At 71.4% G+C, this 52,678-nt stretch carries 40 protein-coding genes and 1 pseudogene (1 of these 41 running past the window's edge); 14 read left to right on the top strand and 27 right to left on the bottom strand.

Translation table 11 applies throughout. The features are described 5' to 3' along the window. Window positions 1-286 precede the first annotated feature (286 nt). Window positions 287-3,313, top strand: a complete 3,027-nt coding sequence (locus tag BGM09_RS21535; protein WP_188283297.1) for a bifunctional [glutamine synthetase] adenylyltransferase/[glutamine synthetase]-adenylyl-L-tyrosine phosphorylase — start codon at window positions 287-289, stop codon at window positions 3,311-3,313. Window positions 3,314-3,993: 680 nt separating this feature from the next. Here BGM09_RS21535 and BGM09_RS21530 read toward each other — a convergent pair. Then, window positions 3,994-4,269, bottom strand: a complete 276-nt coding sequence (locus BGM09_RS21530; protein ID WP_223187388.1) for a winged helix-turn-helix transcriptional regulator — start codon at window positions 4,267-4,269, stop codon at window positions 3,994-3,996. Window positions 4,270-4,442: 173 nt separating this feature from the next. Between BGM09_RS21530 and BGM09_RS21525 the strand changes: the two genes are divergently transcribed. Then, window positions 4,443-5,306, top strand: a complete 864-nt coding sequence (locus tag BGM09_RS21525) for a thioesterase family protein (protein ID WP_188283295.1) — start codon at window positions 4,443-4,445, stop codon at window positions 5,304-5,306. Here the strand turns inward: BGM09_RS21525 and BGM09_RS21520 are convergent. From BGM09_RS21520 to BGM09_RS21495, 6 genes and pseudogenes are all read right to left on the bottom strand, one after another. After that, entirely contained in the window at window positions 5,294-6,190 is an 897-nt protein-coding gene (locus tag BGM09_RS21520) for a phosphatase PAP2 family protein (protein ID WP_188283294.1), read from the bottom strand. The genes BGM09_RS21525 and BGM09_RS21520 overlap by 13 nt on opposite strands. 37 nt (window positions 6,191-6,227) lie before the next feature. Then, window positions 6,228-7,319: a LacI family DNA-binding transcriptional regulator gene (locus BGM09_RS21515; RefSeq protein ID WP_188283293.1), complete on the bottom strand. Its 1,092-nt coding sequence runs from the start codon at window positions 7,317-7,319 to the stop codon at window positions 6,228-6,230. A 214-nt stretch (window positions 7,320-7,533) separates the two neighbouring features. Further along, window positions 7,534-9,198 (bottom strand): annotated as a pseudogene (locus BGM09_RS21510) (glycoside hydrolase family 13 protein); the annotation flags it as partial. 80 nt (window positions 9,199-9,278) lie between these two features. Next, window positions 9,279-10,202: a sugar ABC transporter permease gene (locus BGM09_RS21505; protein WP_188283292.1), complete on the bottom strand. Its 924-nt coding sequence runs from the start codon at window positions 10,200-10,202 to the stop codon at window positions 9,279-9,281. Between the two features lie 13 nt (window positions 10,203-10,215). Beyond that, window positions 10,216-11,196: a carbohydrate ABC transporter permease gene (locus tag BGM09_RS21500; protein ID WP_188283291.1), complete on the bottom strand. Its 981-nt coding sequence runs from the start codon at window positions 11,194-11,196 to the stop codon at window positions 10,216-10,218. 148 nt (window positions 11,197-11,344) lie between these two features. After that, window positions 11,345-12,643, bottom strand: a complete 1,299-nt coding sequence (locus tag BGM09_RS21495) for an extracellular solute-binding protein (protein WP_188283290.1) — start codon at window positions 12,641-12,643, stop codon at window positions 11,345-11,347. Window positions 12,644-12,969: 326 nt separating this feature from the next. On the opposite strand from BGM09_RS21495, the gene BGM09_RS21490 reads away from it, so the two are divergent. Beyond that, window positions 12,970-13,554, top strand: coding sequence for an NAD-dependent epimerase/dehydratase family protein (locus BGM09_RS21490; RefSeq protein WP_317452815.1), 585 nt, complete (start codon window positions 12,970-12,972; stop codon window positions 13,552-13,554). Between the two features lie 81 nt (window positions 13,555-13,635). Here the strand turns inward: BGM09_RS21490 and BGM09_RS21485 are convergent, their stop codons facing one another. Then, window positions 13,636-14,880 carry a helix-turn-helix domain-containing protein gene (locus BGM09_RS21485; RefSeq protein WP_188283289.1) on the bottom strand — a complete coding sequence of 415 codons (1,245 nt, stop codon included), beginning with the start codon at window positions 14,878-14,880 and terminating at the stop codon, window positions 13,636-13,638. Beyond that, window positions 14,877-15,203, bottom strand: a complete 327-nt coding sequence (locus tag BGM09_RS21480) for a putative quinol monooxygenase (RefSeq protein WP_188283288.1) — start codon at window positions 15,201-15,203, stop codon at window positions 14,877-14,879. The genes BGM09_RS21485 and BGM09_RS21480 overlap by 4 nt, the downstream gene beginning before the upstream one ends. Before the next feature lie 582 nt (window positions 15,204-15,785). Here BGM09_RS21480 and BGM09_RS21475 point away from each other — a divergent pair. The 4 genes from BGM09_RS21475 (at window position 15,786) to BGM09_RS38955 (ending at window position 24,565) form a co-directional block, all read left to right on the top strand. Further along, entirely contained in the window at window positions 15,786-16,952 is a 1,167-nt protein-coding gene (locus BGM09_RS21475) for a methyltransferase domain-containing protein (RefSeq protein ID WP_317452814.1), read from the top strand. Between the two features lie 255 nt (window positions 16,953-17,207). Further along, window positions 17,208-22,652, top strand: a complete 5,445-nt coding sequence (gene pulA / locus BGM09_RS21470) for a pullulanase-type alpha-1,6-glucosidase (RefSeq protein WP_411158344.1) — start codon at window positions 17,208-17,210, stop codon at window positions 22,650-22,652. A gap of 172 nt (window positions 22,653-22,824) precedes the next feature. Beyond that, window positions 22,825-23,337, top strand: coding sequence for a GNAT family N-acetyltransferase (locus tag BGM09_RS21465; protein ID WP_188283287.1), 513 nt, complete (start codon window positions 22,825-22,827; stop codon window positions 23,335-23,337). A 94-nt stretch (window positions 23,338-23,431) separates the two neighbouring features. After that, the gene (locus BGM09_RS38955; protein ID WP_188283286.1) at window positions 23,432-24,565 is read left to right on the top strand and encodes a M23 family metallopeptidase; all 1,134 of its coding nucleotides are present in this window, start codon (window positions 23,432-23,434) and stop codon (window positions 24,563-24,565) included. A gap of 24 nt (window positions 24,566-24,589) precedes the next feature. Here BGM09_RS38955 and BGM09_RS21455 read toward each other — a convergent pair whose 3' ends face one another. Together BGM09_RS21455 and glnII are read right to left on the bottom strand one after the other, a co-directional pair. Beyond that, the gene (locus BGM09_RS21455) at window positions 24,590-26,599 is read right to left on the bottom strand and encodes a hypothetical protein (protein ID WP_188283285.1); all 2,010 of its coding nucleotides are present in this window, start codon (window positions 26,597-26,599) and stop codon (window positions 24,590-24,592) included. A gap of 124 nt (window positions 26,600-26,723) precedes the next feature. Next, window positions 26,724-27,743, bottom strand: a complete 1,020-nt coding sequence (glnII, locus tag BGM09_RS21450) for a glutamine synthetase (RefSeq protein WP_188283284.1) — start codon at window positions 27,741-27,743, stop codon at window positions 26,724-26,726. A gap of 235 nt (window positions 27,744-27,978) precedes the next feature. Between glnII and BGM09_RS21445 the strand changes: the two genes are divergently transcribed. Continuing rightward, complete coding sequence (locus tag BGM09_RS21445; protein ID WP_188283304.1) at window positions 27,979-28,893, top strand: Gfo/Idh/MocA family protein; 915 nt, start codon at window positions 27,979-27,981, stop codon at window positions 28,891-28,893. A 97-nt stretch (window positions 28,894-28,990) separates the two neighbouring features. On the opposite strand, the gene BGM09_RS21440 is transcribed toward BGM09_RS21445, so the two are convergent. Beyond that, complete coding sequence (locus tag BGM09_RS21440; RefSeq protein ID WP_188283283.1) at window positions 28,991-29,464, bottom strand: group II truncated hemoglobin; 474 nt, start codon at window positions 29,462-29,464, stop codon at window positions 28,991-28,993. Window positions 29,465-29,727: 263 nt separating this feature from the next. Here BGM09_RS21440 and BGM09_RS21435 point away from each other — a divergent pair, with 263 nt between their 5' ends. Further along, window positions 29,728-30,744 carry an NADPH:quinone reductase gene (locus BGM09_RS21435; protein ID WP_188283282.1) on the top strand — a complete coding sequence of 339 codons (1,017 nt, stop codon included), beginning with the start codon at window positions 29,728-29,730 and terminating at the stop codon, window positions 30,742-30,744. A gap of 195 nt (window positions 30,745-30,939) precedes the next feature. Beyond that, window positions 30,940-31,725, top strand: coding sequence for an ArsR/SmtB family transcription factor (locus BGM09_RS21430; RefSeq protein WP_188283281.1), 786 nt, complete (start codon window positions 30,940-30,942; stop codon window positions 31,723-31,725). Between the two features lie 21 nt (window positions 31,726-31,746). Here the strand turns inward: BGM09_RS21430 and BGM09_RS21425 are convergent, their stop codons facing one another. Together BGM09_RS21425 and BGM09_RS21420 are read right to left on the bottom strand one after the other, a co-directional pair. Beyond that, a complete protein-coding gene (locus BGM09_RS21425) occupies window positions 31,747-32,217 on the bottom strand; it encodes a Clp protease N-terminal domain-containing protein (protein ID WP_188283280.1) in 471 nt (156 codons plus the stop codon). Between the two features lie 8 nt (window positions 32,218-32,225). Next, window positions 32,226-32,429: a helix-turn-helix domain-containing protein gene (locus tag BGM09_RS21420; RefSeq protein ID WP_188283279.1), complete on the bottom strand. Its 204-nt coding sequence runs from the start codon at window positions 32,427-32,429 to the stop codon at window positions 32,226-32,228. An 89-nt stretch (window positions 32,430-32,518) separates the two neighbouring features. On the opposite strand from BGM09_RS21420, the gene BGM09_RS21415 reads away from it, so the two are divergent. Beyond that, window positions 32,519-33,004, top strand: a complete 486-nt coding sequence (locus tag BGM09_RS21415) for a DUF5990 family protein (protein ID WP_188283278.1) — start codon at window positions 32,519-32,521, stop codon at window positions 33,002-33,004. A gap of 58 nt (window positions 33,005-33,062) precedes the next feature. Here BGM09_RS21415 and BGM09_RS38950 read toward each other — a convergent pair whose 3' ends face one another. Beyond that, window positions 33,063-34,235 (bottom strand): serine hydrolase, encoded by a 1,173-nt coding sequence (locus BGM09_RS38950; protein ID WP_317452813.1) that lies wholly within the window; start codon window positions 34,233-34,235, stop codon window positions 33,063-33,065. Between the two features lie 294 nt (window positions 34,236-34,529). Here BGM09_RS38950 and BGM09_RS21405 point away from each other — a divergent pair, with 294 nt between their 5' ends. Then, window positions 34,530-36,512 carry a discoidin domain-containing protein gene (locus BGM09_RS21405; protein ID WP_188283277.1) on the top strand — a complete coding sequence of 661 codons (1,983 nt, stop codon included), beginning with the start codon at window positions 34,530-34,532 and terminating at the stop codon, window positions 36,510-36,512. Window positions 36,513-36,525: 13 nt separating this feature from the next. Here the strand turns inward: BGM09_RS21405 and BGM09_RS21400 are convergent, their stop codons facing one another. The 5 genes from BGM09_RS21400 to BGM09_RS21380 all read right to left on the bottom strand — a co-directional run bounded on the left by BGM09_RS21400 (window position 36,526) and on the right by BGM09_RS21380 (window position 42,950). Next, the gene (locus tag BGM09_RS21400; RefSeq protein ID WP_188283276.1) at window positions 36,526-37,761 is read right to left on the bottom strand and encodes a serine hydrolase domain-containing protein; all 1,236 of its coding nucleotides are present in this window, start codon (window positions 37,759-37,761) and stop codon (window positions 36,526-36,528) included. A gap of 118 nt (window positions 37,762-37,879) precedes the next feature. Further along, the gene (locus BGM09_RS21395) at window positions 37,880-39,718 is read right to left on the bottom strand and encodes a hypothetical protein (protein WP_188283275.1); all 1,839 of its coding nucleotides are present in this window, start codon (window positions 39,716-39,718) and stop codon (window positions 37,880-37,882) included. Between the two features lie 275 nt (window positions 39,719-39,993). After that, entirely contained in the window at window positions 39,994-40,656 is a 663-nt protein-coding gene (locus tag BGM09_RS21390; protein ID WP_223187373.1) for a response regulator transcription factor, read from the bottom strand. Window positions 40,657-41,174: 518 nt separating this feature from the next. Then, on the bottom strand, window positions 41,175-42,050 hold the full coding sequence (locus BGM09_RS21385; RefSeq protein ID WP_188283273.1) for an Fpg/Nei family DNA glycosylase: 876 nt from the start codon (window positions 42,048-42,050) through the stop codon (window positions 41,175-41,177). 108 nt (window positions 42,051-42,158) lie between these two features. Continuing rightward, on the bottom strand, window positions 42,159-42,950 hold the full coding sequence (locus tag BGM09_RS21380) for a VOC family protein (protein WP_223187372.1): 792 nt from the start codon (window positions 42,948-42,950) through the stop codon (window positions 42,159-42,161). Between the two features lie 102 nt (window positions 42,951-43,052). On the opposite strand from BGM09_RS21380, the gene BGM09_RS21375 reads away from it, so the two are divergent. Further along, window positions 43,053-43,223, top strand: a complete 171-nt coding sequence (locus BGM09_RS21375; protein WP_188283272.1) for a hypothetical protein — start codon at window positions 43,053-43,055, stop codon at window positions 43,221-43,223. 87 nt (window positions 43,224-43,310) lie between these two features. Here BGM09_RS21375 and BGM09_RS21370 read toward each other — a convergent pair whose 3' ends face one another. The 7 genes from BGM09_RS21370 to BGM09_RS21340 all read right to left on the bottom strand — a co-directional run bounded on the left by BGM09_RS21370 (window position 43,311) and on the right by BGM09_RS21340 (window position 51,906). Then, window positions 43,311-45,704: a glycosyl hydrolase family 95 catalytic domain-containing protein gene (locus BGM09_RS21370; protein ID WP_188283271.1), complete on the bottom strand. Its 2,394-nt coding sequence runs from the start codon at window positions 45,702-45,704 to the stop codon at window positions 43,311-43,313. A 48-nt stretch (window positions 45,705-45,752) separates the two neighbouring features. Continuing rightward, window positions 45,753-46,898, bottom strand: a complete 1,146-nt coding sequence (dgoD, locus tag BGM09_RS21365) for a galactonate dehydratase (protein ID WP_188283301.1) — start codon at window positions 46,896-46,898, stop codon at window positions 45,753-45,755. 87 nt (window positions 46,899-46,985) lie between these two features. Continuing rightward, the gene (locus BGM09_RS21360) at window positions 46,986-47,984 is read right to left on the bottom strand and encodes a sugar kinase (RefSeq protein ID WP_188283270.1); all 999 of its coding nucleotides are present in this window, start codon (window positions 47,982-47,984) and stop codon (window positions 46,986-46,988) included. Next, window positions 47,981-48,634: a bifunctional 4-hydroxy-2-oxoglutarate aldolase/2-dehydro-3-deoxy-phosphogluconate aldolase gene (locus tag BGM09_RS21355; protein ID WP_188283269.1), complete on the bottom strand. Its 654-nt coding sequence runs from the start codon at window positions 48,632-48,634 to the stop codon at window positions 47,981-47,983. Before BGM09_RS21355 ends, BGM09_RS21360 begins: the two co-directional genes overlap by 4 nt. Next, on the bottom strand, window positions 48,631-49,500 hold the full coding sequence (locus BGM09_RS21350; protein ID WP_188283268.1) for a carbohydrate ABC transporter permease: 870 nt from the start codon (window positions 49,498-49,500) through the stop codon (window positions 48,631-48,633). Before BGM09_RS21350 ends, BGM09_RS21355 begins: the two co-directional genes overlap by 4 nt. Beyond that, complete coding sequence (locus BGM09_RS21345) at window positions 49,500-50,333, bottom strand: carbohydrate ABC transporter permease (RefSeq protein WP_223187371.1); 834 nt, start codon at window positions 50,331-50,333, stop codon at window positions 49,500-49,502. Before BGM09_RS21345 ends, BGM09_RS21350 begins: the two co-directional genes overlap by 1 nt. A 280-nt stretch (window positions 50,334-50,613) precedes the next feature. Further along, window positions 50,614-51,906, bottom strand: a complete 1,293-nt coding sequence (locus tag BGM09_RS21340; RefSeq protein ID WP_188283266.1) for an ABC transporter substrate-binding protein — start codon at window positions 51,904-51,906, stop codon at window positions 50,614-50,616. A 372-nt stretch (window positions 51,907-52,278) separates the two neighbouring features. Between BGM09_RS21340 and BGM09_RS21335 the strand changes: the two genes are divergently transcribed. After that, on the top strand, window positions 52,279-52,678 hold the start of the coding sequence (locus tag BGM09_RS21335) for an Ig domain-containing protein (protein ID WP_188283265.1). Its footprint extends 1,844 nt past the window's final position; only the first 400 of its 2,244 coding nucleotides appear in the window; it begins with the start codon at window positions 52,279-52,281; the stop codon falls past the right edge of the window.

Below are 52,678 nucleotides of genomic sequence, written 5' to 3'. Positions count from 1 at the left end.
GCGGATGGTGGGGCGGGGCGGCGTCTCGGCGCCGGTGCGGCTCCCGGCAACGGACCCGGGCGGGTCCGGCCAGCGCCCCGGGCGGCCGGGTGGCCGCGCTCCCGCTCCCGAGCCCCCCGCAGGGGGTTACGCTCAGACGGAAGCCTTGATCGATCCGGGCTTGCGCGGGACCGTTCCGGGGTACGGGACACGCGCCACAGCCATGTGCCACCCGCCGTACTCGCCGCGCCGCCGTACCCGCCACACCCGCTACACCGCCACACCACATGACCCGCCGGGAGGGCCGATGCAGGGACGCCGGAGCAGTACGTTCACGCGGCTGCTGCGGCACGGCTTCACGGACCCGGCGGCGGCCGAGCGGCTGCTGGAGCTGCCCGAGCTGTCGACGGTCAGGACGGACCCGGTCCTGCTGGAGGCGCTGGGCGCGACGGCCGACCCGGACCAGGCGCTGATCGGCCTGGTACGGCTCGCGGAGGCGCTGGACCCGGCGGAGCGGCGGACGCTCCTGGACACCGTCACGACGGCGAAGCCGCTGCGCGACCGGCTGCTGGGCATCCTCGGCGCCTCCGAGGCCCTCGGCGACCACCTCGCCCGGCACCCCGCCCACTGGCACGCGCTGGTGATGTACGAGTCCGCCGACCTGCATCCGGGCGTCGCCGACTTCGTCCGGGCCCTCTCGGGCGCCGACACCCCCGACGCGCTGCGCGTCGCCTACCGCCGCTGCCTGCTCGGCATCGCCGCCCGTGACGTGTGCGGCACCAGCGATCTGGTGCGTACCGCCGCCGAACTGGCCGACCTCGCCACCGCCACCCTGCGCGCCGCGCTGGCCATAGCCGCCGCCGAGAGCCCGCGCGACGCCGCCGTCTGCCGGCTGTCCGTCATCGGCATGGGCAAGTGCGGCGGCCACGAGCTGAACTACGTCTCCGACGTCGACGTCGTCTACGTGGTGGAACCGGCCGACGACACGGCGGGCCAGGAGGACGCGGAGGGCACGGCCGTACGCGCCGCGACCCGGCTGGCCGCCCGGATGATGCGGATCTGCTCCGACACCACCGCCGAGGGCACGATCTGGCCGGTCGACGCCAATCTGCGGCCCGAGGGCAAGAACGGGCCGCTGGTCCGTACGCTCTCCAGCCACCTCGCCTACTACCGGCGGTGGGCGAAGACCTGGGAGTTCCAGGCGCTGCTCAAGGCCAGGCCGGTCGCCGGGGACGACGCGCTCGGCGAGGAGTACCTGGCCGCGATCCGCCCGTTGGTCTGGCAGGCCGCCGAGCGCGAGAACTTCGTCACCGACGTGCAGCAGATGCGCCGCCGCGTCGTGGAGAACATCCCCGCCGCCCAGATCGAACGCGAGCTGAAGCTCGGCCCCGGCGGCCTGCGCGACGTCGAATTCGCCGTGCAGCTCCTCCAGCTCGTGCACGGCCGCACCGATCCGTCGCTGCGCAGCGGCACCACGCTGACCGCGCTCGCCGACCTCGCCGCGGGCGGCTACGTCGGCCGCACCGACGCCGCCGCGCTCGACGACGCCTACCGCTTCCTGCGGCTGATGGAACACCGCATCCAGCTCCAGAAGATGCGCCGCACCCACCTCGTCCCCGACGACCAGGCGGGACTGCGCCGCCTCGGCCGCGGCCTGGGCTTCCGCGCCGACCCGGTCGCCGAGCTGAACCGGGAGTGGAAGCGGCACGCCATGGAGGTACGGCGGCTGCACGAGAAGCTGTTCTACCGGCCGCTGCTGGACGCGGTCGCCCAGCTCGGCGGCGAGGAGACCCGGCTCAGCACCGACGCGGCCCGCCAGCGTCTCCAGGCGCTCGGTTACGCCGACCCGGCCGCCGCCGTCCGCCACTTGGAGGCGCTGGCCAGCGGCGTCAGCCGCAAGGCCGCCATCCAGCGCACGCTGCTGCCGGTGCTGCTCGGCTGGTTCGCGGACTCCGCCGACCCCGACGCCGGGCTGCTCGGCTTCCGCAAGGTCTCCGACGCGCTCGGCAAGACCCCCTGGTATCTGCGGCTGCTGCGCGACGAGGGCGCGGCGGCGCAGCGGCTGGCCCGTGTGCTCTCCTCCGGGCGGCTCGCCCCCGACCTGCTGATGCGCGCCCCCGAGGCGGTCGCGCTGCTCGGCGCCGCCGACGGTCTCGTGCCGCGCGACCACACCGCCCTGGAACAGGAGGTGCTGGCCGCCGTCGGCCGCGCCGACACCCCCGAGCAGGCCATCGCCTCGGTACGGGGAGTACGCCGCCGCGAGCTGTTCCGTACCGCCGCGGCCGACCTCATCGACACCTACGGCGACGACGAGGAGGCCCCGGAGGAGCCGCCCGAGGAGCCGCCGGACCCCGCCGCGCTGGTCGACCGCGTCGGCACCGCCATCTACGGGCTCACCGCCGCGACGCTCGCGGGCGCCCTGCGCGCCGCCGTCAACCACGTCACCGGCAACGACGCGCACCCGCTGCCCACCCGCTTCGCCGTCATCGGCATGGGCCGCTTCGGCGGCCGGGAGCTGGCCTACGGCTCGGACGCCGACGTGCTCTTCGTCCACGAACCGCTCGACGGCGCGGACGAGGGCGAGGCCACCCGCGCCGCGCTCGCCGTCGCCGACGAGCTGCGCCGCCTGCTCCAGATCCCGACCGCGGACCCGCCCCTGCTGGTCGACTCCGATCTGCGGCCCGAGGGCAAGAGCGGGCCCATGGTCCGCAGCCTCGCGTCGTACGCCGCCTACTACCGGCGCTGGGGGCTGATCTGGGAGAACCAGGCGCTGCTGCGCGCCCTGCCGGTCGCGGGCGACGCGGACCTCGGCGCGCGGTTCACCGCCCTGGTCGACCCGCTGCGGTACCCGGAGAACGGCCTCGAAGAGGAGGCGGTCCGCGAGATACGGCGTCTGAAGGCCCGGATGGAGACCGAGCGGCTGCCGCGCGGCGCCGACCCCACCACGCACGCCAAGCTCGGGCGCGGCGGGCTGTCCGACGTCGAGTGGACGATTCAGCTCGTGCAGCTCCAGCACGCGGGACGGCTCCCCGCCCTGCGTACCACCGGCACCCGCCCGGCCCTCGCCGCCGCCCGCGAGGCCGGGCTCATCGACTCCGAGGACGCCGCCGTCCTCGACGACGCCTGGGTCCTCGCCACCCGCGTCCGCAACGCCGTCATGCTCGTCCGCGGCCGTCCCGGCGACACCTTCCCCAGCGACGGACGCGAACTCGCCGCCGTCGGCCGCTACCTCGGCTACCCGCCCGGCCACGTCGGCGACATGCTGGAGGACTACCGCCGCCGCACCCGCCGCGCCCGCGCCGTCGTCGAACGCCTCTTCTACGCCTACGAGTAGCCCGGTTCGGCTCGGCTCGGTTCGGCTCGGGTCGTTCGTGGGTCGGGGGGCGGGGGCTGCGGGAGAGGGGTTCGAAATCGGTATATTTACGGCGCTTCTGGCACTCCCCATCCGGTGACCCCTTCCGCGCCACAAATATCCGGCAGCATTTCGAACCCCTCCCCCTCCGCCCCCGCCCCCCTCCGCTGCCCACTTGGGGGGAGGGGGAGGTTGGTGGAGCGGCGGGGTGCCCCTGCGGTGTTCGGCGCCCCCTCAGCTACGGCGGCCCGGCGGCTGCCGACGTGGATGATCCCGCCCACCCCCACCAGACAGGCGGACGCCGCCATACCCAAACCCACCCACCCCCTCCCCGGTAACCCCCACCGGCGGGCGGACGCCGACGTACCCAAACCCACCCACCCTCATCCGCAACCCCCACCGGACAGGCACCCGCCGACGTACCCGAACCCGCCCACCCCCCTCCCGGCCACCCCCACCGGACAGGCGGACGCCGATGTACCGGAGGGGACGGGGCGGGGTGCCCCCGCAGAAATACGTTGACAGGAACGGCACCGGATACCCAAGGCCAGGTGTTACGGATTTCGAGGAGGTACCCCGGGCCGGGACCGACCAGGCACAAGCGGCACCCGCAGACGAAGAAAGCACCCGCACGGGTGGGCGGGCGGGAAAAGACAAGGCACTTAGTCGGAAAGCGTCTCCGCCCACGTGCGGGACCAGCCGTCCAAGGGCGCAATGGCCTCGGCCAAGCCCGCCCCGACAGAGGTGAGGCCGTAACGCCCCTGATCCCCCTGCGCGAGCAGCCCAGCGGCGGCCAGCTCCCGCAACCGCTGATAAAGAACGCTCGGCGACATCGCGTCGCACCGTTCACGCAGGTCGCGAGCGCCGACCGGCCCGTCCCGCAGCTCCCAGAGAATGCGCAGCGCCCAGCGCCGCCCCAGCAGATCAAGCGCGGCCATCAGAGGCCGCCCGCTGCGGGAGCCGCGAACCTCGCCGCCCGGCCGGGGAACACCCCTGCCACCCACACCGTCCTCCATCCGCCCCCGCCCCTCCTTGCGCTTCTGATTCCGTAATCATACGGTGGTGCCAGGCGTTACGGAATGCGAAACGCGCACGAGCTGGAGGAACAGGGATGGGCGAACCGACCGCTTTCTACGAGCCCGACCCGGACGGGTCCTTCGTGGCGACGGACGCCACCCAGGGCCCCTGGTCGCCCGAGCTCCAGCACGGCGGCCCGCCCAGCGCGCTGCTGGTCCGCGCATTCGAGGCCCTGATCGCGGCGACGGCGCGGGACGGCGACCCCGACGGCCCCCCTGACGGCAAACCCGACGGCACCCCCGACAGCAAACCCGACGGCCACCTCGCGAAAATCGCCATGGACTTCCACGGCCCCGTCCCCGTCGGCCCGGTCCGCGTCCGCGCCTCCGTCCTCAAGCCCGGCAGGCGCGCCCAGCTCCTCGCGGGTGAGCTGAGCGTCGACGGCCGAGTGGTCCTCTCGGCCCGCGCCTGGTGGCGCCGGCGCTCACCCGGCCTCGTACCGGACGTCCCCGTCCAGGCCCCGCCGCTGCCGGACCCCGACGACGTCGTCCCGGCCGACCCGCTCCCCGGCCACTTGGACCATGGCTGGATCGCGTCCATGGACTACCGCTACCTCGCCGGATTCGTCACGACACCGGGACCGGCCACGGTGTGGGTACGCCCGAAATTCCCGCTCGTCGCGGGCGAGACGACCTCCGGCACCCAGCGGGCCGTCCTCGTCTCGGACGGCGCCAGCGGCTTCAGCGCCGCGCTGGACTTCCGCACCCACCTGTTCAGCAACCTCGACCTCGTGCTGAGCTTCCTTCGCCCGCCGGTCGGCCCCTGGGTGGCGCTGGACGCCGTGTCAGCTCTGGACGGGGCGGGCGGGGGGACGACGAGCACCCGCCTCGCCGACACCGCCGGTTACCACGGCTTCGCGCTCCAGACGCTGTACGTGGCCCCGCATCACGCCGTCTGAGGGTCCGACGCCCGGGTCGACACCGCCTCCACCGGCTGGCGCGGCATTCGGTACAGCCAGCGCCCGTACACCAGGTACGAGATCCCGTAACCGACCGCCAGGCACACCACACCGCCGACCGCGTCCAGCCAGAAGTGGTTGCCGGTGGAGATGATGACGGTGAGGGTGAACACCGGGTACAGCGCGCCCAGCGCCTTCGCCCAGGTGTGCTTGGCCAGTATCGCGATGGTGATGCCGCACCACAGGGACCAGCCGATGTGCATCGACGGCATGGCCGCGTACTGGTTCGACACATGCGCCAGGTTGCCCGAGGACAGCGAACCCCAGGTGTGGTGCACCTCGACGGTGTCGATGAAGCCGCCGCCCGTCATCAGCCGGGGCGGCGCCAGCGGGTAGAAGTAGAAGCCCACCAGAGCCATGGCGGTGGTCACGAAGAGCACCAGACGGGCCGGGCCGTACCGCCCCGGATGGCGGCGGTAGAGCCACACCAGCACGCCGATGGTGATGATGAAGTGCAGCGTGGCGTAGTAGTAGTTCATGATGACGATCAGCCAGGTCACCGAATTCACGGCGTGGTTGACGGACCGTTCGATCGCGAGGCCGAGGTGGTTCTCGAAGGACCACACCGACGCGGCGTGTCGCAGGGCGACGGTCTTCTGCTCCGGAACCGCGTTCCTGATCAGCGAGTACACCCAGTAACTGACGCCGATCAGCAGGATCTCGAACCAGAGCCGGGGTCTGCGGGGTGTGCGGATGCGCCTGATGAGGGTGTGGCGGGGCTCCGTGCGGGCCACGCCGGTCGCTCCATCCGGGGGAGTGGAACCGGTGGAGCGCGGCGAGGCGGTCGTACGGCCGCTCATAGTCTTCGCAGTCGGTTCCCCCATGGGACACCAGTCTGCCAGATTCGCCCCGTATCGCAGGTCAGCCTTCGGTCGGATCCTGCGTGCCGCCCGTCCCCCTTGAGGAGGGTTTCTGTGCGGGCACGGGCGTGTTCCGCACGGTCGGCGCGGCGGCTGTCGAACCTCGAACGACCAGCTCGGGCAGGAAGACGAATTCGCTGTGCGGCGCCGGTGTGCCGCCGATCTCCTCCAGCAGCGCGTTCACCGCGGCCTGGCTCATGGCCGCGACCGGCTGCCTGATGGTGGTCAGCGGCGGATCGGTGAAGGCGATCAGCGGCGAGTCGTCGTATCCGACCACCGACACGTCCTCCGGCACCGACAGGCCCTGCTGCCTGGCCGCCCGGATCGCGCCGAGCGCCATCATGTCCGACGCGCAGACGATCGCGGTGCAGCCCGAGGCGATCAGCGCCGTCGCCGCCGCCTGACCGCCCTCCAGCGTGTACAGCGAGTGCTGGACCAGCGCCTGCGCCTCGTCCTCCGCCAGGCCCAGCACGTCCGCCATGGAGGCCGTGAAGCCCTCGATCTTGCGCTGTACGGGGACGTACCGTTTCTGCCCGACGGCCAGGCCGATCCTGCGGTGGCCGAGCGCCGCGAGATGGGTGACGGCCAGCCGGACCGCGTCCCGGTCGTCCGGCGACACGAACGGCGCGTCGACCTTCTCCGAGAAGCCGTTGATCAGCACGAACGGCACGCCCTGGCCCTGGAGCCTGGCGTAGCGCTCCATGTCGGCGGCCGAGTCGGCGTGCAGACCGGAGACGAAGATGATCCCGGCCACCCCCCGCTCGACCAGCATCTCCACCAGTTCGTCCTCGGTGGACCCGCCGGGCGTCTGGGTGGCCAGTACCGGGGTGTACCCCTGGCGGGTCAGCGCCTGTCCGATGATCTGCGCGAACGCCGGGAAGATCGGATTCAGCAGCTCGGGGGTGATCAGCCCGACCAGTCCGGCGCTGCGCTGGCGCAGCCGGACCGGCCGCTCGTACCCCAGGAGGTCGAGCGCGGCCAGTACGGATTCACGGGTGGTCGTGGAGACACCGGGTTTGCCGTTGAGTACCCGGCTGACCGTCGCTTCACTGACCCCCGCCTGGGCTGCGATGTCAGCGAGCCGCGCGGTCACAGCACCGGATGCTAGGGGACGGAACGCCACCACGTCAGATCGCCCACCAAATTGCCGTGTCTGCGGAGATAGTCAGCTCAATGCTGCCATTCTCCGTGTTCGGGACGGCCGCCGTCGAGCCGCCGCTGACATCGCTGTCACCGCTGACGTCACCACTGCCGGAGCCGGAGCCGGAGCCGCTGCCGCTGCTGGAGCTGGAGCCCGTGCCCACGCCCGTGCCCGTGTGACGGCCGCTGTCGCTGGACAGCAGCATCCGTCCGGGGCCGGGAAGCGTCACGGACACCGGCTCGCGGGTCAGGTTGACCGCGCAGACGAAGCTCCCGGCCCCGGGCTCCTCCCCGCCGCCCCTGCGGAAGGCCAGTACCCCCTCGGGCGCGTCCAGCCACGTCACCGCGGCGCCCGCGCCCAGCGCCGGGTGCTCCCGGCGCACCGCGAGGGCCGCCCGGTACAGCTCAAGGGTCGACGCCGGGTCGCCCGTCTGCGCCTCGACGCTCAGGCCCGCCCAGCTCTTCGGCTGCGGCAGCCAGCTCGGCCCGCCCGCCGGACCGAAGCCGTACGGCGCCTCGTCGCCCGACCACGGGATCGGCACCCGGCAGCCGTCACGGAAGCCGTCCTGCCCGGCCGCGCGGAAGAACGACGGGTCCTGCCGTACGTCGTCCGGCAGGTCCGTCACGTCCGGCAGGCCCAGCTCCTCGCCCTGGTAGAGATACGCCGAACCCGGCAGCGCCAGCATCAGCACGACCGCGGCCCGCGCCCTGCGCAGCCCCAACTCCCGGTCGCCCGGCTCGCGTTGCTGCGTGCCCAGCTCCGGCGGGTTGCCGAAGCGCGTCGCGTGCCGGGTCACGTCGTGGTTGGACAGCACCCACGTGGCGGGCGCCCCCACCGCGCTCATCGCGGTCAGCGACTTGTCGATGACCTTGCGCAGCTCCGGCGCGTCCCAAGGGGTGCTCAGATACTCGAAGTTGAACGCCTGGTGCAGCTCGTCGGGGCGCAGGTAGAGCGCGGCCCGCTCGATCGTCGGCGTCCACGCCTCGGCGACCGCGATCCGGTTTCCCGCATATTCGTCCAGAATCCTTCGCCAGCCGCGGTAGATCTCGTGCACACCGTCCTGGTCGAAGTACGGCATCGCCGCCGTGCCCAGCAGCGTGAGCTGCTCCGCGTGCCCGATGTCCGGCAGGCCCTCGGCCTTCACCAGGCCGTGCGCGACGTCGATCCGGAAGCCGTCGGTGCCCAGGTCCAGCCAGAAGCGCAGCACGGAGCGGAATTCGTCGTGCACCGCCGGATGGTTCCAGTTGAAGTCGGGCTGCTCGGGCGCGAACAGGTGCAGATACCACTCGCCGGGCGTGCCGTCCGGGTTGACCGTACGGGTCCAGGCCGGGCCGCCGAAGATGGACTCCCAGTCGTTGGGCGGCAGTTCGCCGTCCGCGCCCTTGCCGGGCAGGAAGTGGAAGCGGTCCCGCAGCGGCGAGCCAGGACCCTCGTGCAGCGCCCGCTTGAACCACTCGTGCTGGTCCGAGCAGTGGTTGGGCACCAGGTCCACGATGACCTTCAGGTCCAGCGCGTGCGCGGCCCTGATCAGGTCGTCGGCGTCGTTGAGCGTGCCGAACATCGGGTCGACGGCCCGGTAGTCCGCCACGTCGTAACCGGCGTCGGCCTGCGGGGAGGCGTAGAACGGCGACAGCCACACCGCGTCCACACCCAGCTCGCGCAGGTACGGCAGCCGGGCCGTGATCCCGGGCAGGTCGCCCATGCCGTCGCCGTTGCCGTCGGCGAAGCTGCGCGGATAGACCTGGTAGATGACCGCGTCGCGCCACCAGTCTCTGCGCTCGGCCGCCGTAGTGGCGGCCGGGCTGGCGGTGTGCGTGAGGTGCTGGCTCATGGTTTCCTTCATTGTTCCGGGCCTACGTGGCGGGGGAACGACAACTGGCTTGCGGGTGAAGCGCGTTGAGGTCGTGGGCCTCAGCCCTTGGTGCCTCCGGCGGTGAGGCCGGCCACCAGGTGGCGCTGGACGAGCAGGAAGACGATGCCCGCGGGGATCGCGATCACGACCGAGGCGGCGGTCATGCTGCCCCAGTCGGCGCGCTGGTCGGAGGCGAAGGTGCGGATGCCCGCCGCCAGCGTGGAGTGCTTGTTGCTCATGAACTGGCTGGAGTAGGCGACTTCGCCCCACGCGGTGAGGAAGCTGTAGAAGGCGGTGACCGCGAGGCCCGGCCGGGCCAGCGGCACGATCAGCCGCCAGAAGGTGCCGAACGGGGTCAGGCCGTCCACCCGGCCCGCCTCGTCGATGTCGCGCGGGATCGTGTCGAAGTACCCCTTGAGCATCCAGGCGCAGAAGGGCACCGAGATCGTGCAGTAGACGAGGACCAGGCCGAGGTAGGTGTCGATCAGGTCGAGCTGCGCCATCAGGTTGTACAGCGGCACGATCAGCACGGCCACCGGGAACATCTGCGTGATCAGGAAGGTCCACATCAGCGACTTGTGCCCGGGGAACTTCATCCGGGAGATCGCGTATCCGGCGCTGGAGGCGATCAGCACGCCGAGCACCGTGGTGGCCGCGGCCACGATCACCGAGTTGAGGAACCACTTGGGGAAGTTGGTGTGGAACAGCACGAACCGGTAGTTGCCCAGGCTCAGATGGCGCATGACCTCGCTGGGCTGCTGCCACGAGGTGCTGGGGCCCAGCGAGATGAAGACGATCCACAGCACGGGGAAGACCGCGACGGCGCTCGCCACCAGCAAGGTGGTGTGCAGCGCGAGCGAGGCGCCCCGGCTGCGGGTGCCGCGCGGGCGGTACTTGCGGCGCGTGGCGGCGGACCCGGGGGCCGCGCCGGTACGGGCGGCGGGGGCGGTGGCGGCCGGGCCGCTGTGGGTGGTGGCACTCATGGTGATCCGGCTCCTATGCCTGCTCGGACTTCAACTGGCGGCGGTAGAAGGTGGAGAAGGCCACAAGGATGAGGAGGATGACGATGCCGTAGGCCGCGGCGCCCGAATAGTCGGACACTCCGGTGAACGCCTTCTCGTAGGCGTACGTCACCAGGATGTCGGTGTCCCCTGTGGTGTTGTTGCCGAGCAGCAGGAAGATGATCGGGAACATGTTGAACGTCCACACGGTGCTCAGCAGGATCACCGTGCTGGTGACCGGCCGCAGGCCCGGCAGCGTCACGTTGAGGAACCGCTGCAACGGCGTCGCGCCGTCCATCTCGGCCGCCTCGTACAGCTCGCTGGGTATGGACTGGAGGCCGCCCAGGGTCGCCACCATCATGAACGGCACGCCGCACCAGACGTTGACGATGATGACCGCGATCTTCTGCGCGAAGGGCGTGCCCAGCCAGTCCTGGGCGGGCATTCCCATGTGCGTGATGATGTCGTTGAAGACGCCGTACTGCGAGTTGAACATCAGCCGCCAGGCGAAGACGCCGATGAAGGCGGGGACCGCCCACGGCAGGATCAGCGCGAGCCGGTAGAAGAGGCGGAAGCGCACCGGGCGGTTGAGCAGCATCGCCATGCCGAGGCCGATGGCGTACGTGATCGCGACGCAGGACACGGTCCAGATGACCGTCCACTGGAGCCGCGGGTAGAAGTCGCCGTCCTTGCCGGAGATGATCTGCCAGTAGTTGTGCAGGCCCACGAAGTCGTACGTGGCGCCGATGTGGACCGGGCCGATGTCCTTGGCGACGTTCATCTCGGTCGCGTTGGTGAGCGACAGGTAGATCCCGTACACCAGCGGGTAGAGGACGAGCACGCCGATGACGATGAGCACCGGGGCGACCATCACCCAGGCGTACCAGTACTTGTCCCAGGACCGCCGCAGCGACGTCCTGAGGCCCGGCCGGGGGGCCTTGCCCCGGGCGGGGGTGTCCATGGTGGCGGTGGTCATCGCTCCTCGGCTCTTCTGGCGTGGTCTGTCGTGAGCTGGTCTGTGGTGAGGCGATCTTTGCTGAGGGGACCGGACCGGCCGGCCGGGCGCGTGGGCCCCGCCTGTTCAGGTGGCGGGGCCCCGGCCGGCCGGCCCGGAGAAAAGGGGGCTACTGGACGGTGAACCCGGGCAGCAGCTTGCCGAACTCCTTCGCCGCCGCGTCGAGCCCGTCCTTCACGGAGGTCTCACCCTGAAGGATCTTGATGTACTGCTGCTGGAGCGGCGTGAACAGGCTGCCGACCTGGGGCAGCGCCACCCGCGGCCGGGCGGTGTCCATGATCGGCTTGAACCCGGCGATCTGCGGGTTCTTGGTGACCTCGGCGGTGTACGCGGACGTCCGCGTCGGCAGCGTGCCGTTCTTCAGCGCGATCTGCTGCTGGCTGCTGGAGGAGGTCATGAACTGCGTGAACAGGTAGGACGCGTCCAGGTTCTTCGAGCCCTGGTAGACCGCCAGGTCGTGACCGCCGGTCGGCGCCAGCGCCTTGCCGGTGGACCCGGCCGGGACCGGCGCGTAACCGAGGTTGCTCTCCTTGCCCTGGAAGGCGCTGCCCGCCAGGTCGTCGCTGACCGACCAGGGGCCCTGGATCAGCATCGCGACCTTGCCGGTCTTGAAGGACGTCTGCATGTTGTCGTACGCGCTCGCGAAGTCGACCTTCAGCGAGGAGGTGTCGTAGACCTCCTTGGCCTTGGTCACCGCCTTGACCGCCTCGGGCGAGTTGACCGTGATCTTCTTGCCCGCCGGGTCCGCGAGGTCGGCGCCCTCGCCGAACAGCAGCGGGAACAGGAAGTACGAGTCCGGGTTCACGTACGTGCCCGCGACTCCCGGCACCTTCTCCTTGATCGTCTTCGAGTCCGCGATCAGCTCGTCCCACGTCTTCGGCGGCGCCGCGATCCCCGCCTTCGCGAAGATGTCCTTGTTGTAGAGCAGCCCCAGCGTGTCCGTCACCGACGGCACCCCGTAGGTCTTCCCGTCGTACTTCGTCGTGTCCATCGGCCCGGCCAGGAAGTCACTGGCGTCCGTCACGGCCGCCGTCCCGTCCAGCGGAGCGATGTAGTGCAGCGACGCGTACTCCGGGATCAGGCCGACGTCCGCCCTGATCACGTCCGGCGCGCCCTTGCCGCTCTGCGCCGCAGCCTTGAACTTCTGCTCCACCGTGGTGAAGTCCACGTTCTGGTAGTTCACCTTGATCTTCGGGTACTTCGCCTCGAAGTCCGCGATCAGCGCCTTGTACGTCGGAGCCTCGTTCTTCGCGTCCGAGGTGTCCCAGTACGTGATCGACCAGGTCACCGCCGCCGGGTCCTTCGCCGCCGACGCCTTGTCATCCTTGCTGTCACTGCTACCGCCACAGGCGGTCACCCCGAGAACGATGGCCGCGGCTATCGCCACGGCGGATATGCCGCGTCGCATACCTGACTCCTTGAAGAGGGAAGTGCCCGTTCGCCCAGATCCGACTGGCTCCACTGCTCGGGCTGGGCAGGAACGTAACAGCGATGCAATCCCTTGCGAAAGTCCTTGCAAGCAACTTTCTGCAAGAAGCTTCAGATGTGACAAACGCGTTACCACGCGGTGGCCGTCAGGGTCACCCGGCCGCCCGGGTCGGGCAGGATCCTCGGTATGAGGATCCTGGTGCTGGGCGGTCGGCCGCCGACCCCCGGGGAACGGACGCCGTCCACGGCGACCGGACCGTACGGGCGGACCTCGCACGACTCGCCGCGCACGGCCCGTGGGACGCGGTGATCGACACCTCCAGCTCCGAACTGCCGCCGTGTGACGTGCTGCTGGCCGTACGGACTCTGCGCCCGCAGGCCAGACGGTGGGTACACGTCTCGACCGTTTCCGTCTACGCGGGGTGGCCGCACCAGCCGCTCACCGAGGACTCACCGGTTCTTGAGTGCCCGCCGGACGCGGACGCCACGTACGGTCACACCGGCGAGGACGGCAGCCCGACCGTTTACGGCTTCCAGGAAGCCGGTGGCGAGGCCGCCGTCTGTGAGGTCTTCGGACCCGACGCGGTCCTGCTCCGACCGGGCGTCATCCTCGGCCCCGGCGAATACGTCGGCCGCCTGCCCTGGTGGCTCACCCGCGCCGCCCGAGGCGGCCCCCTGCTCGCCCCCGCGCCCGCCGACCAGCGCATCCAGCCGGTCGACGTCCGGGACGTGGCCACCGCTGCCGTCTCCTCACGGCGACCATCGCCGACACCTGGTCCTGGCTGCGATCCGACACCCGCCCCGTCCCCCACCCCCGATGGTCCGAGCACGGCCTCCGCCCGGACAAGGAGTCCGCGATCCTGGCAGGGCTCGGTGCCGTGCACCGCGTGACATGCTGAAAGCCGCACCAGCCTCGTCGGCCTGCTGTACCTGCTGTACCTGCTGTTGGACGAGGCCACGAAGGCCGCCGGGCTAGGGAGCGCTGTCCGATCGGCGCGCGAGTTCCAGGAGTTCGGAGGGCGCGGTGCGGCCCGAGACGAGGAGCAGTTCGCGTACGCAGTCACGTGCGGCGGCACTCGCGCGTACTGACTCCGCAGCCAGTTCCTCGGCGCTCAGCAGGCACGCCAACGCCTCGCCGACCTGGCGCCGTTGGGTGTGCGCCCGCGCGAGGTCGATCAGCAGGCGCGATCGCCGTTCCGTGGACAGCCCGGAAGTGTCGAGCCCTTGGCCGATGTCGAGGGCTTCGCCCGCGTCGCCGAGGTCGATGGCGACAGCGATCGCCCAGACTTCGACGTTGGTCGGTCCGAACTCCAGGTTGAAGTCGTTACGGTTCTCGCCGAGGCGTCCGGCGGTCTCGCGAGCCTTCGTGATCTCCGCCCGTGCTTCGGTCCGACGGCCCGCCCTGGCATGTACGAGTGCGAGTACGAGGTGAAGAGCCCCGAGAACGGACCACGCCTCCGGAGGCGTGGTCCGTTCTCGCTCAATGTGGACGTGCAATGCGCCAACAGCGCTGGTGGCCGCGTGCTCCGCCTGATCCAGCCGCTGGGCGCGCATGAACGCCTGGGTCAGCCGGAAGACCGCCGCGCCCACGGCGTAGGGCTGTTCCGACTGCTCCGCCGAACGGATCGCCCGGTCAGCGGCGACCCAGGCGGCGTCCGACTCGCCTTGCCGGGCGAATGCCGCTGACACGGCCTGGTACAGACGGCCGAGGAGCGCGTGCAAGGCGGCCTGTGCCTCGGGGCGTGCCGCGGTGCGTGCGGCTGCCTCAAGCCGGGGAAGCAGCGGTGCGAGCACCGTGTTCAGCTCGGTGAACCTGGCCGCGTGGGCCAGGTCCCACGCCGTATCGACGCTGTGCTCGAATGCGGCGAGGTCGGCGTCCCGTACGTCGGGCCCCGCCCCGAACAGTGCGTCCAGGGCCGGGTGCCCCGAGATCAACAGCCGTGTGGCGTCAAGGTCATTCGGCTCTTCGCGCGTGGGAGGCGGCGCGGGCGTTTCCTCCAACGCGCCCGGCTGCAACGCGTTCACCGAGACGCCGAGGCCGTCCGCCAAGAGGCGCAGTACGTCGAGCCGGACCACGGGCTGCACCCCGCGCTCCACTTGCGACATCCAGCTCGCGGTGCGGGAGATCCGCCGGGCCAACTCGGCTTGGGTGAGACCGCGTTGAGACCTGAGCCGCGCCACCCGTGCGCCGAAGGCGCGGCGTTCCTCGGACGTCATTTCTGCCGCTTCTCACTCTCGGGGATGCCCTTGCCCGCCACTTCCTCAAGGAACGTGACTTCGGTGGAGTGGAGATACCGCCCCCGATCGGCCAGGAACCGCTTCACGTGTGGCTGCTCCTCGTGCCGGTCAAAGGCTGCCCGGTCCGCGTATAGCTCATAGAAAACGCGGACGTTGGGCTCGTCCGGCACGGAGTGGTTCACGTACACGAGCGTTCCCGGCTCACCCTTGATGCCTTCCAGCGTCTCCGCCATCAAGCCGTCGAACGCCACGGCCGACTCCGCGTCCCGCGCCGTGAACCGCACCACCAGGCCGAATCCCATGGTCACACCTCTTCTGAGTCAGCGTTCAGGGAGTCTCCCACAGCAGAAGCTCTCCCTAAAGCTAACAGTAATTCTTGACTAGCAGAAATACTGTTAGTAGCTTCGAGGTGGCGCTGCTGTACGACGCGGCGAAGGAGACGAGGAGGCGCGAACTCCCATGACCACCAACGGCTTACCGGCTCCCCGGCGATGGGTTCGGCAGTTCCCCTCCACTCTCAGAAGCGTCTCCACGGCGCGACACCGCGTCCGGGAGGCGGGCATCGACGACGAGCGGGGCCGGGGCCTGGCGCTGGTCGCCGCGCTGGCGAAGGAGACTGGGCATCACCTGCGGGTTCCGGTCGGAAAGACGGTATGGGCGCGGCTGGAGTTGGGTGCGGTGGGCGCCCTCGAAGATCCCGTTCGGCGCTCCGCCGGACGGGTCCGTGTGGATGAGGGATGGGAGGATCTGGCCATGGTGGGACCGATGTGTCGGAACGGTGGTGACGGGGACGGGGAGGACAGCGTTCCCGGGCAGCCCTGGACGCCACCGCCTCCGCCGCCCCCGGACGGCGAGATGCCCGAGGGCGATGGCGAGCACCGCAGGTGAGGAGCCAACCCGAACCGGAGGGCCGCGCCGGTGACGAACTGGCGCGGCTCCTCCGGGAGAGCGGTGCGCTGACGCCCGAGTGGGCGGCGGCGTTCGCGGACGTGCCGCGTGAACTGTTCCTGCCGGATCTGGTCTGGGCGCACGACATGGCCTCGGGCGGTAGCAGGACGGTGTCCAGAGACCGTGAGCCCGAGGCGTGGCACCGGGCGTCGTACGCGAATGTGCCGCTCGTGACGCAGTGGGACGACGGGCGGCACACGGGCGGCGAACCCGGAACCGTAGCGACGAGTTCGGCGAGCATGCCGTCCGTCGTGGCGGCCATGCTGCGGGACCTGGACGTGCGCGACGGCATGCGGGTCCTGGAAGTCGGCACCGGTACCGGGTGGAACGCGGGCCTGCTCGCACACCGCTTGGGCGACGAGAACGTGGTGAGCGTCGAGATCGACCCGGAGGTCGCGGACCGCGCCCGAAAGGCGCTGCGACGAGCGGGACTTGAGCCTGAGGTGGTCTGTGCGGACGGGACGGACGGATGGCCGGGCGGCGCGCCGTACGACCGGGTGATCGTTACGGCGGGCGTACGCGCCCTGCCGCCGCGCTGGTTGGCGCAGACCCGGCCCGGCGGACTGATCCTCGCGCCGTGGGGGACGCACTACAGCGACCAGGACGCCCTGGTCAGGCTGACCGTCGGCGAGGACGGCCGCGCGTCAGGGCCCTTCCTGCGGATGGTCGAATTCATGAAGCTCAGGGACCAGCGGCTGGACTGGGCGAGATTCCGCTCGCACGTCCAGACATACCCGGGAGACGCCGCCGTCTCCCGGACGACCCTCACCCCGGACGACCTCGGACAGCGTTACGACACCGCGCGTTTCGTCCTCGGCCTGTGCGTGCCGCACTGCGCACACGTGCTCAACCGGTCGGACGACGGGACGGCGAAGGCATGGTTCTTCGACCTCCGAAGCCGGTCGTGGGCCGCGACCGAATTCCCCGCCGGGACCACATACCAGCACGGGCCCCGCCGCCTGTGGGACGAGGTGGAACGGGCGTTGACGTGGTGGGCCGGGCGCGGCAGCCCCGGAATCGGCCGGTTCGGACTGACCGTCGGAGCGGACGGTGCCGCCCGCCCGTGGCTGGACGACCCGGCCCAGGTCGTGGAGAGCCGCTGACCATGCCGTCAGCGCGGCGAGACCCGGTGGGCGTGAACGCGGCGACCGGCGGGGAGTTGGGGGCGGTGGCGAACCGATCGCGGATGAAATCCCTTACAAGGTCTTGCTGTAAGGGCTTCGGCGGGGATACGGTCCCGGTCAAGTTCGTTCCGGCGCCGATGCCGGAGCTGCACCGGGTTTTCATGCGCGTGGGGTCCCGGCGCGAGGCTGTGTCCTTTCCGCCGTCAGGCGGAGTAGTCGCAAGGAGAACCGCCCGTGGCCCTGCCGTTCAGGCTGCCCGCTAGACGTCAACGAGTGCGGCGGACCGCCGTCGTCACGGTGCTGGCCGCGCTCGCGGCGCTCGTCGTACCGGCCGCGGTCGCGCACGGGGCGGCGCCGCCGCCGAAGCCGCCGTCCGACGCGGCGCTCGCCGCGCAACCCGCGCGGCACGACGCCACGCGTGAGCAGTTCTACTTCGTGATGCCGGACCGCTTCGCCAACGGGGACAAGGCCAACGACAAGGGCGGTCTGACCGGCGGCAGGCTGACCACCGGGTACGACCCCACGGACAAGGGCTTTTACCAGGGCGGTGACCTCAAGGGCCTGACGCAGAAGCTGGATTACATCAAGGGCCTGGGCACCACCGCGATCTGGATGGCGCCGATCTTCAAGAACCGCCCGGTGCAGGGCACGGGCGCGGACGCCAGCGCCGGGTACCACGGGTACTGGATCACGGACTTCACACAGGTGGACCCGCACTTCGGGTCCAACGACGACCTGCGCAGGCTGATCACGGCGGCCCACGCCAAGGGCATGAAGATCTTCTTCGACGTGATCACGAACCACACGGCCGACGTCATCGGCAACGCCGAGAACACCTACAACTACCTTTCCAAGGGCGCCTTCCCGTACCTGAGCGCGGACGGCACCCCCTTCGACGACAGCGACTACGCGGACGGCAAGAAGAAGTTCCCGAAGGTCGACGCGGCCTCCTTCCCGCGCACGCCCACCGTGCCCGCGGACCAGAAGAACGCGAAGGTGCCGGCCTGGCTCAACGACCCGACGATGTACCACAACCGCGGCGACTCGACCTTCGCCGGTGAGAGCGCGGACCAGGGCGACTTCAGCGGCCTGGACGACCTGTGGACGGAGCGCCCCGAGGTCGTCAGCGGCATGGAGCGGATCTACGAGAAGTGGGTCAAGGACTTCGCGATCGACGGCTTCCGGATCGACACGGTGAAGAACGTCGACCTGCCGTTCTGGACGCAGTGGGCGACCGCGCTGGACGACTACGCGGCCAAGCACGGCCGGCCGAACTTCTTCATGTTCGGCGAGACGTACTCCGCCGACCCGGCGATCACCTCGCCGTACGTCACGCAGGGCCGTCTCGACGCGACGCTCGACTTCCCCTTCCAGGACGCGGCCCGCGCCTACGCCTCGCAGGGCGCGGCGCCCGCGAAACTCGCCGGGGTCTACGGCCAGGACTACCGCTACACGACGGACAAGGCGAACGCGTACGAGGAGGTCACCTTCCTCGGCAACCACGACATGGGCCGGATCGGCTCCTTCCTGAAGCAGGACAACCCCACGGCGGACGACGCCGAACTGCTCCAACGGGACCGGCTGGCCAATGAGTTGATGTTCCTCGGCCGCGGCAACCCCGTCGTCTACTACGGCGACGAGCAGGGCTTCACGGGCGCGGGCGGCGACAAGGACGCCCGCCAGACGATGTTCGCCTCGAAGGTCGCCGACTACCTGGACGACGACGAGATCGGCACCACCCGCACCCACGCGAGCGACGCGTACGACACCACGCACCCGCTCTACCGCGCCATCGCCGCGCTGTCGAAACTGACGAAGGATCACCCGGCGCTGCGCGACGGCGTGCAGACCGAGCGGTACGCGGAGCCCGGCACGACGGCCGGCGTCTACGCGTACTCCCGCACGGACGCGAAGACCCGCGACGACTACCTGGTGGCGGTCAACAACGCGACGACCGCGAAGACGGTCACGATCCCGGCGGCGGGCGCGGCGAAGGCCGCCTACCGTGCGCTGTACGGGACGACCGGCACGGTCGTCACCGGCACCGACGGCTCGCTCAACATCACCGTGCCCGCGCTGAGTTCGGTGGTCTACCAGGCCGCCAAGCCCCTGCCCGCACCCGCCGCGAAGCCGACGATCACCCTTACCGCGCCCGAGGCGGGCGCCACCGGCACCGTCGAGCTGACGGCCGACGTCAGCGGCGCCCAAAGCCCGCTCAACCGGGTCGTCTTCGCCGCCCAGACCGGCAACGCCAAGTGGCAGGTGCTCGGTTCGGCCGACCACGCCCCGTACAAGGTGACGCAGACGATCGACCCGAAGACGGCGGCCGGAACGCCCGTACGGTACAAGGCCGTTGTGGTGGACGCCGCCGGACGTACGGCCGCGGCCACCGCCGCGACCAGCACCGGCACGACGCCGGTCACCCCGCCGCCCACCGCGATCAGCCACGACTACGCGGTGGTCCACTACCAGCGCGCGGACGGGGACTACGCGGACTGGGGCCTGTACGCATGGGGCGACATCGCCGACGGCGAGGCCACCACGTACCCGGCGGGCCACGCCTTCACCGGCCGTGACGCGTACGGCGCCTTCGCCTATGTGAAGCTCAAGCCCGGCGCGTCCACGGTCGGCTTCATCGTCGTGAACAAGGACGGCGTCAAGGACACCGACGGCGACCGCGCGATCGACCTCACCGCGACCGGCGAGGTGTGGATCAAGCAGGGCAGCCCGGACGTGGCCACGACCGCGCCGGACGGCGCTTACCCGCCGCAGGACACCGGCAAGGCCGTGCTGCACTACCACCGTTCGGACGCGGACTACACCGGCTGGGGCCTGCACGTCTGGACCGGCGCGGCCACCCCCACCGACTGGTCGTCGCCCATCCGGCCGACCCGGATCGACTCCTACGGCGCGGTGTACGAGGTCCCGCTCGCCGCCGGAGCCACCGCGCTCAGCTACATCCTGCACAACGGCGACGCGAAGGACCTGCCCAGCGACCAGTCGCTCGACCTGACCGGGAACGGCCACGAGGTGTGGCTGCTCGGCGGCACGGAAAAGTATCTGCTGCCGCAACCCCAGGGATCAGGAGCTGACTTGGACCTCACCAAGTCGCAGGCCCAGTGGATCGACCGTGACACCGTCGCCTGGCAGACCAACGCCGCGTCGGCCTCCCAGCAGCTCGTCTACGCACTTGACGGCGGCATCACCGTCAAGGACGGCGCGCTCTCCAGCGAGGGCAAGTGGCTGCGGCTGACGAAGGTCGCAACCGGCCTCACCACCGCCCAGCTCACCAAATACCCACAGCTCAAGGGGTATTCGGCCTTCACCATCGACCCGCGCGACCGGGCCCGCGCCACCGACGCGCTCAGCGGCCAGCTCATCGCCACCCAACGCGCCGCAAACGGGGCCCTGTTGGTCGCGACCGGCGTCCAGACCCAGGGCGTGCTCGACGCGGTCTACGGCGCCGCCGCCGCGAAGCACACCCTCGGTCCGGTCTTCACGTACGGCACCCCGAGCCTGTCGCTGTGGGCGCCGACCGCGCAACGGGTGAGCGTGGAGATCGACGGCAGGACCGTACCGATGCGGCGCGACAGGGCCAGCGGCGTCTGGTCGGTGACCGGCAGCCGGTCGTGGACCGGGAAGACGTATCTGTACGACGTCACCGTCTGGGCGCCCAGCGTCCAGAAGCTTGTGGTCAACAAGGTCACCGACCCCTACTCGGTCGCGCTGACCACCGACTCCGAGCGCAGCCTGCTGGTCGACCTGGACGACCCGAAGCTCGCCCCCAAGGGCTGGGCGCGGCAGGCCAAACCGGCCGCGGCCCCGATCAGCCGGGCGCAGATCCAGGAGCTGCACATCCGCGACTTCTCGGTCGCCGACAGCACCGTCCCGGCCGCCGACCGCGGGAAATACGCGGCCTTCACCGATACGTCGTCCGCGGGCATGACCCACCTCAAGGCGCTCGCCGCGGCAGGCGTCACTTACGTCCACCTGCTGCCCGCCTTCGACTTCTCGACCGTGCCCGAACGCGAACGGGACCAGGCGAAGCCCGCCTGCGACCTGGCCTCGTACGCGCCCGACAGCGAGCAGCAACAGGCGTGCGTGGCAGCGGTCGCGGCGAAGGACGCGTACAACTGGGGTTACGACCCTTACCACTTCACCGTGCCCGAGGGCTCGTACGCCAAGAACCCGGACGGGCCCCAACGCACCACGGAATTCCGGCAGATGGTGCAGGGCCTCAACAACGCGGGCCTGCGCGTGGTCATGGACGTCGTCTACAACCACACCTCCTCGGCCGGACAGGCCGACACCTCCGTCCTCGACAAGATCGTGCCCGGCTACTACCAGCGGCTGATGCCGGACGGCTCGGTCGCCACCTCCACCTGCTGCGCCAACACCGCGCCCGAGAACACCATGATGGGCAAGCTCGTCGTGGACTCGATCGTCACGTGGGCCAAGGAGTACAAGGTCGACGGCTTCCGCTTTGACCTGATGGGCCACCACCCCAAGGCGAACATCCTCGCCGTCCGCAAGGCCCTCGACGCACTGACGCTCCGTCACGACGGCGTGGACGGCAAGAAGATCATCCTCTACGGGGAGGGCTGGAACTTCGGCGAGGTCGCCGACAACGCCCGCTTCGTGCAGGCCACCCAGGCCAACATGGCGGGCACCGGCATCGCGACCTTCTCCGACCGGGCGCGCGACGCCGTACGCGGCGGCAGCCCCTTCGACGAGGACCCCGGCGTGCAGGGCTTCGCCTCCGGCCTCTACACCGACCCCAACGCGTCGGTGAACAACGGCACTTCGGCCGAGCAGAGGGCCCGGCTGCTGCACTACCAGGACCTCATCAAGGTCGGACTCACCGGCAACCTGAAGGAGTTCGGCTTCACCGACTCGGCGGGCAAGCGGGTCACCGGAGCCGAGATCGACTACAACGGCGCGCCCGCCGGATACGCCGACGCGCCCGGCGACGCCCTCGCCTATGTGGACGCCCACGACAACGAATCCCTCTACGACGCCCTCGCCTTCAAGCTCCCGGCCGCCACCTCGGCCGCCGACCGGGCCCGTATGCAGGTCGTCGCCGAGGCGACCGCCGCGCTCTCGCAGGGCCCCGCGCTCTACCAGGCGGGCTCGGACCTGCTGCGCTCCAAGTCCCTCGACCGCAACTCCTTCGACTCGGGGGACTGGTTCAACGCCATCCACTGGCAGTGCGCCGACGGCACCGGCTTCGGCCGGGGACTCCCACCCGCGGCCGACAACCAGGCCAAGTGGCCCTACGCCAAGCCGCTGTTGACGCAGCCCCAGCTCAGCCCCGGTTGCGCGCAGATCACCGCGGCCTCCGCCGCGTACCAGGATCTGCTGCGCATCCGCACCGCCGAACCCGCCTTCCGGCTCGGCACCGCGGCCCAGGTCCAACAGAAGGTCTCCTTCCCGCTGTCGGGCCCCGACGAGACGCCGGGCGTCATCACCATGAAGGCCGGTGACCTGGTGATCGTCTTCAACGCGACGCCGACCACGCAGAAGCAGCGGGTGGACGCGGCGCGCGGGACCTCGTACGTCCTGCACCCGGTGCAGGCGGCCGGGACCGACCCGGTCGTCAGGACCTCGACGTACGCGGCGGGGACCGGGACCTTCACCGTGCCGGGGCGGACGGTGGCGGTGTTCAGGACCGGTCGCTGAGGACCGGTCGCTGGGGACCGTCCGGCGCCCGTGAGGGGAGCCCGCGATTCCGGCCGTTTCCGCACTGAACAGCGGGCGGCGGGAACCGCGGGCTCCCCTTGGCGCGTCAAGTTTTACGACCGGGTCGTACGCCGGAGGGAACCAATGTTGCCCTGGATGCGTCCAGGCCCACATGAGCTCCCCGCACATCAGGGTCCGCCCTGCCGCGCCCGAAGACCTGAGCGCGATATCGGACATCCACGCCCGCGCCCGCGCCAGCTACTACGCGGGCCACCTCCCGGCCGAGGAGTACAGCGGCCCCGCGGAGCTGGAACGACAGCGCGTGGGTACGGCCAGGGCCATCTCCTCGGACGACCGGACCGTGCTGTGCGCGGTCAGGGACGACCGGGTGGTCGGCTTCGCCGTGCTCGCCGCCCGCCACGACGAGGACAAGCTCTTCCACTTCCATATCGACCCCTCCGTCTGGCGCACCGGCACCGGCACCGCCCTGCACCGCGCCTGCGTCGCCGTCTGGCAGACCGCGGGCCTCACCACCGCCCGCCTCGAAGTCTTCGCCCCCAACGCCCGCGCCCGCGCCTTCTACACCCACCAGGGCTGGCAGGAGGACGGCCGCACCGGCGACCACGTCCGCATGGTGCTGCGCGTCCCCTCGGACGTACGCTCGCCGGAGCCGGTCGGCGAATGACCTGAACCGCGAGATCAATTGGGGGGCGGGGGAGTTGGGAACGAGCGGGGGCTCACAGACGGGGACGGCCGTCGCGTCGGACGATCCGGTGGCGGTGGCCGTGACAAGGCTGCTCACCGGCGGTCCTGACGGGCGTGCCGCCGTCGATCCCGGATTCGTCGTCGAGACGGGCGAGGACGATCTCGACGAGCTGCTCATGGACACCGCAAAGCTGATCGGCCCGGTCCTGCGGGTGGTGGACTCCGCCGAGCACGGACTCGTCGCCATCGGCGAGCGGGGCCGCGTGCCCGTATGGGGCACGGTCGGCTCGGACGGACGCCTCACCCGCCTGATGATCCGCGAGCACCGGCTGCCTTCGCGGCGGCCTGCGCGGCGGGGGCTGCGCCTCGCGGGGACCGGGGTGAGGTGGCTGGTGCGGTTCGGGTTCCCCGTGGCGATCGCTGTCTGGTGCTGGGGGATGCCCACCATCCTCCGATGGGCGTCGGGACCGGTCTTCGGCCTGTTCGTGGTGGGCACCTCCGGCATCGGATACGCCTTGATGTCGCTCGTCGAGATCTGGCTGTGGCGGGCCGCCACCCTCGCGGCGCTGGCGAGCGTATGGCGGCTGACGTATCTGCCCTGGGGACATCCGGGGATCGTCGACACGGTCTTCCTCGTGGGATTGCTGCTGATCGTCAGCAGCATCCTGCTGCGGCTGCGCGGAGAACGGCAGCTACGCCTCTCCCAACCACTGCGCCTCCCGCTCACCGGTACCTGGTACCCGGCAACGGGCGGTGAGATCGGTGCAGTTGACCTGTTCAAGCCCGGCCGCATCGGTCGCCGAGGCAGGTCGCTCACCGACTTCGCGGCGTACGGCGCGCCCGTCAACGCCCCTTGCGACGGTGCTGTCGTGCAGTTGGACGACGGCCATCCCGACTCCCCACCGGGGCACCCCCGTTACGGCCCCAGCGACGGCAATCACCTCGCCATCGACACCGGCTACGAGACGGTCCTCCTCGCCCACCTCGCTTCCGGCTCCCTCCGCGTCGCTCTCGGCGATACGGTCCGCACCGGCCAACTCCTCGCCGCGGTGGGCAACTCGGGCGACTCCGGCGTGCCGCACCTCCGCATCGAGGTAGCCCGCGACGACCGCCCCCTGCCGCTCCGTTTCGCCGGACGCCGTGGTGGAGGCCGGTTGTGGCCGGGCCTGCCCGTCACCGTCCCCCCGCACCAAGAGGACGCCGAGTAGCGCGACCCCTCGGCCCGGCGGTTCTCAGGACGGTCCCAGCGGGGCGAGGGTGCCCCCGGTGGTGAGGCGGCCTGTGAGGGTGGCGCGGGTGCCACGGGGAGCGGGGACGGCGAGGAAGGAACCCTTCGCCGAGGCGTGGACGCCCGCCGTGGCGGTGATCCGGGTAACGTCGCGGCTGCCCGCGGCGACGAGGTACCAGTGGGACTTGGGGGACTGCCACATGACGCCCGCCATGACGTGCTGGCCGAAGCGGCTGCACGCGTTGCCGTCGGTCTGCCGGCCGGCGACGGTACCGGGCGCGGCGGCCGTCGCGGTGGGCGGCACGAAACTGACCGTCGCCTGCCCCGGACCGCGCCAGGTGTCGGCGCGCGCACAGGTCCAGGACGCCTCGCCGCCGTCCTCGGGGAGCGGGGTACGGGCGAACTCCCAGTTGTTGACGGCCTTCACGCCCTGCCCGCGCAGCTCGCCCAGATAGCAGGCGCTGTGCGCCCAACTGACCAGCGCCTGCGACCCGGTGGCCTCGCGCGGCTGCCGCGCGGGAGCGCCGCCGCCCGGCGGCGGGGTGTACGTGAGATGGACCGGCGACAGGTCGCCGAGGTCGGTCAGCAGGAAGGTGTGGCTCTCCACGATCTTCGAGGACGACTTGAGCTGCACCACCGGCCAGGCGCTGCCGCACGCACCCGCGGTGGCCCCCGCGCCCGGCATCCGTACCGGATCGGTCACCCCGTCCGCACCGCGGTGCAGCGGCGCGCCGAGGACATTGGGCCGCATCAGATCGCGGGTCTGCGCGTCCGCGATCCACGGGGCGGTCAGGAAACGGGTGTTGCCGTCCACCCGGTCGACCACGACCGCCGCCGCCGTCGTGACATCGGCGTCCTGCACCTGCGCGAAGTCCAGCGCGGCGCGCCCCGAACCGCTGCGCGGCTGCGCGTAACGGACGATCCGCAGACCGTCGTAGAAGATCACCACCGTGGCCGCGTCGACATTCCCCGCGAAGAGCAACTGCGGCGGCTGCGCAGGGGCGTTGCGCGGGGTGCCGGGCGTCGAGGAGACGTCCACGTCGGCGCCGGGGTGGGCCCACACCGCGAGCGCCCGGCCGAGCAGCGCCGTGTCGTCCGCCCGGCCGCCGCGCGCGGGCCACGCCGTGAAGTCCATCCGCGCGGTGGACGACCACAGCCTCGCGTCCGGCCGTACGAGAGCGGCCGGATCGAGCGCGCGGGCCGCGTCCCCCGTACCGGACGCGGGAGAGCCCGGCGCCGCGTACGACGCCGTGCCGCCGTCGCCGCCGCTGCCCCACACCGCCCAGCCGGACACCAGCACGGCGGCCACCGCGACGGCCGCCCCTGTCACCAGACCCGCGCGCCTGCGCTGCCTGCGCCGCAGCAGGTCAGTGGGCCCCACCTGGAGCGTGCAGGGATCGAACTCACCCGCCGTCAGGAGGTGTTGCCCGCCCCTGACGGCCGCTGCCGCCCGCATCGCGCCGCGCGGATCGGCCGCGCCCGCGGCCTTCAGTACGGCCAGCACCTCGGCGTCGGCCAACTCCTCGACCCCGCGCAGCGCGAACGCCGCCCGCGCCTCGGGCGCCAACTCCGCCAGCGCCCGGTCCAGCGCCAACTCCTCGCTGCCGCCCGCCCGCGGATGCAGCCGCAAGCCCACGACCTGCGGCAGCGCTGTACCACCGGCAGCGGCCGTGCGTACGCGCTCCCGCCAGCCCCAACGGCCGCCGCCGTGCCGCCCGTAGGCCAGCGCCTCGCGCAACACCTCGTGGCGCAGCAGCGCGTACGCCTCACCGCGCGGCCCGTCCGTCGCACCCGCCGCCCCCGGCGGATACCGCCGGTCGCGCGGCAGCGACCGCTGCACGAGGCGGTGCGCGGTCAGCACTCTGCGATGTGTGCCGAGCGCGGTGGGCAGCGCCAGATACGCCAGCCGTACCAGGCGCGGGTAGTGCTCGACGAGCGCCGCCTCCGCCTCTTCCACAGCGACCGGGCCGGGCTCGTCATCGGCGGAATCGCTTTCTGCTGAGCGCGTGTTCACGCCCCGTCAAACGAGTGGATCATCCGATGGTCACGAGATACCGCTCGCGTGCGGCGGTCCCGACGCGCGACGGCGCCCGTCACCTGACCGTGACGGGCGCCCGGTACAACGGAGTTGACGCAGGTCAGACCAGTCCGGCCTTCTCCAGCGCCGTACCGCACGTGTCCACCATGAGCCGCGTCACCACGTACGGGTCCATGTTCGCGTTCGGGCGGCGGTCCTCGATGTAGCCCTTCTGGTCCACCTCGACCTGCCACGGGATACGCACCGACGCGCCGCGGTTGGAGACGCCGTAGCTGTACTCGTTCCACGGAGCCGTCTCGTGCGCGCCGGTCAGCCGCGCCTCGACGCCGATGCCGTAGTTCTTGATGTGCTCCAGCGGCTTGTCGTCGCGGCCCAGCGACTCGGCGGCCTCGACGATCGCCTCGTAGCCCTCGCGCATCGCCTTGGTGGAGAAGTTCGTGTGCGCGCCCGCGCCGTTCCAGTCGCCCTTGGCGGGCTTCGGGTCCAGCGTCGCCGAGACGCCGAAGTCCTCCGCCGTGCGGTACAGCAGCCAGCGCGCCACCCACAGGTGGTCGGAGACCTCCAGCGGGCTCAGCGGCCCGACCTGGAACTCCCACTGCCCCGGCATGACCTCGGCGTTGATCCCCGAGATGCCCAGGCCCGCGGCCAGACAGTTCTCCAGGTGCTTCTCGACCACCGGACGGCCGAAGATCTCGTCCGCGCCGACCCCGCAGTAGTAGCCGCCCTGCGGCGCCGGGTACCCGCCCTCGGGGAACCCGAGCGGACGCGAGCCCTGGAAGAACGTGTACTCCTGCTCGATGCCGAACAGCGACTCCTGCGCCGCGAACTTCTCCGCCACCTCGCGCAGCGCGGCCCGCGTGTTGGACTCGTGCGGCGTCCCGTCGATGTCGAAGACCTCGCACATCACCAGGACGTCGTCCCCGCCGCGGATCGGGTCGGGGAACGAGGAGACCGGCTTGAGTACGCGGTCGGACGCGTGGCCCTCCGCCTGGTTGGTGCTGGAACCGTCGAAGCCCCAGATCGGGAGCTCGGCGCCGTCGGCCAGGATGCGCGTCTTGGAACGCAGCTTCGCGGTCGGCAGGGTGCCGTCTATCCAGATGTACTCGGCCTTGTAGGTCACGGGACGCCATCCTTAACGAACAGTCTTCGCGGGTGCTGGCCGAGCTGCGCTGATCGGGCCACCCGCAGCGTGGCAACATCCCTTTTCCCGACTGTTGCCCACGTGTTAACCCACGGTGAACGCCCCCACGTGACCAGGGGCAACGCCCCAGGAGCCCCGCCTGTCACCGCTGCGCGGCGCAGTCCCTCGGGTCGTCGTGACCGGGCGGGACGCCGGTAGGCTCGGCGTCATGACCATGCGCTTCGGACTTCTCGGCACCGGCCCCTGGGCCCGGCTCGCCCATGGACCCGCTCTCGCCGCCCACCCGGAGGCGGAGTTCGTCGGGGTCTGGGGCCGGAGGCCGGAGGCGGCGGCTGAGGTGGCGGCGCGGTTCGGTACGCGGGCGTACGGGGACGCGGAGGCGCTGATCGCGGATGTGGACGCGGTGGCGGTCGCGCTGCCGCCGCATTTGCAGGCGCCGTTGGCGGTGGCGGCGGCCCGCGCGGGCCGTCACGTGCTGCTGGACAAGCCGGTGGCGACGACGGTGGAGGACGCGAGGGCGGTGGCCGAGGCCGTCACGGCGGCCGGAGTCGGGTCGGTGGTCTTCTTCACCCTGCGCTTCGACCCGGCGACAGCCGGGTGGATCAAGCAACAGGCCGCGCGCGGCGCGTGGTACACCGGCCGCGCGGACTGGTACAGCGCGGTCTTCACCGGAGACGAGAACCCCTTCGCGGACTCGCCGTGGCGGCGGGAGAAGGGCGGCCTGTGGGACGTCGGCCCGCACGCGTTGTCCGTCCTGCTGCCGGTACTTGGGGACGTCACCGCCGTCACCGCGGCCAACGGCCCCGGCGACACCGTACATATGACGCTCCGTCACGACTCCGGGGCCTCCAGCACCTCCGCCCTCACGCTGACCGCGCCGCCCGCCGCCGCGGGCGTGGTCATCGAACTGCGCGGTGACCAGGGCGTCGTGACCTACCCCGACGGCGTCGCGGGCGAGGCGACGGACTCGCTGGCGCACGCCATCACCGCGCTCACCTCCGGCACTCCGCACGCCTGCGACGCCCGTTTCGGCCTGCGCGTCACCGAGATCCTGGCGGCGGCGGAGTCTGCCCTGGCCCAGGTCCTGGCCCAGGACTTGGCCAAGGACCTGACCCAGGACCTGGCCTAGGTCCTGTCGGGTGCCGGGATGGAGAGACGTACGGGGAACGGACGGTCGGTCGGGTGACCGGGACGCGCCGGGAGAACGCCCTGACGGAATGCGCGGGCTACCGCGCCAGCCCGTCCCAGCCCCAGTGCGGTACGGGACCGGGGTCGCCGAGATCGGAACTCTCCTGGTGGGAGACCGACATGGCGATCCGCGTGCCCCACTCGATGTACTCGGCGAAGCGCTGCCGCAGCAACGCGTCGGCGGGCAACTCCTTCGCGGCGGTCGCGAGCATCAACTCCACCCAGCGCGCCCGCTGTTCCTCGGTGATCCGCAGGTCCAGGTGCTGGGAGAGCAGGGCCTGATGGCCGCCGAGGCGGGCGGTGTACTCAGCGGGGCCGCCGAAGACCTCGGTGAGCCAGACGACGACATGGTCGATATGGGCCTGGGTGAAGTGCACGAAGACCGGGGCGAGGAGCGGGTCGGCGAGGACCTGCTCGTAGAAGCTGTCGATGAGGCGGCGCAGCGCGTCGCTTCCGCCGACTGCCTCGTAGAAGGCGCCGGTGCGGTCGACGGGGGAATCCGGAGTGGTCATGGGGCGCTCCAGGTCGTGCCGGTGGTCGTGGCCAGGGATGTGCCGGCCAGGGATGTCCCGACCGCCTCGTAGCCCGCGGCCAGGAGCAGCCGGGCCAGTGGTCGCGGCCAGAGTCGGCCCGGCCGGTGCTTTGCGGCCAAGGATCACCCGGCCGGGCGGCGGGCACCGGGATTTACGCGGCGGGCGGATCAAATGGAGCAGTGGATTCCGGCCACGGCGAAGACACGGGGAAGAAACGGGCGGGCACGTCACTTGTACGCGGCATGAAGGCGATCACTTACACCAGCAACGGCGGCCCCGACGTCCTCACGCTCACCGAGCGCTCGGTCCCGGAGCCGGGGCCCGGCGAGGTACGGGTGCGCGTCCACGTCTCCGGCGTCAACCCGACGGACTGGAAGTCGCGGCGCAACACCGCCCCCGCCACGGCACAGGTGCCGAACCAGGACGGCTCCGGTGTCATCGACGCGGTCGGCTCCGGCGTGCCCGAGGCGCGGATCGGCGAGCGGGTCTGGATCTGGGAGGCCGCCTACGGCCGCGCGGACGGCACCGCGCAGGAGTACGTGGCGCTGCCCGCGGACCAGGCCGTCGCCCTGCCCGACCACGCCTCCTTCGACCTCGGCGCGAGCCTCGGCATCCCCGCCCTCACCGCGCACCGCGCCCTCACCGTCGCAGACGGCGGCCCCGAGCGGCTCGCCCCCGGCGCCCTCGACGGACGTACGGTCCTGGTCGCGGGCGGCGCGGGCGCTGTCGGCAACGCCGCGATCCAGCTCGCCCGCTGGGCCGGGGCCACCGTCCTCAGCACGGTCAGCGGACCCGCCAAGGGCGACCTCGCGCGGGCCGCCGGAGCCCATCACGTGGTGGACTACCGCGCCCAGGACGCCGCCGCCGAGATCCGCCGGATCGCCCCGGACGGCGTCAACATCGTGGTCGAGGTCGCCCCGGCCGCCAACGCCGCCCTCGACCGGGCCGTCGCCGCCCCCGACGCCGTCATCGCCTTCTACGCCGACGACGACGCTTCGGCCGCCGTGCCGGTCCGCCCCTCCATGGCGCTCAACCTCCGCTGGCAGGGCGTCCTGGTCTACACCGTCCCGCCCGCCGCCAAGGCCCACGCCGTCGCGGCGGTCACCGCCGCCGTCGCCGACGACGCCCTCCACGCCGGCCCCGACGCCGGGCTGCCCTTCCACCGCTTCCCGCTCGCCGAGACCGCCCAAGCCCACACGGCAGTTGAGGACAGCGTCATCGGCAAGGTCCTCATCGACGTGGCTGCGCACACCGGCTGACGCCTCGACAGCCCTTAGGTTCAACCGGCCCGGGTCCGCCGTTCGTCGCGCGGGTCCGGGCCCGGGGCCGGAGGACGGGTCCCGTCGACGGCCGACCGCGTATCTGCGGCCGTACCCGTACCGCCTCGGCGCCCGCGTCCTCGTGCCCCCGACCTTTCGGTGGCCGCCGAAACGTCACGGGGCGAGGATGGGTGCATGACCACCCGCACCAGGGCTCCGGGGGCGCCGAGGACCGGCGGCCCCCGTACGCCCGCGCTCGTCGACCCCGCCGTCCCCCGGCTCGCGGCCCTCGCCGCGCTCCTGGCCGACGAGACCAGGGCCGCGGTCTGCCTGGCGCTGCTGGACAAGCGCGCCTGGACCAGCGGCGAACTGGCCCGGCACTGCGGGGTCGCGCCGTCCACCATGAGCGAGCACCTGACCCGCCTGGTCGACGGCGGACTGCTGGCACGCGAACACCAGGGGCGGCACCGTTACGTACGTCTGGCCGGCCCCGAAGCGGCCCGATTCGTCGAGGACATGGCGGAACGGGTGGCCGTCGCCGTACCCCGGACCACCGGCGCCGGGCTGCGGGCGCACAGCGTGGGCCGGGCGATGGCGCGTGGCCGTACGTGTTACGACCACCTCGCCGGACGGCTGGGCGTGGCCCTCACCGACGCGCTGACCGGCAACGGCCTGCTCCGGCAGGACACCGGCTTCGCCCTCACCGACGACGGTGTGGCCTGGTTCACCGACCTCGGCGCGGATCTGTCCGGGCCGCCCTCGTCCCGCCGCCCGCTGGCCCGCCCCTGCCTCGACTGGACCGAGCGGCGCCCCCACCTGGGCGGCACGGCGGGCGCCGAACTCTGCCGCCTCGTCCTCACCCGCGCCTGGGCCGCCCGTATTGGCACCGGCCGCGCGGTGAAGGTCACGGCGCTCGGCGAGCGCGAATTCCACCGGGTCCTGGGCATCGAGCCGCACGACCTGGCGCTGGCGGACGCGTAGGACCGCCAGGTGGCGGTGGGCTCAGCAGCCCGCCAGGCGTTCGCGGACGGTGGCCGCGTCGAGGTCCAGGGCGCTGAGCAGCGTCGCGGCGGGGTCGGGGTGCGGGGCGGGCAGGAGCGCGAGCAGGAGATGGCGGGGCTCGATACGGCGTCCGCGCCGCTCGCGCTCGGCCTCGTGCTTGGCGGCGACGACGGTCGCGCGGGCGGCTGAATTGAGGGTGATGCGCCGTCGGCCGCGGACCGGCGGCGGGGCGAGGGGGATGTCGAGGTGGATGCCGAGCGAGCCGAGGGCGGCCCGGTCGAGGGCTTCGAGGGCGGCGTGGCCCTCGGCGAGGGTGACGCCGAGAGCGCGGGCGGGCTGGGCGGCCTCGTCGCGGAGCAGCGCGAGCAGCAGGTGATCGGTGCCGATCCGGCGGTCGCCGCGCCGGGCGGCCTCCTCGCCCGCCTGCTCCAGGACGAGCTTGAACCGGGCGTGAGCGGTGTTCTCCGGCATCGGGCGCCTCACTTTCCGTACTTCGCGTGCACCGACTGACGCGACACCCCGAGGGCGTCGCCGATCTGCTCCCACGACCAGCCCTGCCGGCGGGCCAACGCCACATGCGCGGCCTCGACCTGTTCGGCGAGCCGGTGCAGCGCGCCGACGGCCCGCAGGCCGACCGCGGGGTCGTCCGAGTTCACGGCCGCGGAGACACTGTTGGTATCCATGGACGTCAGGCTAGACTGACGCCCGGTATCGCGTCAATCCAAACTGACACATCCGTCCGGCCGGATGCGCGCGGTGCCAGAATGGCCGCATGGCCCCAGCGACGCCCGGCACCTCCACGCCCGTCACGCTCCGCATCGAAGGCACCGGCCTTCCCGGCCGCGCGTGCGCCGCGGCCCCCGGCTTCCCCGGATACACGAACATCCACGTCGCCGTTCAACGGCGAGCGAAACCGGGGGAGCTGCTCGACCCGACCCCCGGTGACGCGGACCGCGCCGGGTGGACGCTGGAGTGCGTCGCGCGTACGGTCGCGGGCGGCACCGAGCTGACCGGCCCGTACGTGCAGGGCGGGCCGGGCGGGCGCTTCGTCTATCTCTCCTGGGGCGGGGTCGGCGCGGACGGAACCTTCACGATGTTCCGCCGCGCCAAACTGCTGCTCGCAGCCGTCGAGCCGGACGTGCTCGCCGCCGCCGTACGGTCCGGGCGGCTCACCGGGCGCCTCGGCCTCACCGACCCCAAGGGGCACCCGCTGTGCGCCCGCGTCGTACCGCCGGTCATCGCCTGGTCGGCGGACTGAGCGCCGGGTCATGGACACCATGGGCGGCTTTTCCACGTGACGTTCTTACGTCGCCTTCTTACGTCACGGCCTTCGCCGCCGCCTGCGCGACCCGTTCCACCAGCGCGATCCCGTCCTGCTCCGACACATGGCCGCCTGACAGCACCGCGACCAGCAGCGTATGGCCGTCGTGGTCGACCTTCCCGATGCTGTTGACGTCCCACAGGCCGGTGGCGCTCCGCGGCAGCCAGCCGTTCTTGAGCGCGTAGTCCCCGCCGTCGGAGTCGGCCGCCGACACGCCCCACCGCTGGTCGGCGGTGACCGCGTGCATCAGGTCCGAGACGTAGTCGCGCGAGGCGGTGCTGAGCGGGGAGTCGTCGCCGTCGCCGTAGACCGCGCGCAGCAGGGTGATCTGGTCGGCGGCGGTGGTCTGGGTCAGGCCCCACAATTCGCCGCTGCCGGGGGTGGTGTGGCTCAGGCCGAGCGAGGCGTTGGCGGACGCCAGCCCCGGGCCGCTGCCGATGGCCTCCCACAGTGCGAGCGCCGCGTCGTTGTCGCTCTGCTCGATCATGTCGGTGGCCAAGTCGCGCTGCGCGGAGGTCAGTTGGGTGCCCGCGCGCTGATGCCGGAGCAGCAGCGCCGCCAGGATGTCGACCTTGACGATGCTCGCGGTGTCGTACGTCTTCGTGCCGCCGCTGTCGTACGTGGCGACCGTACCGCCGGCGTCGTCGCTGTCCCCGCCCAGTTCGGTCACGGCGACCGAGAAGTGCCCGGAGCCGGTGTCGGACAGGGCCTTGATCGCCGCGCGCAGCTCGGCCTGGGCGTCCCGCGCGGGCGTGGCCGTCGTCTTCTGCGGGGGAGTGGCCGAGGGGGACGCCGGTGCGGTGGTCGACGGCGTGGTGGTCGGCGGCGTGGTGGTCGACGGCGCCTGCGCCGGGGTGAAGGGCTTCGCGGTGGTGGGGGTGGGGGAGGGGGACGTGCCGCCCGTCGCGCCGCTGGTCGCCTTCCCGTCCGCCCCGGCCCGCGCGGACGGCGACTGGACGACGGTGGCCAGCGTCAGCACCGCGATCACCGCGAGTGTCGTGGTGGACACGACGAGGGGCCGCCGGGTCCACCAGTGCGCGGCGGCCCCGCTCCCCGCCTCGCTCCCGGCGTCGTCCCAGGCTGTGTCCCCGCCTGCGTCCCTGGCTGTGTCCCCGGCCCGGCTTCCGGCCTCACCCCCAGCTCCGCCGGACGTCTGTTCGTCATCCATGCGGATGACCGTATGAATCGTTTCTTGGATTCCGCTGAGATCCCGGTTCCAATCTGGTGAACCTTTGCGCCCATCCCGCGCGGCACCACCGAAAACCACGACAGAACGGTTCTTGCGTCATCTCTGTCAATTATTTCGCCTGCGGCGCGATCTATTGCGCTCACGTAACCCTGTCGTTACGATCCCCCGCACCAGACTTCCGGCCCCTGCCGCAGAGCACTCGCCCGAGCACTCACCCGAGCGCCCGACGGCCGCGCGGGCGGCGGGAGTTGACAGCCGATCGGAGGAGTCCAGATGGGTGTCACACGCCGGGTCTTCCTGCAAGCCGCCATCGCGGCCACTGCGGCAGGAACCCTAGGTGTCGCGGAGACCGCCGCCGCGGGCAGCGCGGCAGCGGCCAGCGGGCCGGGAGACGTGGTCGGAAAGGTCACGGTCGGCTATCAGGGCTGGTTCGCCTGCATCGGCGACGGCGCCCCGATCAACGGCTGGTGGCACTGGACGCAGAACTGGGGCCAGACCCCGTCACCGTCCAACACCGGCATCAGTAGCTGGCCGGACATGCGCGAGTACACCCACACCTACCAGACGGGATACGCCGCCCTCGGCAACGGCCAGCCCGCGACGCTCTTCTCGTCCTACGACCAGCAGACCGTCGACACCCACTTCCAGTGGATGCAGCAGTACGGCATCGACACCGCGGCGCTCCAGCGCTTCAACCCCACCGGCGGGGAAGGCCCGACGCGCGACGCGATGGCCGGCAAAGTGCGCAGCGCGGCGGAGTCGCACAGCCGGAAGTTCTACGTCATGTACGACGTCACCGGCTGGACGAACATGCAGTCCGAGATCAAGACGGACTGGACCAACAAGATGAAGGCCCACACGGCCTCCTCGGCGTACGCGACGCAGAACGGCAAGCCGGTCGTCTGCATCTGGGGCTTCGGCTTCAACGACAACAACCACCCGTTCAGCACCGACGCCTGCATCGACGTCATCAACTGGTTCAAGGGGCAGGGCTGTTACGTCATCGGCGGGGTGCCGCGCGAGTGGCGCACCGGCGGCGCGGGCACCCGCACCGGCTACTCGGACGTCTACCACGCCTTCAACATGATCTCGCCGTGGATGGTCGGCGCGATCGGCAACGCGGGCGACTCCGACAACGCCTACAACACCTACACCGTCGGCGACGAGGCCGACTGCGCGGCGCACGGCATCGACTACCAGCCGTGCGTCCTGCCCGGTGACGTCTCCGGACGGCAGCGCGCGCACGGCGACTTCATGTGGCGGCAGTTCTACAACGTCTGCCGCGCCGGGGTGCAGGGCATCTACATCTCGATGTTCGACGAGTACAACGAGGGCAACCAGATCGCCAAGACCGCCGAGTCCCAGGCGTGGACGCCCACCAACTCCGGCTTCCTGGCACTGGACGAGGACGGCACGGCCTGCTCCTCGGACTACTACCTGCGCCTGACCGGCGACGGCGGCAAGATGCTCAAGGGCCAGATCGCCCTCACCGCGACCCGCCCCACCCAGCCGCTGGTCTCCGGCGGCGGCGACACCGTACCGCCGACCGCGCCCGGCACGCTGCACGTCACCGGGCACACCGACACCACCGCCGCGCTGGCCTGGACCGCCTCGACCGACAACGTCGGCGTGACCGGCTACCGGATCATGCGGGTCACCGGCTCCACCAGCACCCAGGCGGGCAGCGCGCCGGGCAACGCCACGACCGCCACGGTCACCGGGCTCAGCCCGTCCACCGCCTACACCTTCACCGTCCAGGCCCTCGACGCGGCAAGCAACGTGTCCCCCGCGTCCAACCAGGTCAGCGTCACCACCGACGCGACGACCGTGCCGCCGGGGACCAACCTCGCCCTGGGCAAGGCCACTTCGGAGAGCAGCCACACCCAGGTCTACGGCTCGGGCAACGTGGTCGACGGCGACCCCAACTCGTACTGGGAGAGCAACAACAACGCCTTCCCGCAGTGGATCCAGGTCGACCTCGGCCTCACCACCACCGTCAAGCGGCTGGTGCTGAAGCTGCCGCCGCCCAGCGCCTGGGGCACCCGTACCCAGACCATCTCCGTTCAGGCGGGCCCCAGCGTCCCGCTGACCACCCAGATCCCCGCGCAGAACTACACGTTCAACCCGGCCTCGGGGAACGCGGTGACGGTCAATCTGCCCACGGCCGTCACCGCCCGTTACGTACGGCTGAACTTCACCGCCAACACCGGCTGGCCCGCCGGGCAGCTCTCCGAATTCGAGGTCTACAGCGCCTGACGGCCGGACACATCTAGCGCCCGCACAGCGCGTGGTCGGTGAGCGCCTCCACCGCGCGATTGACCTTGTCCTGGTCGATCAGCGCGGTGGTGGTGGTCACCGACACCGTCACCGCGCGGCGGCCGTCGGCGCTCACGGCGGGCCGGGTGTACACGCCGAAACCGTCGCCCTCGTGCAGGTAGGAGACGCCGCCGCAGGTCAGCGGGACCACCCGCAGGCCGAGGCCGTAACCGCCCTGCCTGCCGGACGGCGGCACCGGCAGGTCGTCGTACGGCACCGTCTCGCGCATCTCCCGCCACTGCTCGGCGGGCAGCAACTCGCCGGTCGCGAGCGCCCGGAAGAAGGTGTTGAGGTCGCCCGGCGTGCTCACCACCCCGGAGTCCGCCGTGTGCTGGAAGCTCAGCTCGGTCGCGTCGAGCACCCCGCCGTCGGGAGTGTCCACGGTCACCCGCTCGTGCGGCCCGACCAGGAACGGATTGTCGCCGGGGATGTACGTGTGCCGGAGCCCCAGCTTCGCGATGACGCGGTGCTCGACCAACTCCCGCCAGGTGGCGCCCGATCCGCCCGCCTTCCGCTCCGCCGTGTCGTTCGCCTTCTCCGCGATCATCCCGGCCAGCAGGTAGTTGGTGTTGGAGTACGCCCACTGCCGGGCGGTGCCCGCCGGTCCCGGTGTGAACAGCGGCGGGTGGCTCATCGCGATGGCGACGAGCTGCGGGGCCGCAGTCACGTCGTAGCGGTTCTCGTCGAAGTGCTGGAAGAGCCGGTCCTGGACGGACGGGTCGGCCACGTAGTCGTAGAGCCCGCTGGTCTGTCGCAGCAGGTCCCGCACCGTGATCCGCGAGCCGTCGTTGCCGTGGCCGCGCACCACGCCGGGCAGCCAGTGCTCGACGGTGTCGTCCAGCGACAGCTCGCCCTCGGCGGCCAGTTGGAGCACCACGACCGCCGTGAAGGTCTTGGTGGTGCTCGCCGCGCGGAACTCCGGCTCCCACGGGACGGGTTCCTTGGAGCCGCGTCCCGCCGTGCCGAACCGCGCCCGAAGCGGCCCGTCCGGGGTGTCGACCCGCGCCACGACATTGACCTGGCCGTCTCCCGCGGCCCGCACCGCGGCGAGGTCGCTCCGCAAGTCCCCCTGCCCGTAGTGGTGTTGGCCGCCCGTGCCGTGCGCGGGCACCGCCGCCAGCGCGGACGCGGCCAGTGCCACCGACCACGCCGCCACGATCGTGCGCTTCCCCGACAACGACACCTTCATGACGGCTCCCCGTTGGACGACTCAGGCCCGCCCCGTGCGGACTCCGTCCATCCAACCCGCGTCGCGCACCATGATCGATGGAGCTGTCACCCGAACGCCGGGTGGGGACAACCCCCGGTCAGCCGCGGCGCGGGCAGATCACCAAGTGGTAGGCGGGCAGGGTGGCGAGCGGCCGCTCGCAGTCAAAGCGGGCGCGGACGGCGGCGGCCGTCGCGGGCGCGATCTTGCCCAGCGGGAACCAGGACGTGTCGAGCACCGCGTAGCGCGAGGTCGGGTCGCTCAGGCAGCGCAGATTCTCGCGGTAGCTGACCTGACTGGTGATCGACCGGTCGTAGCGCGTGCGTTGGAGGAAGTCGGGCGTCGGGTAGCGGCAGTGCGTCGGGTTGCCGAGCAGATAGCCGATGTCGCCGAACGCCAGGTACGTGACGGGGGTGTCCGCGCCGATACGGTGCCGGACGCCGGTCAGCCACTGGGTCAACTCGTGCCGGGTGTCCGCGCGTTCGAGCGAGGTGAAGGTCGAGTGCCGGGTGTCGTACGAGTACGGCGTCGTCGGCCACACCGGGATCGCCAGCGCGAGGAGCAGGGCGAGGGCGGGGACGTAGCGGAGCAGGGCGCGGGGGAGCGGTGCCCGTAGCCGTACGCGCGTCTGTACGCGTCCTCGCAGGGAGGCCGTGAGCAGCGTCGCTACGACGACCGCCGAGACCAGCGTGTACGCGGCCGTCTCGTGCGCGTGCCGCCAGTTCCAGGACTGCCCGGCGATCAGCGGGACGGCGACGCCGAGCAGCAGGGCCCCGGCGAGCAGCGGCAGGTCGGGGCGGCGGGCGACGGCGAGACCGCACAAGGCGGCGGCCAGCACCGGAAGCGCGGCCAGGTGGTACTGGAACCACTGCCCCTGCACCACCAGCGCGGCCAGTACGCCCGCGACCCCGGCCGCCGTCAGCAGCGGCCACGCCCAGCGGGCGGCGCGGGACGCGCTGCCGCGCGCGAGCAGCACCACGGCGGCGGGCAGCAGCGCCACCACCGGGTTCATCAGCGCCTCGGTGCCGACCGTGGTGACCAGCGCGTGCACGTCGGCGGAGTGCAGGCCGTTCTGCAAAGGGGTGTTGGGGTTCAGCGCCGACAGTTCGTTGAACCAGCGCCACTCGCGCGGCTGCACGAGGATCGCCAGCGCGAAGCCCGCGGGGGCGGCGACGGCGGCTGCCGCCGTGGTCAGCCAGCCGCGCCTCCGGTCCAGGACGAGGAGCGCGCCCAGCGGCAGCAGCGCCGTGGGCGCGGTCGTGTACTTCACCAGCACCGCGAGCGCGACCAGCACGCCGCCGAGGCCGACGGCCACCCAGGTGCGGCGCGGCGCCAGCGCGGCGGCGAGACCGCCCACCGCGCACAGCACGGCCACCCACTCCGGCTGGAGGAAGTCCCAGGCGGGCGCGAAGAGCAGCGCGAGCCCCACGGCTCCCGCCACCGCGTTCGCCTCGCGGCGCGGCAGATGGCGGGCGAGGCCCTGGCGCAGCCACCACACGACGGCCGCCGCGACGACGATCACCAGCAACCGTATCGACGCCTCGCGCACGGCGACAGGACCGGCGGTGAGGTGGTCGAGCCACGACAGCGGCCAGCGGTACGCGAGCGGCCGGTGCACGAAGGTGCCGGACGCCGGAATCCCGCCGCGCCCGCTCGCCCGCATGCCGCCGAGGACGTACCGCACGTCGTGGTTGAGCCCGCTCCAGCACATGGCGGCGACGGCGGCGAGGCCGAGGAGGGCCGCGGCGAGGCGGACGGGGAGGGGGTACGGGGCGGTCGTGCGGTCGCTGTTGCGGTTGCGATCGCGGTCGCCTTCGTCGGGGCCGCGGGGTGCCGGGACCGCTTCCGGGCGGGCGTCCCGGCCCGGCGCCCGGTCGGTTCCGGGGGCCGGTCGCGCGGAGGTCCCGGCGCCGTCGTCGATGTCGGGAACGGAGGTCACGGCCGCTGACACTAGCCGCGTGCCCGCGCGGTAAGGCGCGGATGGCCGCCTCGTACGCCGAATGTTCAGCGGAATTTACGCGGGTGTTCGCGGCGGGCGCGCGACGTGGGCCGTTGGGGCCCGGGGCCTGGGGCCCGGCCGGGTGAGCGCGTACGGTCGCCGTCACTCGCTTCTACGGCCCGGCCCGCGCCGCCCGCGCCCGTACGGCCGCTGTCCGCCCGCGCCCGTACGGCCGCTGTCCGTACGGGCGTACGTCACGCGGGTCGGTGCACCCGTCAGTTCGCGGTGTCCGCCAGCGTGGCCTCGTCGACCAGCCCCATCCTGATCGCCTTGACGACGGCGCTGGTCCGGTTCGTGGCGTCGAGCTTCAGCAGGACGCTGCTCACCAGCCGTTTGGCGCCGTGCTCGGAGATCAACAGGCGCCTGCCGATCTGCTTGTTGCTCAGGCCGCGCACCAACAGCACCAGCGTCTCGTTCTCACGTGACGTCAGCGCACCGCGCCGTTTCACCGGGGCCGCTGCCGCCGCCTGCTGGATGAGGCTGCGGCCCAGCTCCACCGGAATCGCCATCTCCCCGGCCGCCAACTGATCGAGGGCGCGGGCCATTCCGGCCGCCGACAGGTCCTGCCGGATCAGATATCCGTCGGCGGGCAGCCCCGCCAGGTCCCCCGTCTGATGCTGCTCGATCACCAACAGCAGCCGTGGTGAAGGGTTCTCGCCCCCGACACCCCCGGCACTTCCGGTCTCCCCGACACCCCCGGCATCCCCGACGACCGTCCACAGCCGCCGGTTGGCCGCGGTCAACACCGCCACATCGGGGGCGTGTTCGCGCACCTTGCCGATGAAGTCGAACTCGTTCGCCGCGAAGTACGTCTCCACGCCGGTCGCGAGTCCCGACATGATCGCCTGCACCCCGAGGCGCAGTATCTGGTCCTCCATGAACAACACCACGCGGAGCCGCGCGGGAAACGGCATGCGACGCGAATGGTGGAGAATTTCCGAAGTCATAAGTCCGCCCGTGTCTCTTCCGAGTAAGAACCACATCGGCGGCCTGCCCCCGAGCGGGCGCCTTTCCACAACGCGACGCCACCCCGACCGGCCGAAAAGGCCGACGAGGGCGACTGCGGGAGCGCTTACGGGCCTGAGCGTTCCCCATCGCGTTCGATCACACCTGGTACTCCCCTGGTATCCACCCGGCATGGCAGGAGGCCACGCCCGGTAGCAGGTGATCACATTTTCGCCTCATTACGCTACCAACGGTTAACGGCACCGGTCAACCAACTCGGAACCCCGGCGTCCGCCGAACCGGAGCGGGGCGTACCGCACGTGAGTGGACGGCACCTCGACGCGGGCCCGTGCGGGGCTCGTTGACCAGCCACTTGTGCGGTCACGTGAGCGGTTGCGTGAGCAGTCGCGTGACCAGTCGCGTGAGCGATTTCGCGAGCTTACGCGTGCGCCTACTTGAGCAGCCGGGACATCCGCCGGTCCGCCAGCGGCTTGCCGCCCGTCTGACACGTCGGGCAGTACTGCATCGCCGAGTTGCTGAAGGACACCTCGCGGATCGTGTCCCCGCACACGGGACAGGGCTCGCCCTTGCGCCCGTGCACCCGCAGCCCGCTCTTCTTCTCCGACTTCAGATCGCGCAGATCCGCGCCGCGCGACCGCTCGACGGCGTCGGCCAGCGTCGTACCGACCGCCTCGTAGAGTGTGACCACCTCGTCCTCGGTGAGCGTGGCGGCCAGCTTGTACGGCGACATGCGCGCCGCGTGCAGGATCTCGTCCGAGTACGCGTTCCCGATCCCGGCGATCACGCTCTGGTCGCGCAGCACGCCCTTGATCTGGCTGCGCTTGCCCGCAAGAAGTTCGGTGAAGGCCGCGAGGGTGAAGTCGGCGGCGAAGGGGTCGGGGCCCAGGCGCGCGACGCCCGGTACGTCCAGCGGGTCCCGTACGAGGTAGACGGCGAGGCCCTTCTGGGTGCCGGCCTCGGTGACGTCGAAGCCGGTTCCCTCGCCGCCGGTCGTACCAGTGAGCCGTACGCGCAGTGCCAGCGGTCCCTTGCCGGGGCGCGGCGGCGCGTCCGCCATCTTCTCCGTCCACCGCACCCACCCGGCCCGCGCCAGGTGGATCACCAGGTGCAGCTCCCCGGCCGTGAGGTCGAGGAATTTCCCGTGCCGCCCCACGGCGTCGAAGGTCCGCCCCTCCAGCGCTCCGATCGGCGGGTCGTACGTCTTGAGCGCGTGCACGGCGACCGGGTACACCCGCGCGACCGTACGGCCGACCAGCCGCTCGGCCAGGAACCCGCTCAGGGACTCGACCTCCGGCAGTTCAGGCATACCCCCAGTCTGCCCTGCCGCCGCCCGACCCGCCCCGGACGCGTCGCCGCCCCGGACGCGTCGCCGCCCCGGGGCGTACGGCCCCGGGGCAGGGTGGGACAGCCGGGATCAGGCGGGCTGGAGTACGGCGAAGGTCGCGCCCGAGGTGTCGGCGAACCAGGCGATCCGGCCGATGCCCGGCACGTCCACGGTCGGCACCAGCACCGTCCCGCCCGCGCCCTGGACGCGGGTGACGATGTCGTCCGCGTCCGCCACGTCGAAGTACGGCACCCAGCGCGGGCCCACACCCTCCTGCGCGGCCGTGACGCCGCCGAAGGCCGTGTTCCCCTGGTCGCCCTCCGAGGTCGAGACGAAGGTGTACGGCGCGTCACCCAACTGCGTGTCCGCCCCCCGCCAGCCGAACAACCCGCGGTAGAACTCCAGCGCCGCGGCCGGGTCCGCCGTCTGGAGCTCGACCCACCCCAGCGACCCGTACACCGACGTGGTCTCCAGACCCTTCAGCGCCTTCGGCTGGAAGAGCGCGAATTCCGCCCCGCCCGGGTCGGTGACGGCCGCCATCCGCGCCGCGTCCTGCGCGTCGAACGGCTCGGCCCGCACCGCCCCACCGGCCTGCGCGACCGCCTTCGCGGTGGCCTCCACGTCCGGCGTCTCGAAGTACACCGTCCACGCCGGGGTCGCCCCCTCGTCCACCAGCGGCCCCAGCGCCGCCACGATCTTCCCGTCCTTCCGCAAGGTCCCGTAGCTCCCCGCGTCAGGCCCCGCCGGGTGGAACGTCCAGTCGAACACCGCCCCGTAGAACCCCGCCGCGGCCACCGTGTCCTTCGCCGCGATGTCGATCCACGTGGCCGATCCGAGAATGGAATCCGTGGTGAGCATGCTGACGTGCCTGCCTTCCGTCATCGGTTCGAACCCATGGGCCAGAAGCCCCACCCCATCGTATACATGGTATACACCCCCTCGCCCGCCCTTGGCCGGTATCAACCGCGTCGTCGCGGACATGCGATGGCCATGACGGATGAGCCGGGCACCACCCCCGCCGAGGACAAGACGCTCTACCAGAGGGAGACCCTGGAGGACGAGGTGATGGACGAGGTACTCGCCGCGTACAGCGACGTTGTCGAGGAGAAGAAGCTGCCGACGCCGAGCGAAGCAGCGGAGACGGACGCGGACTAAGACCCTGGACAGCGGCCTTGCCGGCCGGGCGTTTGTGGGAGCCCGTCCGGGGCGGGAGGCATCTCACCCCGGACGGGCCGTCGGAGGTCACCCGGCGGAGGGCCGGATGACGTAACCGCTGCCGCCGTCGGCGTCGAAGGACAAGAGGTCGTCCGTCTGTGCGGCGTCGAGGCGCAGGGCAGGGCGTTCAGCGTCGGTGACGTCCACCCGCGGTGTGCCCGGGGGGAGTCGCACGGCGATGCCGCGGGATACGTCCGAGGTGATCAGTGCTTCCGCCAGGGCGCCGTTCTGCCAGCGGATGCCGACCTCGATGCCGCCTCGCGCGCGCAGACCCCGCACCTCGCCCTGCGGCCATGCGGAGGGCAGTGCGGGCAGCAGTTCGAGCACGCCGGGGCCGTCCTGCAACAGCATTTCGGCGATGGCGGCGGTCGCGCCGAAAGTGGCGTCGATCTGACCGGTCTCCGGCGGACACCGGCCCAGCAGGTTGGCGGTGGTGTGCTCGGCGAGCAGGGTCGTCACCAGGCGGTGCGCCGTCTCGGCGTCGCCCAACCGGGCCGCCAGCGCGGCGGCCCATGCCGCACTCCAGCCGGTGCTCCCGCTGCCGCCCTTCAGCCTGCGGTCGAGGGCCGCGGCTGCGGCCGCCGCCAACTCAGGGGTGGTCCGAGGGTCGATGGCGCGCCCCGGGAAAAGACCGTAGAGCGGCGAGAAATGCCGGTGACCCGCATCCTCCTCCGTGACGTCCTCCCACCATTCGAGCAGCCGGCCGTCCACGCCGGTCGCCGGGGGACGCAACCGCGTACGGGCGTTGCGCAACCGGATGGTGACGTCGTCGTCGGCGCCGAGATCGTGCGCCGCCCGAACACAGTTGTCGAACAGCTCGCCGATCAGCCAGTAGTCCGACGTGGCCGACGCACCGACCGCGACCAGGCGGCCCGAGGCGCTGCGGAAGCGGTGTTCGGGCGAGGTCGAGGGGCAGGTGACGAGGCTGCCGTCGGCGTCCTCGACGAGGAAGTCCAGCAGGAACAGCGCGGCGCCGCGCAGCACCGGGTAGATCCTGGCCAGGAAGGCGCGGTCGCCGCCGAATTCGTAACGCTGCCACAGGTGCGCGCACAGCCACGCGGCGCCCAGCGGCCAGGCCGCCCAGGACGGCGAGCCCGACACCGGGTCGGTCAGCCGCCACAGATCGACGTTGTGGTGGGCCGTCCAGCCGCGGCAGCCGTAGAAGTCGCGCGCGGTCCTGGCCCCCGGCACCGCCAGTTCCTCGACCAGACGGAGCAGCGGCTCGTGGCATTCGGGCAGCGCGGTGACCTCGGCGGGCCAGTAGTTCATCTGGAGGTTGATGTTGACCGTCCAGTTGCTGTTCCACGGCGGGGTGGTGTCGTGATTCCAGACGCCCTGGAGGTTGGCGGGCTGGCTGCCCGGCCGGGAGGAAGCGATCAGCAGATAGCGTCCGTAGGCGAACAGCAGGGCGGCGAGTCCCGGGTCCTCGGCCCCGGCGCTCGCCGCGGCGAGCCGTTCGTCGGTGGGCGCGTCCGCCGCGGCCGTACCGTGTGGCGCGGCGTCCAGTCGCAGGGCGGCCCGGCGGTAGAGAGCCCGGTGGTCGGCGACATGCTCGGCGTGAAGAGCTTCGTAAGAGGTCGCGACCGCCGCCGACAGGACCTTGAGAGCCTCCTCGGCGCAGCCCTCGTCGGGACCGGCGGGCGGCGTGTCCCAACCGCGATATCCGGTGGCCACCGTGACCCGCAGCAGCGCCGACCGTGCACCGTGCACCGTGACCGCCCCGTCGGCCGCGACCTCCATGGAGCCGCCGACGGCCTCCACGTGCAGAGCGGCGGCGAAGCCCGTTCCCGCGTCCGGGCGGTAGGTGAGCGGGTCGGGCTCGTCGAAGGCCAGGTGCGCCGGGGCCCGGCCGGTGAGGACGACCGTCGAGGGGGCGTCGCCGGCCGGTCGGACGGCGGCCCCCCGGTGCGGTGACGCCAGCCGCGCGGTGAACGACACCCGGCCCGGCCCTTCCGCGGCGAGCCGCATCACCAGGACTCCAGCGGGCGCGGACAGGAAGCTCTCGCGAACCATGACCTCGTCACCGCGGCGGTACACCACGCTGTGCACAGCGCGGTCCAGATCCAGCGACCTGCGGTAGTCCCGGCAGCCGTCCCTGGCGTCCGTATCGACGGTGAGCACTCCGAGCGGCTGGTAAGCCTGTCCGAACGGACCTTGCATTCGCTGCGACAGATCGTCGGCGAGGTCGTAGTCGCGGTCGCGAAGGACCGCCTCGCGCAGCGGAGCCAGGTGCGCGGACGGCGGGTCGGCGCGCGGCGCGGTGCCGTGAGGCAGCCCCGACCAGAGCGTGTCGGCGTTGAGATCGACCCGCTCCCTGCCCGTACCGCCGTAGAGCATCGCCCCGCTGCGGCCGTTGCCCAGCGGCAGGGCCTGCGCCGGAGTGTGCGCGGGCTGCCGGTACCACAGCTCGTCTGTCGTCATGCGTGCGCTCTCCATGGACGAAGGGGGTACGTGCGGTACGTGCGGGGCTCACCATTCGGCGTACGAGCCGTCCGTGTGCTGCCACATCGGCGGGCGCCACCGGTGGCCTGTCGCGGCTGCCTCGCGCACCGCGTCCTCGTCGATCTCGATGCCGAGGCCGGGCCCGGTGAGCAGGTCGATGTGACCGGCGGACATGTCGAAGACCGAGGGATCGCGCAGATACGCCAGCATGGTGGCGCCCTCGCCGTAGCCGATGCCGAGACTCTGCTCCTGGATGAGGAAATTCGGGGTGGCGAAGTCGACTTGGAGGCTGGCGGCCAGCGCGATCGGCCCCAGCGGGCAGTGCGGGGCGAGCAACGCGTCGAACGTCTCGGCGGCGGCTGCGATCCGCCGCACCTCGGAAATACCGCCGGCGTGCGACAGGTCGGGCTGCACCACGGCGACACCGGCCCGCAGGACCTCGTCGAACTCCCGGCGGGAGTAGAGACGCTCGCCTGTGGCGAGGGGGATGGGCGTGGCCGCCGCCAGTCGGGCGAGATTCCGCGAGTGCTCGGGCAGCACGGGCTCCTCGACGAAGAAGGGCCGTACTGCCTCCAGCAGCGGCAGCATCGCGGCCGATCCCGCCGTGCTGAAACGGCCGTGCACGTCGATCGCGACGTCCACCGTGTCACCCACGGCCTCCCGGAGCACCCGCATGCGCCGCGCCCAGGACTCCAGGTCGGCCTTGGACGGGATCGGAGCGGCGGCCTCGGTCAGGTTGACCTTGACGGCGGTGAAGCCGAGTGCGGTCTTCTCCCGGGCGTCGGCCGCCAGCGTCTCCGGGTCGTCGCCGTGCACCCACGTGTACATCCGGGCGCGTTCGCGGACGGCTCCGCCGAGGAGCTCGTGGACAGGAGCGCCCAGCGCTCGCCCCGTGATGTCCCACAGCGCCTGGTCGATGCCGGACACCGCGCTGGAGAAGACCGGGCCACCCCGGTAGAAGCCGGATTTGGTGAGGGTCTGCCAGTGCTGCTCGATCCTCCTGGGATCGCGGCCGACGAGGTATTCGAAGAAGGTATCGACGACAGCACTGACGGCCTCCGCGCGTCCTTCGACGATCGGCTCGCCCCAGCCGCTGATACCCGCGTCGGTGTCGACGCGCAGGAACAGCCAGCGCGGCTCCACCAGGAAGGTTTCCCAGCCGGTGATCTTCATGTGCACTCCAGGTCGGCGGTCGGTGTCGGCGGTGTCGGCGATGGTGTGCCGGTGGTCGGTGTCGGCGGGCGGCACCGCCGGATGGCGTCAGCGGATGGTGTCGTCGGTCGTGTCGCGGGCGGCGGCGATTTCGTCCCAGGTCGGCAGACCGTCCCAGTCTCCGACGGTCGTCACGGCGAAGCGCGCTGTCGCGAGCGCGACCCGGATTCTCTCCGCCGCGGGCAGGCCGCGCATGCGGGCGGCGAGGTAGCCGGCCGCGAGCGCGTCCCCCGCGCCGACGGTGTCTATGACCTGGCGGGCCGGCGGCCGGTGCAGGCTCGCGGTCCCGTCGGCGTGCACACCGACGGGACCGCCACCGTCGGAGACGACGGCTTCGGCGGGTCCCAGCGCCGTGAGCTTCACCGCCGTCTCCGCGGCATCCCCGGAACCGTCGCGGCTCCCGAGGACGATTTCGGCCTCCGCCATCGAGGCGAAGACGATCGAGCTTCTCTCCACCAGCCACCGCAGCTCGGGGCGGGCTTCCTCCCGCGACCAGAGCCTGCCGCGGTGGTTCAGGGCGCAACTGACCTCGACGCCGGCCCGACGTGCCGTCTCGACGGCGATGCGTACGGCGTCGGCGGGGCCACGGCCCAGAGCCGGGGTCACACCCGTGACGTGAAGCATCGCCGCGCCGCGGATGAGGTCGAGGTCGAGGTCGGCGGGCGTCAGCGTGGCGCCCGCTGTGCCGGTCCGGTAGTAGTCGACGGTCGAGTGCTCGCTGGTCCGCTGGGTGCGCACCAGCAGGGCGGTCGGCGCCGAGCACCGGCGGGCCCGTACGGTGACGCCCTCGGCGCGCAGCTCGCGGATGATGAGGTCGCCCAGGCCGTCGCCGGAGACCACGCCCGCCCACGACACGGGCAGGCCCAGCCGGCGTACTCCGACCGCGGTGTTGGCCTCCGCACCGGCGACCCGCATCACCAGGCGCTGGCCGCGGCCGAGCGGGCCCGGCAGCTCGCTGGTCAGCGACACGACGACGTCCCCCAGAGCGACGAGCCCGCCGGACTCCGCACGCGCGCCGCCGCTGTGGTCGTCCGCTTTCGCCGTCACGCGATCACCCGGTCGGCGGCGATGAGAACGTTCCTCAGCCGGGCGGTGCGGGTCCGCAGACCGTGCAGGTCGCCCTCGGCCAGGGCGTTCCCGAGCAGCGGGGACCCGAGCCCGACGGCGCGGGCTCCCGCTGCCAGCCAGCGCGGCACGTCCTCGATGCCGATCCCGCCCGTGGGCACCAGGTCCACATCGGGCAGCGGCTGCCGCACCGCTCGTACGAAACCGGGTCCGAGTCCCTCGGCCGGGAAGAGCTTGACGGCGGTGGCGCCTGCTCCGGTCGCCGTCATGACCTCGGTGGGCGTCATCGCGCCCGGCAGTGTGCCCAGACCGAGAGCCGCGGCTTCCGCGATCAGCGACGGATCCGTGTGCGGGCTGACGATGAAGTCGCAACCCGCCGCGACAACCGGGGCGAGCTGAGCGCGATCGGTGACCGTTCCCATGCCGACGGCGACGTCGGCGGCGAGCCGGGACCGCATGGCAGCGGCTGCCGCGTAGGCACCCGGCGTGGTCGCCGTCACCTCGATCGCGGTGATGCCCGCCTCGGCGAGGGCGTCCGCGGCGCGGAGCAGGAAGGTGTCCCTGCGTGCTCTCATGATCGCCACTACCGGGAACGCGGCCAGTGCGGTCCGGAGTTGTCGCGCCCCGCTCATCCCTTCACCGCCCCGCCGCTCATCCCCTCGACCATGCGGCGCTGGAAGAAGACGAAGAGCAGCAGCAGCGGCGCGACGCCCATCAGCGCGGACGGGAACAGATCCGTCGGCTGGGCGATCTTGGGATCGAGCAGGGCGTAGGCGTTGACCATGATCGTGCGCTGGTCGGCGTTCTGCAGGAACACCAGCGGCACCAGCAGGTCGTTCCACACCGCGAGCGTGATGAACAGCAGCAGGGTCGCGGTCACCGGACCGAGAAGCGGGAAGAAGATCGAGAAGAAGGTCCGCAGCCGACTCGCGCCGTCCAACTGCGCCGCCTCGTCCAGGTCGCCGGGGATGGAACGGACGAAGCTGGTGTAGAAGAAGATCGCGATCGGCAGGTTGGACGCCGCGTAGATCAGGATGACGCCGGGGATCGAACCGAGCAGGCCCAGGTCCCGGACCAGCAGGTAGAGGGGTGCGACAAGGACGAAGAGCGGGACGGCCATACCGGCCATGAAGCCCCGGTAGACCCACGTGGACCACGACCGGCTGGTGCGGCCCAGGGCATAGCCCGCCATGGAGCCGAGCAGCACGACGATCGCGCAGGTGCCGGCGGTGATGAGCAGCGTGTTGAAGACGCTGCGCCCGTAGTTGATCTCGGAGTAGACGCGGCTGAAGTTCGAGAAGGTGATCGAGGTGGGGAAGGCGACCGCGTGCTCGGCCACGTCCTGGGCCGGGCGCAGCGAGGTACTGATGGCGTAGAGGAAGGGCGAGACGAAGATCAGCGTCGCGACGCCGCCCAGGGTCCGCACCGTGTACTGCCGGACGGTCAGCCGCCTGCGGTCGGGGCGCCGTCCGGGCCGCGAGATGGTCGGAGCGGTCATCAGATTCGCCCTTCACGGCGTCGGAGCAGGGTGTTGACGGATGTGGCGATCACGACGACCACGACCAGCAGCAGGACCGAGATCGCGGTGCCGTAGCCGATGGCCCCGTTCTGGAACAGGTTGTTGTAGATGGCCAGGCCCAGGGTGTTGGTGGAGTTCACCGGACCGCCCTTGGTCATCACCAGCGGCAGTTCCAGAACGCGCAGGGTGCCGGTCAGGCTGAGCGTCACCGTGACGGTGAGGGCGGGAGCCAGCAGCGGCCACTCGATACTGCGGAAGGTCTGCCATCGGCTCGCGCCGTCGATCCGCGCGGCCTCGGTCAGCTCGACGGGGATGTTGCGGAAGCCGGCGGCGAAGATCGCGGCGGAGAATCCGGCGAACATCCAGATGTTGACGACGGCGATCGCGTACAGCGCCGTCGACGGGTCGCCGAGCCACACCTGCTTGAGGCTGCTCAGGCCGAGGGCGTCCAGCGTCGCGTTGAGCGGGCCGTCGCTGTTGTACAGCGCGGACCAGATGAAGGACGCCATGACCGGCGAGAGCAGCGCGGGGGTCAGCAGGAGGACGGCGAGCGTCTTTCCGTACGTGCCCCAGCGGCGCAGGCTCGCGGCGATCGCCAGGCCGAGCGCGGTCTGTGCCACCACGACGACGAGAGTGAAGACGAGGGTGTGGATCACGGCGGAACGGATGTCGCCGCTGTGCAGGAGCTTGCGGTAGTTCGCCAGGCCCACGTTGTTCGCGGTCGGGCCGCCGGTGGAGTTGGTGAGGCTGAGCGGGATGGCCCTGACCAGCGGATAGAGGGTCAGGAGTGCGTAGAGTCCGATCGCAGGCAAGGTGAAGGGCAGCAGACTCCGGTTGTGCAGAGTCCTGCTGAGCAGGGTCCGCTTGGGCGGGGTCCGGCGGTGCGGGCTGGGACCGTTCGGGCTCGGACCGTTCGGGCTCGGGCTGTGCGGGCTCGGACCGTACGGGGTCCGGTGGGGCAGGCGCGTTCTGGGCATCGCGGGTCGTTCTCTCCAGGCGGGCTGAGCGACGTGGACACGACGGACAAGGCGGAGGCGGGGGCCGGGCCGCGGCGGTGGCGGGGAGGGATCCCGTCGCGGCCCGGCGTTCGGATCAGCCCTTGGCCGCGGAGTCGAAGGCGTCGAGCGTCTGCGCGACGGACTTCTTGCCGAGGATCAGTGCCTGTACGGCGTTCTGCATGTCCTTCTGCGAGGTGCCGCCGGCCCAGGTGCTCTCCGGCAGGACGTAGTAGCGGCCGGCGGTGACGGCCGCCACCAGGTCCTCCGCGTCGGGGATGGCGGGCGAAGGGGTGGTCTTCATCGGCGAGAAGGCCGCCTCGGCCGTCAGATACGGGGTCAGGGCCGCGGAGGTCGCCCAGTACTTCAGGTACTCCTTGGCCGCGGCCTGCTTGGAGGTCTTGGCGTTGACGGTCCACAGGGTGCCGACGGCGGTGGTCGCGGAACCCTGGTCGCCGGCCGGTCCGCCCGGCCAGGTGGAGAACTTCAGATCGGTGATGCCCTTGGACAGGTCGCTCATGGCCCAGGAGCCCTGGAGCAGGAAGGCGCTCTTGCCCGCCTTGAAGTCCTGGGTGCCCTGCGACCACTCGTCGACGCCGAGTTGAGCCTTGTAGTCGATCAGCCCCTTGGCGCCGAGGTCGGCGACCTGCTGGGTGGCGGTCTTCCAGCCGTCGGTACCGGCGAAGCCCGTCGTGCCCGCCGCCAGATCCTGATTCCAGCCGGGAGTGCCCTGGAAGACCAGCGAGGCGGCGCTGGCGGTGATCGCGGTGAAGACCGTCCAGCCGCTCTTGTCCGGCAGCGCGATCCCGGGCTGGTGCGCCGTTTTGAGGGCGTCGAGGTCGGCGACCAGCTCCGGCCAGGTGGCCGGCGGCTTGGTGATGCCCGCGGCCTTGAGCACCTTCATGTTGCTGAACAGGCCGACACCTGTCAGCTCGCTGGGCAGCGCCACGACCTTGCTGTTGTCGGTGACCAGCGGCTTGACCGGGGCCGCCATGTCCGCCACCCACGGCTGGTCGGACAGGTCGGACAGATAGCCGGACTTCGCCCAGCGCGCCGCGTTGGGGGTGTCGGCCATGATCACGTCGGCGGCGTTGCCGCCGAGCAACTGCGCGTTGAGTTTCTGGGTGTACGGGTCGCCGCCCGGCTGGAACGTGTAGTCGATCTTGATGTCGGGGTGGGCCTTCTCGAAGGCCGCGTTGATCTCCTTGACGTTGGCCGGCTCGGAGGGGCCGCCCTTCCAGCCGACGACCTTCAGAGTGACCTGCTTGTCGCCGGAGTCCTGCCCGCCGCTGGAGCTGCCCTTGTCACTCTTGTCGTCGGAACAGCCGCTGAGAGCGAGAACGGCGGCCAGTGGCACGCACGCGATGACGGCGAGCTTCCTGCTGCGCATGGTTCCTCCTGGGAAACCGGACGCCACCGGCGGCCGGGAGAACGGTGAAACGGATGGGGCCGGGGTGACTGCCGCCGGCAGGACCGAACCGGCTCCTCGTAACGAGATCAACCGGTTTCCTTTTGGTGTGCGGTGACGTTAACCAAGGTTTTTCGGCAACGTCAATCCCCGTGACGCGAACGTTACGGATTTTGAGGAAACCGGTTGACTGAAACAAGCACGACACCTACGCTCGCCGACGCACCTTGAAGGCCGGGTAAGCGGAAGGTGTCTTCCGTGGGTCGGTCCCGTCTCCCGGTGGTCCCCTGCCGCACCGCGCCCGCGGTCGGCGGTCTCCCCCCAAGAGGTTCTTCAACGATGAGGAAGTGACCCATGCAACGTCGTGCCAGAGGGCGACGCCGCGGCCCGCTCAACCTGATCATCGCCACTGCGGCGGTGCTGGCGGCGGGTGTCGCCGCGCTGCTCACGGTCAACACCGCCCACGCGGCCGGTGTCACCGGCCCGCTCAAGAGTTCGGGCAAGTGCCTGGACGACACCGGCGGCGTGACCACCAGCGGCAACCCGATCGAGGTCTACGACTGCAACGGAAGCGGTGCGCAGAACTGGAACCTGCCGGGCGACGGCACCGTGCGTGTCTTCGGCAAGTGCCTGGACATCAAGAACGGCGCCACCAGCCCCGGTACCCGGGTGCAGTTGTGGGACTGCAACGGCAGCGACGCCCAGAAATGGCAGCCGGGCGCGACCAGTTCGCTGGTCAACCCGGGTACGGGCC

It is taken from the genome of Streptomyces sp. CBMA29 (assembly GCF_014596445.1).
Lineage (GTDB): Bacteria > Actinomycetota > Actinomycetes > Streptomycetales > Streptomycetaceae > Actinacidiphila.
The sequence above is the reverse complement of the archived record's forward strand: the minus strand, read 5'-3'. Positions and strand labels throughout refer to the sequence as shown.

Bases quoted from the DNA above. Each gene is read 5' to 3' on its own strand.
- BGM09_RS21535 (WP_188283297.1), top strand. From the start codon at position 287: ATGCAGGGACGCCGGAGCAGTACGTTCACGCGGCTGCTGCGGCACGGC.
- BGM09_RS21530 (WP_223187388.1), bottom strand. From the start codon at position 4,269: ATGGCCGCGCTTGATCTGCTGGGGCGGCGCTGGGCGCTGCGCATTCTC.
- BGM09_RS21525 (WP_188283295.1), top strand. From the start codon at position 4,443: ATGGGCGAACCGACCGCTTTCTACGAGCCCGACCCGGACGGGTCCTTC.
- BGM09_RS21520 (WP_188283294.1), bottom strand. From the start codon at position 6,190: ATGGGGGAACCGACTGCGAAGACTATGAGCGGCCGTACGACCGCCTCG.
- BGM09_RS21505 (WP_188283292.1), bottom strand. From the start codon at position 10,202: ATGAGTGCCACCACCCACAGCGGCCCGGCCGCCACCGCCCCCGCCGCC.
- BGM09_RS21500 (WP_188283291.1), bottom strand. From the start codon at position 11,196: ATGACCACCGCCACCATGGACACCCCCGCCCGGGGCAAGGCCCCCCGG.
- BGM09_RS21495 (WP_188283290.1), bottom strand. From the start codon at position 12,643: ATGCGACGCGGCATATCCGCCGTGGCGATAGCCGCGGCCATCGTTCTC.
- BGM09_RS21485 (WP_188283289.1), bottom strand. From the start codon at position 14,880: ATGACGTCCGAGGAACGCCGCGCCTTCGGCGCACGGGTGGCGCGGCTC.
- BGM09_RS21480 (WP_188283288.1), bottom strand. From the start codon at position 15,203: ATGGGATTCGGCCTGGTGGTGCGGTTCACGGCGCGGGACGCGGAGTCG.
- BGM09_RS21465 (WP_188283287.1), top strand. From the start codon at position 22,825: ATGAGCTCCCCGCACATCAGGGTCCGCCCTGCCGCGCCCGAAGACCTG.
- BGM09_RS21445 (WP_188283304.1), top strand. From the start codon at position 27,979: ATGCGCTTCGGACTTCTCGGCACCGGCCCCTGGGCCCGGCTCGCCCAT.
- BGM09_RS21440 (WP_188283283.1), bottom strand. From the start codon at position 29,464: ATGACCACTCCGGATTCCCCCGTCGACCGCACCGGCGCCTTCTACGAG.
- BGM09_RS21435 (WP_188283282.1), top strand. From the start codon at position 29,728: ATGAAGGCGATCACTTACACCAGCAACGGCGGCCCCGACGTCCTCACG.
- BGM09_RS21430 (WP_188283281.1), top strand. From the start codon at position 30,940: ATGACCACCCGCACCAGGGCTCCGGGGGCGCCGAGGACCGGCGGCCCC.
- BGM09_RS21425 (WP_188283280.1), bottom strand. From the start codon at position 32,217: ATGCCGGAGAACACCGCTCACGCCCGGTTCAAGCTCGTCCTGGAGCAG.
- BGM09_RS21420 (WP_188283279.1), bottom strand. From the start codon at position 32,429: ATGGATACCAACAGTGTCTCCGCGGCCGTGAACTCGGACGACCCCGCG.
- BGM09_RS21415 (WP_188283278.1), top strand. From the start codon at position 32,519: ATGGCCCCAGCGACGCCCGGCACCTCCACGCCCGTCACGCTCCGCATC.
- BGM09_RS38950 (WP_317452813.1), bottom strand. From the start codon at position 34,235: ATGGATGACGAACAGACGTCCGGCGGAGCTGGGGGTGAGGCCGGAAGC.
- BGM09_RS21405 (WP_188283277.1), top strand. From the start codon at position 34,530: ATGGGTGTCACACGCCGGGTCTTCCTGCAAGCCGCCATCGCGGCCACT.
- BGM09_RS21400 (WP_188283276.1), bottom strand. From the start codon at position 37,761: ATGAAGGTGTCGTTGTCGGGGAAGCGCACGATCGTGGCGGCGTGGTCG.
- BGM09_RS21390 (WP_223187373.1), bottom strand. From the start codon at position 40,656: ATGGAGGACCAGATACTGCGCCTCGGGGTGCAGGCGATCATGTCGGGA.
- BGM09_RS21385 (WP_188283273.1), bottom strand. From the start codon at position 42,050: ATGCCTGAACTGCCGGAGGTCGAGTCCCTGAGCGGGTTCCTGGCCGAG.
- BGM09_RS21380 (WP_223187372.1), bottom strand. From the start codon at position 42,950: ATGACGGAAGGCAGGCACGTCAGCATGCTCACCACGGATTCCATTCTC.
- BGM09_RS21375 (WP_188283272.1), top strand. From the start codon at position 43,053: ATGGCCATGACGGATGAGCCGGGCACCACCCCCGCCGAGGACAAGACG.
- BGM09_RS21370 (WP_188283271.1), bottom strand. From the start codon at position 45,704: ATGACGACAGACGAGCTGTGGTACCGGCAGCCCGCGCACACTCCGGCG.
- dgoD (WP_188283301.1), bottom strand. From the start codon at position 46,898: ATGAAGATCACCGGCTGGGAAACCTTCCTGGTGGAGCCGCGCTGGCTG.
- BGM09_RS21355 (WP_188283269.1), bottom strand. From the start codon at position 48,634: ATGAGCGGGGCGCGACAACTCCGGACCGCACTGGCCGCGTTCCCGGTA.
- BGM09_RS21350 (WP_188283268.1), bottom strand. From the start codon at position 49,500: ATGACCGCTCCGACCATCTCGCGGCCCGGACGGCGCCCCGACCGCAGG.
- BGM09_RS21340 (WP_188283266.1), bottom strand. From the start codon at position 51,906: ATGCGCAGCAGGAAGCTCGCCGTCATCGCGTGCGTGCCACTGGCCGCC.